General features: G+C 68.4%; 41 protein-coding genes. 24 read left to right on the forward strand and 17 right to left on the reverse strand.

Annotated elements, in window-relative coordinates; translation table 11 throughout:
- Positions 1-34 precede the first annotated feature (34 nt).
- Positions 35-796: a class I SAM-dependent methyltransferase gene (locus tag GONAM_RS21210; RefSeq protein WP_006868808.1), complete on the reverse strand. Its 762-nt coding sequence runs from the start codon at positions 794-796 to the stop codon at positions 35-37.
- Positions 797-864: 68 nt separating this feature from the next.
- Here GONAM_RS21210 and GONAM_RS21215 point away from each other — a divergent pair, with 68 nt between their 5' ends.
- On the forward strand, positions 865-2,013 hold the full coding sequence (locus GONAM_RS21215) for a glycosyltransferase family 4 protein (protein WP_006868809.1): 1,149 nt from the start codon (positions 865-867) through the stop codon (positions 2,011-2,013).
- Here the strand turns inward: GONAM_RS21215 and GONAM_RS21220 are convergent.
- Positions 1,979-3,694: an MmpA family trehalose lipid delivery protein gene (locus GONAM_RS21220; RefSeq protein WP_040537154.1), complete on the reverse strand. Its 1,716-nt coding sequence runs from the start codon at positions 3,692-3,694 to the stop codon at positions 1,979-1,981. The genes GONAM_RS21215 and GONAM_RS21220 overlap by 35 nt on opposite strands.
- A 15-nt stretch (positions 3,695-3,709) precedes the next feature.
- The gene (locus GONAM_RS21225; RefSeq protein ID WP_006868811.1) at positions 3,710-4,645 is read right to left on the reverse strand and encodes an HpcH/HpaI aldolase/citrate lyase family protein; all 936 of its coding nucleotides are present in this window, start codon (positions 4,643-4,645) and stop codon (positions 3,710-3,712) included.
- Positions 4,646-4,756: 111 nt separating this feature from the next.
- On the opposite strand from GONAM_RS21225, the gene GONAM_RS21230 reads away from it, so the two are divergent.
- A complete protein-coding gene (locus GONAM_RS21230) occupies positions 4,757-5,947 on the forward strand; it encodes a lipopolysaccharide biosynthesis protein (RefSeq protein ID WP_040537156.1) in 1,191 nt (396 codons plus the stop codon).
- A 57-nt stretch (positions 5,948-6,004) separates the two neighbouring features.
- Positions 6,005-6,475 (forward strand): SRPBCC family protein, encoded by a 471-nt coding sequence (locus GONAM_RS21235; RefSeq protein WP_006868813.1) that lies wholly within the window; start codon positions 6,005-6,007, stop codon positions 6,473-6,475.
- A gap of 3 nt (positions 6,476-6,478) precedes the next feature.
- On the opposite strand, the gene pgfA is transcribed toward GONAM_RS21235, so the two are convergent.
- Positions 6,479-7,681, reverse strand: a complete 1,203-nt coding sequence (gene pgfA, locus GONAM_RS21240) for a cell envelope lipid trafficking protein PgfA (RefSeq protein WP_174310988.1) — start codon at positions 7,679-7,681, stop codon at positions 6,479-6,481.
- A 44-nt stretch (positions 7,682-7,725) separates the two neighbouring features.
- Here pgfA and GONAM_RS21245 point away from each other — a divergent pair, with 44 nt between their 5' ends.
- Positions 7,726-9,051, forward strand: a complete 1,326-nt coding sequence (locus tag GONAM_RS21245) for an acyltransferase family protein (RefSeq protein WP_157159190.1) — start codon at positions 7,726-7,728, stop codon at positions 9,049-9,051.
- On the opposite strand, the gene GONAM_RS21250 is transcribed toward GONAM_RS21245, so the two are convergent.
- The 3 genes from GONAM_RS21250 to GONAM_RS21260 form a co-directional block, all read right to left on the reverse strand.
- Positions 8,967-13,289: a DUF3367 domain-containing protein gene (locus GONAM_RS21250; RefSeq protein ID WP_439644551.1), complete on the reverse strand. Its 4,323-nt coding sequence runs from the start codon at positions 13,287-13,289 to the stop codon at positions 8,967-8,969. The two genes, GONAM_RS21245 and GONAM_RS21250, sit on opposite strands and share 85 nt — an antisense overlap.
- A gap of 85 nt (positions 13,290-13,374) precedes the next feature.
- The gene (locus GONAM_RS21255; RefSeq protein WP_005196483.1) at positions 13,375-13,575 is read right to left on the reverse strand and encodes a DUF2613 domain-containing protein; all 201 of its coding nucleotides are present in this window, start codon (positions 13,573-13,575) and stop codon (positions 13,375-13,377) included.
- Between the two features lie 181 nt (positions 13,576-13,756).
- Positions 13,757-14,314: a universal stress protein gene (locus tag GONAM_RS21260; RefSeq protein WP_006868817.1), complete on the reverse strand. Its 558-nt coding sequence runs from the start codon at positions 14,312-14,314 to the stop codon at positions 13,757-13,759.
- A gap of 29 nt (positions 14,315-14,343) precedes the next feature.
- On the opposite strand from GONAM_RS21260, the gene GONAM_RS21265 reads away from it, so the two are divergent.
- On the forward strand, positions 14,344-15,543 hold the full coding sequence (locus GONAM_RS21265; RefSeq protein ID WP_051992635.1) for a glycoside hydrolase family 3 N-terminal domain-containing protein: 1,200 nt from the start codon (positions 14,344-14,346) through the stop codon (positions 15,541-15,543).
- Positions 15,544-15,643: 100 nt separating this feature from the next.
- A complete protein-coding gene (locus GONAM_RS21270; protein ID WP_006868819.1) occupies positions 15,644-16,246 on the forward strand; it encodes a TetR/AcrR family transcriptional regulator in 603 nt (200 codons plus the stop codon).
- Positions 16,247-16,512: 266 nt separating this feature from the next.
- Here the strand turns inward: GONAM_RS21270 and GONAM_RS21275 are convergent, their stop codons facing one another.
- Positions 16,513-17,400 carry a MaoC/PaaZ C-terminal domain-containing protein gene (locus GONAM_RS21275; RefSeq protein WP_040537159.1) on the reverse strand — a complete coding sequence of 296 codons (888 nt, stop codon included), beginning with the start codon at positions 17,398-17,400 and terminating at the stop codon, positions 16,513-16,515.
- Entirely contained in the window at positions 17,400-18,764 is a 1,365-nt protein-coding gene (locus GONAM_RS21280; protein WP_006868821.1) for a 3-oxoacyl-ACP reductase, read from the reverse strand. The genes GONAM_RS21275 and GONAM_RS21280 overlap by 1 nt, the downstream gene beginning before the upstream one ends.
- 89 nt (positions 18,765-18,853) lie before the next feature.
- Between GONAM_RS21280 and GONAM_RS21285 the strand changes: the two genes are divergently transcribed.
- From GONAM_RS21285 to GONAM_RS21300, 4 genes are all read left to right on the forward strand, one after another.
- Entirely contained in the window at positions 18,854-20,167 is a 1,314-nt protein-coding gene (locus tag GONAM_RS21285) for an acetyl-CoA C-acetyltransferase (RefSeq protein ID WP_006868822.1), read from the forward strand.
- Positions 20,168-20,537: 370 nt separating this feature from the next.
- Positions 20,538-22,235, forward strand: a complete 1,698-nt coding sequence (locus GONAM_RS21290; protein ID WP_167330281.1) for a VanW family protein — start codon at positions 20,538-20,540, stop codon at positions 22,233-22,235.
- Positions 22,236-22,316: 81 nt separating this feature from the next.
- On the forward strand, positions 22,317-23,096 hold the full coding sequence (locus GONAM_RS21295) for an SDR family NAD(P)-dependent oxidoreductase (protein ID WP_006868824.1): 780 nt from the start codon (positions 22,317-22,319) through the stop codon (positions 23,094-23,096).
- A 108-nt stretch (positions 23,097-23,204) separates the two neighbouring features.
- Positions 23,205-24,005 carry an LppU/SCO3897 family protein gene (locus tag GONAM_RS21300; RefSeq protein WP_006868825.1) on the forward strand — a complete coding sequence of 267 codons (801 nt, stop codon included), beginning with the start codon at positions 23,205-23,207 and terminating at the stop codon, positions 24,003-24,005.
- 87 nt (positions 24,006-24,092) lie between these two features.
- Here the strand turns inward: GONAM_RS21300 and GONAM_RS21305 are convergent, their stop codons facing one another.
- Positions 24,093-25,928, reverse strand: a complete 1,836-nt coding sequence (locus GONAM_RS21305) for an acyl-CoA dehydrogenase (RefSeq protein ID WP_006868826.1) — start codon at positions 25,926-25,928, stop codon at positions 24,093-24,095.
- A gap of 274 nt (positions 25,929-26,202) precedes the next feature.
- Between GONAM_RS21305 and GONAM_RS21310 the strand changes: the two genes are divergently transcribed.
- Complete coding sequence (locus GONAM_RS21310) at positions 26,203-26,751, forward strand: Rv2253 family sensor-like surface protein (RefSeq protein ID WP_051992640.1); 549 nt, start codon at positions 26,203-26,205, stop codon at positions 26,749-26,751.
- Positions 26,752-26,755: 4 nt separating this feature from the next.
- On the opposite strand, the gene GONAM_RS21315 is transcribed toward GONAM_RS21310, so the two are convergent.
- Complete coding sequence (locus GONAM_RS21315) at positions 26,756-27,526, reverse strand: deoxyribonuclease IV (RefSeq protein WP_005194725.1); 771 nt, start codon at positions 27,524-27,526, stop codon at positions 26,756-26,758.
- A gap of 70 nt (positions 27,527-27,596) precedes the next feature.
- The gene (locus GONAM_RS21320) at positions 27,597-27,812 is read right to left on the reverse strand and encodes a hypothetical protein (protein WP_005194730.1); all 216 of its coding nucleotides are present in this window, start codon (positions 27,810-27,812) and stop codon (positions 27,597-27,599) included.
- Between the two features lie 248 nt (positions 27,813-28,060).
- Between GONAM_RS21320 and GONAM_RS21325 the strand changes: the two genes are divergently transcribed.
- The 3 genes from GONAM_RS21325 (at position 28,061) to GONAM_RS21335 (ending at position 30,582) form a co-directional block, all read left to right on the forward strand.
- The gene (locus GONAM_RS21325; RefSeq protein ID WP_006868828.1) at positions 28,061-29,338 is read left to right on the forward strand and encodes a phosphatase PAP2 family protein; all 1,278 of its coding nucleotides are present in this window, start codon (positions 28,061-28,063) and stop codon (positions 29,336-29,338) included.
- A gap of 19 nt (positions 29,339-29,357) precedes the next feature.
- Positions 29,358-29,783 (forward strand): hypothetical protein, encoded by a 426-nt coding sequence (locus tag GONAM_RS21330; protein ID WP_006868829.1) that lies wholly within the window; start codon positions 29,358-29,360, stop codon positions 29,781-29,783.
- A gap of 67 nt (positions 29,784-29,850) precedes the next feature.
- Entirely contained in the window at positions 29,851-30,582 is a 732-nt protein-coding gene (locus GONAM_RS21335; RefSeq protein ID WP_006868830.1) for a DUF305 domain-containing protein, read from the forward strand.
- Positions 30,583-30,662: 80 nt separating this feature from the next.
- Here the strand turns inward: GONAM_RS21335 and GONAM_RS21340 are convergent, their stop codons facing one another.
- Positions 30,663-31,724 carry a glycoside hydrolase family 183 protein gene (locus tag GONAM_RS21340; protein ID WP_006868831.1) on the reverse strand — a complete coding sequence of 354 codons (1,062 nt, stop codon included), beginning with the start codon at positions 31,722-31,724 and terminating at the stop codon, positions 30,663-30,665.
- Positions 31,725-31,790: 66 nt separating this feature from the next.
- Complete coding sequence (locus GONAM_RS21345) at positions 31,791-32,657, reverse strand: acyl-CoA thioesterase domain-containing protein (protein ID WP_006868832.1); 867 nt, start codon at positions 32,655-32,657, stop codon at positions 31,791-31,793.
- 89 nt (positions 32,658-32,746) lie between these two features.
- On the opposite strand from GONAM_RS21345, the gene GONAM_RS21350 reads away from it, so the two are divergent.
- Positions 32,747-33,328, forward strand: a complete 582-nt coding sequence (locus tag GONAM_RS21350) for an HdeD family acid-resistance protein (protein WP_006868833.1) — start codon at positions 32,747-32,749, stop codon at positions 33,326-33,328.
- A 192-nt stretch (positions 33,329-33,520) separates the two neighbouring features.
- On the opposite strand, the gene GONAM_RS21355 is transcribed toward GONAM_RS21350, so the two are convergent.
- Complete coding sequence (locus tag GONAM_RS21355; protein ID WP_006868834.1) at positions 33,521-37,402, reverse strand: Pls/PosA family non-ribosomal peptide synthetase; 3,882 nt, start codon at positions 37,400-37,402, stop codon at positions 33,521-33,523.
- 141 nt (positions 37,403-37,543) lie between these two features.
- Here GONAM_RS21355 and GONAM_RS21360 point away from each other — a divergent pair, with 141 nt between their 5' ends.
- From GONAM_RS21360 to GONAM_RS21370, 3 genes are read left to right on the forward strand one after another with little or no spacing between them, the layout of a single operon-like run.
- The gene (locus GONAM_RS21360) at positions 37,544-38,518 is read left to right on the forward strand and encodes an alpha/beta hydrolase (protein WP_006868835.1); all 975 of its coding nucleotides are present in this window, start codon (positions 37,544-37,546) and stop codon (positions 38,516-38,518) included.
- Positions 38,454-38,906, forward strand: coding sequence for a YidH family protein (locus tag GONAM_RS23055; RefSeq protein WP_006868836.1), 453 nt, complete (start codon positions 38,454-38,456; stop codon positions 38,904-38,906). Before GONAM_RS21360 ends, GONAM_RS23055 begins: the two co-directional genes overlap by 65 nt.
- Before the next feature lie 47 nt (positions 38,907-38,953).
- Positions 38,954-39,235 (forward strand): hypothetical protein, encoded by a 282-nt coding sequence (locus tag GONAM_RS21370; RefSeq protein WP_006868837.1) that lies wholly within the window; start codon positions 38,954-38,956, stop codon positions 39,233-39,235.
- Between the two features lie 309 nt (positions 39,236-39,544).
- Here the strand turns inward: GONAM_RS21370 and GONAM_RS21375 are convergent, their stop codons facing one another.
- The gene (locus GONAM_RS21375; protein ID WP_040537161.1) at positions 39,545-41,458 is read right to left on the reverse strand and encodes an ABC transporter ATP-binding protein; all 1,914 of its coding nucleotides are present in this window, start codon (positions 41,456-41,458) and stop codon (positions 39,545-39,547) included.
- A 183-nt stretch (positions 41,459-41,641) separates the two neighbouring features.
- Between GONAM_RS21375 and fgd the strand changes: the two genes are divergently transcribed.
- Entirely contained in the window at positions 41,642-42,652 is a 1,011-nt protein-coding gene (gene fgd, locus GONAM_RS21380) for a glucose-6-phosphate dehydrogenase (coenzyme-F420) (RefSeq protein ID WP_006868839.1), read from the forward strand.
- 42 nt (positions 42,653-42,694) lie between these two features.
- Here fgd and GONAM_RS21385 read toward each other — a convergent pair whose 3' ends face one another.
- On the reverse strand, positions 42,695-43,594 hold the full coding sequence (locus tag GONAM_RS21385; protein WP_051992638.1) for a LysR family transcriptional regulator: 900 nt from the start codon (positions 43,592-43,594) through the stop codon (positions 42,695-42,697).
- Between the two features lie 83 nt (positions 43,595-43,677).
- Between GONAM_RS21385 and GONAM_RS21390 the strand changes: the two genes are divergently transcribed.
- The 5 genes from GONAM_RS21390 (at position 43,678) to GONAM_RS21410 (ending at position 50,446) form a co-directional block, all read left to right on the forward strand.
- The gene (locus GONAM_RS21390) at positions 43,678-44,733 is read left to right on the forward strand and encodes a DMT family transporter (protein ID WP_006868841.1); all 1,056 of its coding nucleotides are present in this window, start codon (positions 43,678-43,680) and stop codon (positions 44,731-44,733) included.
- Positions 44,734-44,817: 84 nt separating this feature from the next.
- Positions 44,818-45,375, forward strand: coding sequence for a TetR/AcrR family transcriptional regulator (locus GONAM_RS21395; RefSeq protein WP_006868842.1), 558 nt, complete (start codon positions 44,818-44,820; stop codon positions 45,373-45,375).
- Between the two features lie 7 nt (positions 45,376-45,382).
- A complete protein-coding gene (locus GONAM_RS21400) occupies positions 45,383-47,029 on the forward strand; it encodes an FAD-binding oxidoreductase (protein ID WP_006868843.1) in 1,647 nt (548 codons plus the stop codon).
- A gap of 16 nt (positions 47,030-47,045) precedes the next feature.
- On the forward strand, positions 47,046-49,229 hold the full coding sequence (gene pta, locus GONAM_RS21405) for a phosphate acetyltransferase (RefSeq protein ID WP_006868844.1): 2,184 nt from the start codon (positions 47,046-47,048) through the stop codon (positions 49,227-49,229).
- Positions 49,226-50,446 (forward strand): acetate kinase, encoded by a 1,221-nt coding sequence (locus GONAM_RS21410; RefSeq protein ID WP_006868845.1) that lies wholly within the window; start codon positions 49,226-49,228, stop codon positions 50,444-50,446. The genes pta and GONAM_RS21410 overlap by 4 nt, the downstream gene beginning before the upstream one ends.
- Positions 50,447-50,689 lie beyond the last annotated feature (243 nt).

Here is a 50,689-nt window from a genome sequence, read left to right on the forward strand (position 1 = left end):
AGGAGCTTGCGACGAGCCGTATCGAAACCAGGGCCTACCGCTTGCGCAGCACCAGCACGAGGTTGGTGCCCAGCACCTCGCGGAGGCCGGGGACGCGCATGACCCACCACATCCAGCGCGGGATGTAGCGGGGGAAGGCGGCCAGCAACTCGGCCCGATCGGTCGCCGATTCCGCCCAGCGCAGGCCGTCGGTCGCGTGGACGGCGAACAGCGACGTCCCGAAGAGGTTCTTGGGCGGATGGCCGTGACGACGCGTGTAGAGACGCGCCGCGCGGTGCCCGCCGAGGTAATGGGTGAGACCCATCTCGTGGCCGCCGAACGGACCCCACCACAGCGTGTAGCTGATGATGACGACGCCGCCCGGGCGGGTCACGCGCAGCATGTCGTCGGCCATCTCCCACGGCGTCGACGTGTGTTCGACGACGTTCGACGACAACGTCACGTCGATGCAGTCGTCGGCGAAGGGCAGGTTCTGGCCCGACCCGCGGACCGACCCGCGGTGTTCGAGACCACCGGCATGCATCTCCGCCGGGTCCGGTTCGACCGACATGTAGTGCGCACCCCGTGCGCGGAAGGCGTCGGCGAAGTAGCCGGGACCGCCGCCGACGTCGAGGATCACGCCGCCGTCGAGGTCGGGGACGAACGCCTCAACCATCTCTGCGGTGTCGGTCGCCAGTGCGCCGTAGAAGCGGGCGGGATCGGACTGCTCGTACCGGAAGTCGTTCAGCAGCCCGGCCGCGCGCCGCAGGGTGGCCAGCCGGGCCATACGGTCGCGGCCGGAAGTCGTGGTCGTCATCGTCGGGAAACTCTAATCGACCGGAGTCTCGGCAGATCATCAGCTACTCGGCGGTAGGCTGTCGTGCGATGCGCGTACCTTCCGACGTCCTGCTGCTGTGCTGGCGGGATACCCGCCACCCTCAGGGCGGTGGCAGTGAGACCTATCTGGAACGCGTCGGCGCCGAACTGGCCCGACGCGGCGCACGCGTGACCTTTCTGACCTCCGCATATCCGGGCGCGGCCGACGAGGAGTACCGCGACGGCATGCGATTTGTGCGTGCCGGCGGGCGGATCACCGTGTATCCGCGCATGCTGACGACGATCCTGGCCGGTCGTCTCGGCTTCGGGCCGCTCCGGGACTGCCGTCCGGAGGTCGTCGTCGACACCCAGAACGGGGTGCCGTTCTTCGCGACCGCCGTCGCCTCGGCGCCGACCGTGGTGCTGGTCCATCACTGTCACCGCGAGCAGTGGCCGGTCGCCGGTCGGCTGCTCGGGCACATCGGATGGTTCATCGAGTCCCGGCTCTCGCCGAGGATTCATCGCCGGAACCGCTACGTCACGGTGTCCACGCCGTCGAAGACCGAACTCGTGGCGCTCGGCGTCGATGCAGATCGGATCTCCGTCGTGCGCAACGGCATCGACCCCGTACCCGCGGAAGCGGTTCTCGCCGCGCAGTCCTCCGGCACCGGTACCGAGCCGGTGCGTCTGTGTGTCCTGTCGCGCCTGGTGCCGCACAAGCAGGTCGAGGACGCGCTGACGGTCCTGGCGCAGCTGCGACGGTCCGGAATCGACGTCGAACTCGACGTCATCGGCGGCGGTTGGTGGTCCGACGAACTGCGCTCGGCGGCAACCGAACTCGAGGTCGACGACGCGGTCACCTTCCACGGCCATGTCAGCGAGGAGCGCAAGCACGAGCTGCTCTCGCGGGCCCGGGTCCACCTCATGCCCTCCCGCAAAGAGGGGTGGGGTCTGGCAGTCGTCGAAGCCGCGCAGCACGGGGTCCCGACCATCGGCTACCGCAGCTCGGTCGGTCTCACCGACTCCATCGACGACGGCAACACCGGTCTCCTCGTCGACGGGGTCGATGAATTGGTCAGCGCCACACGGAAACTCATCGACAACCCGGACGAGGCCCAGCGACTCGGGGACAACGCGCGGGTCCGCGCGGGCCGCTACTCCTGGGCCGCCACCTGCGACGGGTTCATCGAGACGTTCGACGCCGTTCTCGCGCGCTGACGACGACCGCCCCTGCGACGCCGGCGAGCAGCATCGCCGCCCACAGGAGGTGCGCGGCGATCGCCAGAGCCCGATCGGCGGCTCCCGCTCCACGATCGGCCGGGGCGTCGACCCGGTACAGCCGTAGATCGTCTCCGTTGTGGACGAGCCGCGCGTCCGCTGCGAGCCGGGTGGGCGGGGAATCGTTCTCGACGAGAACCCAACCCACGCCGAGCGCCGCGAGATGGTCGGGGGAACCGCCGGCCTCGAGCGCCGACGCCACAGCCGCAGCGTGCTCGTTCGGTGGATCGACGACCTCGCCGTCGACGGTCAGTGCACCCGACTCGATCACCGGGGCCCGCAGCATCCGCGCCGCGGGATCGAGTGAGACGCCGTCCGCGAAACGGTAGTGCCGCACGGTGTCCGCGGGCCACAGCGCGACCGATCCCTGGTCGCCGGGCACGATCTCTGCCACCGCGGCCCAGTCGTCGGGGTAGGCCACCGGCCGCACCGAACCGCCCGCACCCCAGGCGAGATCGGGCAGCGGCGCCACGGCGAGCAACACGACCCCGACGAACGCGAAGCCCGCCGGCACCCGCCTACAGGCCGCCGCGACCGCACCGGCCACGGCCAGCGCGACCCCGGGGACGAGCAGCGCGGAGAACTTCTGGGTGTCGCGGAGCAGGCCGGCACCGGGAACGTGCTCGACCCCGAACTCCAACAACCACTCTCCCGGGCCGAAGGAGCTGAAGATCAGCACGAGTACGACGGCGACGGTCAGCGCGCCGATACCGCGGACCAGCGGATCGAGTGATGTCCGACGCCGCACGAGGCAGATGACACCGGCCGCGATCACGAGGAACAGGCACAGCGTCGCGATCGCCGCCCACCAGATGGTGCGACTGGCGGGCACGGCATCGGCGTTCCAGATGCCGCCCAGGGACAGCACGGTTCCCACCGGACCGAGTCCCGGCTCCGACCGGAGGCCGAAGGCTTCGACACTGACGCGGGCGGAAGTGGTGGTGGCATCGCTGATCATGGCCGTCACGACCCACGGCAGCGCGCTCAGAACCCACAGGCCGGCGGCCACGAACGAAGGGTGCAGTCCGACCGGACGGCAGCTGAGCCCCACGGCCAGCACGACCCCGGCGAGTACCGAACCTGTTGGCGTCAGTCCGGCGGCCGCCAGCAGTCCGCCGAGCCGGAGGAACCGCGCCGTGTCGCGTCGGTCCCGAAGTTCCGACGCCGCAACGAGAATCCAGCCCAGGGTGGCGTATCCGACCAGCAGACTCCAGTGCCCCTGCAGGAGCCGTTCGGCGACGTAGGGGTTCCAGATCGCCGCAAGAGCTGCGGCGACCGCACCTGCACGTCCGGCACCGGGGACGAGCCGGAACGCCAGCCGGCCGAAACCGACCCCGGCGAAAATCAAGGCGGCCAGCAGAATCGCGGTGACCACCGTGCCGCCGTCGACGACCGTCGACGCCATTGCGACGAACCAGTCCTGCGGCACCGCGCGCGGCGGCAGGTCGCCGATGCCCAGCGTGGTGTCGGTGATGTGGGTGCGCGGCGTCGACACTGCGTCCCGGTACAGGAGGTAACCAGGTCCGACGCCGAACAACCCCGGGAGCAGTGGCGCCAGGACAGATACGGCCGCAACGACACTCGTCAGGTAGAGCGTCGGGAGCAACCGTCCGGAGAACACCGCGGCCCGTGCGGATCAGAAGTGGTGGGTGTCCGACGGCGCGGGTGCGTGCACCGGGTCGTCGTCGAACTCCGACTCGGTGATGCCGTAGGCGCGCGCGAGGTCGAGGATCTTGGTGGCGCGTGCGATGCGGGGAAGGTCCGAACCGTTGCGGATCTCCCCGCCGTCCCGCTCGAACTCGGCGAAGAACTCCCGCGCCCAGGTGATCTCGTCTTGAGAGGGCGAGAGGCCTTCGTTGACCGGGGCGCACTGCGCGGGGGTCAGGCAGATCTTGCCGGTCATGCCGAACTCCGCACTGACCGCAGTGGCCTCGCTCAGCTTGAGAGCACTGGAACCCACGGTCGGGCCGTCGATGGCGCTGGGGAGGTGAGCTGCCTTGGCGGCGATGGTGAATCGCGACCGGGCGTAGGCGAGGGTCTGCGGGTTGTCGCCGAAGCCGGTGTCCCGGCGGAAGTCGCCGATACCGAAGGCGAGGCGGAAGGTGCCCTTGGCGGAGGCGATCTCGCTGATCCGCTCGAGTCCGCGGGCGGTCTCGACGAGGGCGACGATCGGGAGACCCGGTAGGCGCTTGGCGGTCTCGGTCACGTGGTCGACGGACTCGACCATCGCCAGCATGACGCCGCCGATCGCGGTCTGCGCGAGTGCTTCCAGATCATCGGCCCACCACGGGGTGCCGAAGCCGTTGATGCGGACCCATTCACCGGCGCCGGGACCGGAACCGTCCTTGGGGCCGATCCAGCGCACGACGTTGTTCCGCGCCTCGACCTTGTCCTTGGGAGCCACCGCGTCTTCGATGTCGAGCACGACGATGTCGGCGCGCGAGCGAGCCGCCGGCTCGAACTTCGCGTAGTGGGCGCCGTTGACCAGGAGCCAGCTGCGGGCCAGCACCGGATCGATACGCGAACCGACATCGGTCGATTCGGCGTCGTAGGTCGTGTTCTCGTCGTACATCGGTATCTCTCGTCGGTGAATTCTGCAGCCTACCCATCGTTGCCTATGTCCGATGACCGGTGCAAAGCACCCTGTGCGCGTGAGCCGGTACCAACTCGGCACACTTGATCCATGCAGCAGACCCGTCCGACCCGGAGGCAACAGGCCTCGTCGGGGACCGTCGGGGCTGTCGGGTCGGTGGCCGTCGGATCGATGGTCGCCAACATCTGCATGTACGTGGTCCATCTCGCGGCGAGCGCGCGGTATCTGGATGTCAGCGAGTACGGCGAGTTCGCGGTCCTGCTGTCGGCGATGCTGGTGCTGGGTGTGCCCGCACTGGCGCTGCAGAACGTCGTAGCCCGCGAGGTCGTCCTGGGGCGCGACGAGCGGCGACTCCGGCGGGTGGGCATCCAGACGACGCTGTACGTGGTGGTCCTGGTCGCCGTCGCGACGCCGCTGGTTGCGTTGCTCATGCGCACGGGCGTGATGACGACACTGGCCGCTCTCGGTGCGGCCCCGCTGCTGGCGCTGATCGCCGCAGGTCAGGGCATCCTGCAGGGGCGCGGCGAGTTCCGGACGTTGTCGTGGGTCCTGGCCGCGGTCGGGATCCTGCGCTCGATGCCGATCGTCGGCGCCTTCGTGCTGGGCGCCGGTCCGGCGGGTGGGCTGCTGGCCGGGACCATCGGTGCCGCGGTGTCGGCGGTGGTGGTCTGGGCGGTCGTCGGGAAGGTCGGGGAGCGCGTCTCGGATGCGGGCACGGTCGGGGTCCTCAGCGTCGTTCGCGCATCACAGGTGCAGCTGGTGCTGATCGTGGCGTCGTCGGTGGATCTCCTGCTCTCGCCGCGGGTTCTCGACGCCGAGTCGGTCGGCGTGTACGCGCTCGGTGCGATCGCCACCAAGGTCGCGTTCTGGCTGCCGCAGGCCATCGGCGTGGTCTTCTATCCGCGCCTCGCCGACCCTGCCCGGTCTCGTGTCTCGCTGCGGCAGGCGGTGGCGGTGGTCGCCGGCGTCGGCGTGGTCCTGACTCTCGGCGCCGGACTCGCGGGACCGCTGGTGCCGATCGTCTTCGGCGACGGTTACGACGAGCTGGTCCCGCTCCTGTGGCTCTTCGCCTACATCGGCGCGGCCCTGGCCGTGCTCCAGGTGGTGCTGCTGTCGGCCATCGCCCGCGACCGCACCCGGGTCGCCTTCGTGACCTGGATCGTCGTGGCGACCGAGGTGGTGGTCATCCTCACCGTCGCCGGCTCGGTGGTCGGGGTGGCGGCCACCGCGGCCGTCGCGGTGACGATCGCGGCCACCGCCACGTGGGCGCTCACCCGCTGATCATCGGGCTTCAGCAGGAACGTTGCCGAGCTCCGGATGTTTCGGCAGGGTGGACAGATGAGCGACAACGGAGTCACCAAGGTCACTGTCCAACGAGTCATCGAGGCGCCCGTCGACGCGGTCTTCGACATCCTCTCCAATCCCGAGAGGCATCAGGCCATCGACGGCTCGGGGTTCATCCGCGGCGTCGACCACGCCGATCGCATCCAGAACGTCGGTGAGGTGTTCACGATGAACATGGAGGGCGACCACATGGGCGGCGAGTACAAGACCGACAACCACGTGACCGGGTATGCCAAGGACAAGCTGCTGGCGTGGAAGACGACTCCCGCCGGCACCGAGCCTCCCGGCTGGGAGTGGTTGTGGGAGCTGGAGTCCCAGGGTCCCAACGAGACGCTGGTCCGCCACACCTACGACTGGTCGAAGGTCACCGACAAGAAGCTCCTCGAGCAGGTGAAGTTCCCGCTGGTGACCGAGGCCCAGCTCGAGGACACCCTCGGCCGTCTCGCGGCCCAGGCTGCTTCCTGAGTTCTATCCGTCGGTTCCGGCGGTGATCTCGCCGCCGGAGCGCCGGAACCTCGTGGGCAACCACGCCGGGTTGATCAGGAGAGCTCCGACGACCAGTGCGGCGACGCCGAGAACGCCGGTCGCGATCGGCACGATGCGACCCCAGATCGTGATCGGGGTCGCGAGATCTGAAGCCAGACGCGACATCCGGGACTGCGTGGTGTCGTCGTAGGCGAAGGTCGCCTGCAGGTGCGGCAGCCGGAAGTCCGCGGGCACACCGGGAGTGCCGTCGGGGAAGGCGTAGAACTCGTCGACGGTGATCTTCGCGTCGACGATCGTGCCTGTTCGCGGTTCGACGGCGAGGTCCCACGAACTGCGGTGTCGCAAAGTGGCAGTCAGGTCGCGACGCGGGCCGTCGAGGCCGAACCACGACGCCGGGCGGGTGATGACGACGTCGGTGCCGACCGGCCTGCCGAACGCGGCGCGGGCGAGGTCGGTCTCGGGGACCTCGGCGCGGAACCGGGCGACGTCCTTGCCGACGACCTCGGTGTCGCCGTCGTATTTCAGGGGCACGGTCGTCCGGGTGACCACGTCGAAGAACTCGTGGTCGGTCAGGCTGATGTCGAAGGGCAGCAGGTAGGTGAAACCGCGGCGGTCGGGGACCAGCACCGGCGCCTCGTTGCTGTCGTACTGGATCTCCGACGCCCCGCGTGCGGAGAGCTGCGGTTCGGCGGTCTCCCGGTCGAGCGTCACCCGGTCCTTGACCGCGTCGATCGTGGCGTCGTTGCAGGCATCCGGCGAATCGGCGTCGGCGTCGCTGCCCGGCCGCGGATCCTCCGGCTCCACTGCCCGGTCGTCGATGCGCAGCGTCTCGGCCTGGACCGAGGTGCCGGCCTGCAGCGTCACGCGGTGTTCGTCGGACGGCTGCACCGCGACGACCCGCTGCTGGCGGACCAGATCGGCGTCGAGTGTCCGTGCCGCGGGCGTGGCCAGCGAGCAGCGGTCGAGGATCGTCGCGTCCTCGGCGGTGGCGACCGTGGTGAAGTCGGTGCTCAGCGGGATCTCGCGGAAGTTGCCCACGAGCAGCGTCGGCAGGGCGATGGTCACCGCGATAAGAAAGCTGCCGATGAAGATGAGCGTCGGTCCGGCCAGGTCCGCGGTGGACCAGCGGTGAGGTGCGGACTGTTCCTCCGCGGGGGAGGGCACCGGGGACGGCTCCGAAGACATGGTGGCGAGGGTAGTGGATGCCACCGGGCTACAGTGTCACCAGCATGACCAGCACCGACTCCGCCCGCGACTCTGTCGCCGCATCGAACACCGACTCCGTCGCCGCATCGAACACCGACTCTGTCGCCGCATCGAACGCCGCCGCCGTCGCGGCTTCAGACCCCGATGCCCGCTCCGGGGCGTCGTCGCACTCCGACGCGGCCGCCCCGGCCGTCACCTCGCGACGCTTCTACCCGCAACTCGAGGGCATGCGTGCCCTGGCCGCGATCGGCGTCCTGATCACGCACGTGGCCTTCCAGACGCGGGCCGTCGAGATCGCGGTCCTCGGCCCGGTGCTCGGCCGCCTCGACCTCGCCGTCGCGCTGTTCTTCGGCCTCTCCGGTTTCCTGCTGTGGCGGCCGTGGGTCGACGCTGCGCATCGAGGTTCCGGGCATCCGTCGATCCCGCGCTATCTCGAGCACCGCGTCGTCCGCATCTGGCCGGCGTACGTGGTGGTCGTCGTGCTGGTGCTGCTTCTTCTGCCCGAGGCCCAGGGCGCCGACTTCGACGTCTGGCTCGCCAATCTCACCCTGACCCAGGTCTTCGTACCCCTGACGTTGACCGCGGGACTCACCCAGATGTGGAGCCTGTCGGTCGAGATCGCCTTCTACGCGCTGCTCCCGCTCATCGGTCTCGCCCTGGTGCGATTGCGGGGCCGGCGGGCAAGCGCGCGCATCCCGGTGCTCCTGGTGCTCGGCGCCCTCAGCCTCGGCTGGGCCTGGGTGGGCACCTCGCTGCCCGTCGCCGATGGTGTGGAGACCAAGAACTGGGTGTTCGGTCACCTGCCGTGGTTCGTCGCCGGTCTGATCCTCGCCGAGGTCGCGGGCGTGCTCGACACCGCAGGCGCGCCACGCGGGCGGTGGATGAACCTGGTCGTACGACTCAGCGCGAATCGGTGGCTGATGCTCGCGGTCCTCGTTGCCGCCTACGGGCTGGCGTGCACCCGGCTCGCCGGCCCGACCGGACTCGGTGACGTCACCAACATCGAGTTCGTCACCAAGATGGTCCTCGGTGCACTGTGCGGCTACGCGCTTCTCGCACCGCTCGTCTGCAACCCGGGCCCGTTCCGCTTCCTCACCTCACGCGTGATGCTCGCGCTGGGACGCTGGTCCTACGGCATCTTCATCTGGCACGTCGCAGTCCTCGCGGTCGTCTTCCCGCTGTTCGGCATCGTGCCGTTCAACGGCGACACCCTACTGGTCCTGGTGATCACACTGGGACTCTCGATCGGGATCGCAGCGGCGTCCTACGCGTTCATCGAGGAACCGGCGCGGAACTGGTTGCGTAACCGCGAGACACGACGCCGGAAGCGCGCCCCCGCCGCTCCCTGAGGTGTGAGCGGAGCGAGCCTCGAAGGGTCGCCCTCCGCAGCCGCGTCGACCGTCGACCAGAACACCAGCCAACCGGTCATCAGCACCGCGACCAGCGCAGGCAACTGAACCCACCACTCCCAGCCGTGATAGCCGCCGGAGGCGTGCCACGGGCCGGCGGTGAGGCCGACGGTGGCGAGCATCATCGTCGCGAAAGTCGTTGTCACCCCGGCCTTCGGTGGGATCGCCGCGGCGACCACCCCCACCCCGATTCCGACAGCCAGACCCCACCATCCCGACAGCAGCCACGACGCACCGAGAATCCCGAGACCGGCAGCCGTCAGGGTGAACCGTCCGGTGGTCACGGTGCCCCGTTCGTCGACGGTGTCTCGTCGCGAGGACGGCCACCATGCGGCGACGAGGAGCAGGGCCATCAGCACGAGTCCGATGACGAGCGACCAGCGGTACAGCGAGTCGAACCGGTAGGTGAGCTCGACCGTCCCCGACGCCCCGGCGGGCACGATCCAGCCCTGCTGCCAGCCGTTCACGACCACCGGCGACAGCTCCCGTCCGTCGATGCGCGCGATCCAGCCCGGGTTGGTGGACTCGGGGACCACGAGTAGGCGTTCGGGACCGGGATCGACCTGCACCGCACGACTCGCCGCGGTCCATTCGACGACGTCCGGCGTGGTCGTCGCAGCGCCTTCCACGGGTGCCCCGGCCGTCAGCGACACCGCGTCGACGGTGAACGCCTGACCGGGGTTGACGGATACCTCCTGCTGTCCGGCGGGCAGTCGCAGTTCGCCGGGCGCGCAGGCCCGGGCGACCACCGGTTCCCCCGAACGCAGTGCGGCCGTGGTGGTCCGCGCGGAGATGCCGACCACCTGGCCGGCGGCGGTGATGCCGAGGCCATCGCTGCACTCGATCTCGACGATTCGATCACCGTCGACCGGCGCGCGTGGCGCCGGGATGACCTCGACCTCGGCGATGCCCGGCGGTGCAGGAGTGGCGAATCCGAGACTGTTGACGTCGATCAGGTCGCCCTGTGCGCGGATGGTGATCTCGATGCGGTCGGTGATCGCAGGGTCGAGTCGCAGGATGCCGTCCTTGCCGACCTCGCGGATCTGTTCGCCGGTGCCGAGATCGACGGCGACCTCGGTCGGGGTGGCCGGGTAGTCGCCCGGCGCAACGAGTTTCAGCGATTCGACGCGTTGCTCGGCAGGTAGGCGGAGGACCAGCGTCGGCGTCGCATCGTCGGCAGACCCCTCGTCGTCGTCTTCGCGATCCTTTGACTTCTCCTTCTCGGGGATCTGCGGCGCGGTCCATGCAGTGCCGGGGTCGCCGTCGACGGCGGCGGCCGGGCCCCCGCGGGGATCGGTGACCGGTCGCGGACCGGTGGCCGTCACGCCGCCCGGTGTGGCGAGCAGCCGGTCGAGTGCGTCGCCGGGGCGTGGCCGCAGGACCACCGACGGGGTGACCGTGGTGTCCTCGGGGACCGACAGGGCACGGCTGAACACCGACGACGTCTCCGGTGACAGGCCGAGTCCCGGTGCGCAGCGGGTCTTCTCGCGGGCGGGATCGGCGACGCACCAGGCCCGGCCGTTGAGTTCGGAGTACAGCAGCCACTGATCGACCGTGGTGCCCGCCTCGACTTCGGGCAGCACGACGCGATGCCTGATCTTCAGAGGCGTGGAGGTCCGCAGGTTCGACACCTCCACCTCACCCAGGGCGAACTGGTTTCCGGCGGTGCCGTTCTCGGTGCGCAGGGCGCGGATCTGGATCCAGCGGGTCGGGCCGCTCGGTGCGGTCACCGTCATCGGCTCACCCGGTCGGAGTCCCGATGCCACGGTGCTGCCGGCCTCGGTGGTGATCAGCACGCTGGTCACGTCCGAGCCGAGGGCCTTCGCGGTGGTCAGCGACAGTGCGAGATCCGTCTGGGGTGTGGTGAACCCGATCCGCATCCATCGGCCGACGGCCCCTTCGAGCCCGCCACTCACCCAGGCGGTCTGCGGGTTGCCGTCGAAGGCCGCCGCGGGGGAGTTCGCGGGGGAGGTCTGTCCCGGTTGCACCGCGTCCGAAGCCGAGCCCGACGTCGTCACCTCGATCTCGCCACTCCGGTTGTCCAGCAACCATTCCCCGCGGACGAGCGGCTGACCGTCAACCGGGTAGTCGGCGGCCGCGTTCTGCGTGCGCCGCGGGTCGTCGGCCGATCGGATGGCGGAGCTGTGGTCGTCGACCCGTCCGAAATCGGTCTCGCGGTCGCTCGGGGTGTCGGTCACGATCAGTGGGCCGCCGGCGATCCCGGCGCGTCGGGCATCGGCGTCGAGCAGAACCGGTCCGAGAGGCGGAAGGCCCTGCCGTGCACGCACTTCGGCGAGCGCGGCGATGGCCTCGGGGCCGCCGGCCACGCGCGGGACGCCCTGCTTGTCGACGAGGAGGGGGCCGGTGCCGTCGAATCCTCTGGCCTCGACCGCATAGATCTGGACGGCGGGCATGGTGGGTCGTAAACCGTTGTCACGCTTCACGCCCCGGACGCTCGGTGGCCCGACCTGGGGACCGAACTGCGCGACCCGCGTCAGCCCGGGAGAGGTGTCGAGGGCCTGCTGGGCGAGGAGCGGTCGCGCCGACCGGGAGGTCTCGGGAGTGAGATCGGCGCGCAGCACCACGAAGCCCACGCCCTGCTGGGCGAGGGTCTCGGCCAGGCCTGGTGATCCACGACCGGCGGCGATCTCGCGTTGCACGGAGTCGAGCGCGCGGATCGCTCCGGGCGGGGTCAGCGGGATGGCGTCGCGCACGGCCCACGGGGCGTCGGCGAGCGGTTGCAGGGGCTCGTCGCGCGTGAGACCCCACAGCTGGTCGGCGAACGGGGCGCCGGGGACGACGAGGGTCCGCGCGGTTGGCGAGCCGTCGGGGCTGGTGCTGTGTTCGGCCAACCAGTCCGCGGTCTGCTTCCAGTGGTTGGGGATAGCGGTGTAGGTACCGGCGGGAGCGAGCTGGCCGGTCCAGATGAGCGACCCCGCGCCGATGACGGCCACGAGCAGCACGATGGCCGCGGCCACCGGCCGGGATCGCTGGGGGTGTGCGAAGGCCGAGAGCGTCTCTCGGACGGAGACGGTGCCGGGCAACGGGACCCGGGCCAGCAGGTGCGCGACACCGAGTACCAGCGGGATGCGGATGAAGGGTTCGAACTTGTGGATGTTGCGTAGGGGCGCACCGGAACCGTCGAGGAACACGCGGATCTGTTCGGCGATCGGCGACCCGAGACCCCCGTCGAATCCGACACACATGATCACCAGGCCGACGCCCAGGATCGTCACGAGGCGACCGCGGAACGGCATGTGGCGCATGCACAGGCCGGCAAGACCTGCAGCAGCGATCGTGCCGGTGGCCAGCACCGCGGCCGGCTGGGTGACGAGGACTGCGCCGGCGACGCGTTCGGTGGAGACGAACGGCGTCCACGAACTCGCGCCGCGCAGGACCTCGGTCAGCGACGTCCACTGCGTCGTGACGCGGGCGGACTCGATGTAGTCCAGGAAGGGTGGGCTGACGCGGGACAGGATGAGCAGTGGGACGATCCACCACGCGCACGCCAGGAGCAGTCCCAGCGCGGTCCAGGCACCGAATCGCCACCAGCGGTGGTCTCGGGGCCTATGCAACAGCCACCATACGGCCGCGACGCCGAGGGCGGCGGCGGTCGCCACCGCGTTGACCGCACCCATCAGGGCGACGGCGGCTGCGGATCGGGCGGCCTCCCGCCAGAGCGGTCGGCCATCGGAGGCGGGGGCGTCGAGCGCCCGGATGACGGGCAGGAGGACCCACGGCGCCAGCATCATCGGCAGCGTCTCCGACGAGATCGAGCCGAGGGTCGTGAGGACGCGCGGACTCAGGACGAAGACGACGCCCGCGATGATCCGGGAGGCCGGCGAGCCCAGTCGCAGTGCCTCCGCGACACGCACGATGCCGACGAAGCCGACGGTGAGGAGCAGCGTCCACCACAACCGCTGGACGATCCACGGCGGGATCGACAGCAGATCACCGAGGGCGAAGAAGGCGCCGTGTGGGAAGAAGTACCCGTATGCCTGGTTCTGGACCTGCCCCATCGGGGCATTCGGGGTCCACAGGTGTGCCGCACGCGCAAGAAATCCGAGCGGGTTCGCCGTCAGGTCGAGCTTGGTGTCGGCGGCGATCCGGCCCGGGGACTGCAGCAGGCAGACGAGAAGCGCGATCGCGGCAGCGGCACCGACCCCACGTGCCGACAGGACACCTGTGGGAGCGGTGGTCGTTGTACTACTCAGTTGCTGCTGCCGTCAGAAGAGCCCCGACGCCGAGCATCGGGGGCGGGCGTCAGTTGGTCTCGCCCGCGCCGCCGCGCGATCCGTAGTCGACCGAACCCTGGACGAATCCGCTGTTCGGATTGATGTTGTTCAGGTCCGTCGACGGGCTGTTCTCGGAGGCGAGGAACCCGCCGAGGAACACCGCGCCGAGTCCCACCAGGATGCCGGCCACTCCGGCGACGGCGCCGGCCACAAGGCGGTTGTTGGTCATGGCGAAGAAACTACCATCGCGCGGTGTCTCACCCCGGTGTCACCCGGGCATGTCCGGCGGTTCGGGCACGGGATTCGTCGACACCGGCGGGAGCGGGCGTCGACGCCGCCGGGAAATCGCCGGTCGGGACAGTCGCGAGATGGCCGGCGCTCTTGAGTGTGAAGTAGCGATCCTCGACTGACTAGAGCGTCACCTGCGGTTGTTCCTCGCATTTGGCCGGGACGATGAACACCGGCCGATGGCAGTGTTTGAGGACGCGTTCGGCGACGCTGGACCGCAGCAACGCCTTGAGGCCCGATGCCCCGCGGGTTCCGGTGACGAGCAGATCGACGTCGAGCGCCTCGGCGGCTGCGACGAGCGCGCCCCACACCGTCGACTCGACCTCGACGAGCGTGCCCTTCGCAGACAGTCCACATTCGTGGGCCAGGGCCACGCCGCGCTCGTTGATCTTCGCCGCCTCGTCCTCGAGTGCGCGATCGACCCCGGCGTCGAGCTGGGTGTCGACGAACGGCTGCATGCCGCCGGCGAGGGTGGACATCCGGGCGGGGGTCATGCCGCCGGGTTGCCAGGCCGTCACGACGACAGCGGATTCGGCGCGTAGGAAGTGTCCGGCATAACGGATCGCACGATCGGCGTTCGGAGAGCCGTCGTAGGCGATCATCAGCGTCTGTCTGGCGCGGTTGCCACCGCGACCGCTGGGGGCGGTCGCGGACCCGGCCGAGATGGACCCCACGTCCATTTGCTCAGGTTACATGCCAGACTCGAGCCATGGGCTCAACTCGACGACCTCGTTGGATTCGGAATGCGCTGACGACTGCGACGGTCGCGGCCCTGGGTCTCGGTCTCGTCGCCTGTGACTCGTCGACGCCCGAATCCGCGCCACCCACACCGTCCGCGTACGGCTCGCCCTCGGCCTCCCCGTCATCCGTCGCAGCGACGACGACTCCGGTCGCAAATCTTTGTGGCACAGAACAACTCGCGAAACTCACGCTGCGGCAGAAGCTGGCCCAGCTGATCGTCGTGGGCGTCACCGGCGCCGATGACGCGCAGCAGATCGTCGAGGACGAGGAGATCGGCGGGATCTTCGTCGGGAGCTGGACCGACAAGGCGATCCTGACGAGCGGTGCGGCATCACGGATCTCGCAGAACTCGTCGATCCCGCTGATGGTCACGGTCGATCACGAGGGTGGGCGGGTGTCGAGGTTGTCGGCACTCGGCATCGACAACGCGTCTCCTCGGGAACTGGCGCAGACGAAAACGCCCGAGCAGGTGAAGGAGATCGCCGCCGGCGTCGGTCGTCAGATGAAGAAGCTCGGCATCACCGTCGACTTCGCGCCGGTGGCCGACGTCAGCGACGAATCCGACAACGAGGTCATCGGTGATCGTTCCTTCAGCAACGACCCGGCCGTGGTCACCGAGTACGCGGCCGCCTATGCAGCCGGTCTCGCCGAAGCCGGGATCACGCCGGTGTACAAGCACTTTCCCGGACACGGCCACGGCTCGGGCGACTCACACCTCGGCGTGGTGAACGTGCCGTCGCTCGCCGAACTGCAGAACAGCGATCTGGTGCCCTTCCGCAATCTGCTGCGCGACCCGGGTACCGCGGGCGCCATGGTCGGCCATCTGATCGTGCCCGGTCTGACCGAGGGCCTGCCGGCGTCCATCAGCCGGCCGGCCATCCAGATGCTGCGGACAGGTGAGGGTTACAACGGTCCGCGGTTCGACGGCGTGATCTACTCCGACGACCTGTCGGGCATGGCGGCGATCAGCCAGCGCTACCCGATCGAGCAGGCGGTGGAGAAGTTCATCCTCGCCGGCGGCGACGTCGCCCTGTGGCTGTCCACCGACCGCGTCCCGTCGGTCCTGGACAACCTCGAGACCGCGGTGAAGCGCGGACGCCTCGCACCTGCTCGTCTCGACGCGAAGGTGACCCGCATCCTCCGGTCCAAGGGCGTCATCACCTGCTGAGTAATCTGTCCGGAGCAACCCGAGCGCTCGTTGAACTTACCGATTGGTAAGTTGATTGGGTATCGTCGTTCGGACACGACAGTGAGGATCGGAGGCGGCCATGTCGGGCGGAACCAAGCGCCTGCCACGTGCAGTGCGTGAGCAGCAGATGCTCGACGCCGCCGTGAAGGTGTTCGCGCAGAACGGTTTCCGTGAGACCTCGATGGACGCCATCGCGTCCGAGGCGCAGATCTCCAAGCCGATGCTGTACCTGTACTACGGCTCCAAGGAAGAGCTGTTCAGCGCCTGCATCGCCCGCGAGTCCGGACTGTTCATCGACGCGATGAGCGTCGGCTTCGACCCGTCCCTCACCCAGCGCGAGCAGGCCGTCACCGTCATCCGCGAGTTCCTGCGCTTCGTCCACGAGAACCGCGAGTCCTGGCGCGTGCTGTACCGCGTCGCGATCGGGACCGCGAGCTTCGCCGGGATCGTCTCCGACAGCCGCCAGCGTGTGACGGAGATGGTTGCGCAGCTCATCAAGGCGGGCACCACCGTCGAGACCGCCGGCGACATCGACTTCGAACTCACCGCCGTCGCCATCGTCGGCGCCTGTGAGGCTGTCGCCGACCGCATCACCGAGGGCGACGTCGACCTCGAGAAGGCCACCAACATGCTCGTCGGCATCGCCTGGCGCGGCCTGAAGGGTGTCGGTACCGACATCTGAGCGCACTCCTGCTCCCTGAGGTGTGAGGAGCGATAGCGACGAACCACGAAGGGCCTGGCGAGATCACTCACCAGGCCCTTCGTGGCTCGCTTCGCTCGCACCTCAGGGGGCGAGGGGGTCTGCTCCGCTTGCACCTCAAGGGGCGAGGGGGTCTGCTTCGCTCGCACCTTCTCGCACCTCAGGGGGCGAGGGGGTCTGCTTCGCTCACACGATCCGTTCCCGCTCACGCGATTGGGGTGAGCGGGAACGGAGGTCGTGAGCGAAACTCAGCCCTTCCGCGTCGTTGCGGTGAGGTGCGGGAATCCCTTGCGACGGTCGCGGATCGCGATGTCGAAGTTGCCCTCACCGTCGATGCGGCGGGTGTAGAGGTTGACCTTGGCGGGCAGCAGGATCGGCTTGCCGAACTTCACGTCGTAGGTGACCGCGCCGGGCAGCTGCGCCTCGACATTCGCGATTGCCGCTGCGGCACTCCACATCCCGTGGGCGATCGCCTTGGGGAACCCGAAGGCCTTGGCGGTCAGGTTCGCCATGTGGATCGGGTTGCGGTCGCCCGACGCGGCGGCGTATTCACGGATGCGTCCCAGATCCACGGACAGAACCGAATCCGGCGGCGGCGGGGTCTTCGACTTCGGCTCGGGACCGCGCGGCTCGTCGGACAGGCTGGTCCGCTGCTGCTTGAGGAAGGTCGCCGTCTGCGTGGTCACCAGTTCGGTGCCGACGCTGATCTCGCTGATGACGTCGACGAGGATGCCCTTGCGATGCTCCCGCAGGTTCTCCGCGTGCGTCTCGATCGACAGCGGCTCACCGACCTCGATCGGACGCTTCCGCTCGATCTTGTTCGACATGTGAACCGAACCGATTGCGCCGAACGGGAACTCGTCCGACGTCAGCAGCTTCATGACCACCGGGAACTGCAGCACGAACGGGTACGTCACCGGCAGGGTGGCGCCGAAGCGCTGGCCGGTCGCGTGGCAATACGCCTGCAGCGCAGCGGGATCGACACGGACGTCCTCGAGCCGGTAGTGCGTGTCGGGGAGGGGTGCGTCGGCCGGGACGCGGGCGGGCTTGCCCACGCCCGGCAGCATCCCGGTGACCGCTTTCCCGTAGAGTTCGCCGGTGCCGGGGGCGCCGGGAAGAGTGATCGTCTTACCCATCACGCACCCAGGAATCCCTGGCCGCAGACGCGGACCACGTTGCCGGTGATGGCGGAGCTCGCCGGGTTGGCGAAGTAGGCGACGGTCTCGGCGACGTCGACGGTCTGGCCACCCTGCTGCAGCGAGCTCATCAGGCGGCCGGCCTCGCGGGTGGCCAGCGGGATCGCCGCGGTCATCTTGGTCTCGATGAAGCCGGGGGCGACGGCGTTGATGGTGATGCCCTTCTCGCCCAGGATCGGTGCGTAGGCGTCGACCAGGCCGATGACACCAGCCTTCGATGCGCCGTAGTTGGTCTGGCCGCGGTTACCGGCGATACCGGCGATCGACGAGACGTCGATGACCGCGCCGCCCTCACGGAGCGCGCCCTTGTCCAGCAGCTTCTCGACGAGGGTCTGCGGGGCGATCAGATTCACCGCGATGACGGCGTCCCAGCGGGCGTCGTCCATGTTGGCGAGCAGCTTGTCGCGGGTGATGCCGGCGTTGTTGACGATGATGTCGATGCCGCCGTGACGCTCGAGGGCGTGCTCGGCGAGCTTGTCACCGGCGGCGGGGGCGGTCACGTCCAGCGGGAAGGCGGTGCCGCCGACCTTGTTGGCGGTCTCCGACAGCGCGTCACCGGCCTGCGGGACGTCGGCGGCGATGACGTGGGCCCCGTCGCGGGCGAGAACCTCGGCGATGGTGGCACCGATGCCGCGGGCGGCGCCGGTCACCACGGCGACCTTGCCCTCGAGCGGACGATCCCAGTCCTTCGGGGCGGTCGCGTCGGCCGATCCGACACGGATCACCTGTGCGTCGACGAAAGCGGACTTGGCCGACAGCACGAAGCGTACGGTCGATTCCAGGCCGCTCAGACCGGTCTTGGCGTCGGGCGAGACGTACACGAGCTGGACGGTGGAGCCCTTGAGCAGCTCCTTGCCGAGCGAACGGGTGAAGCCCTCGAGAGCACGCTGTGCGACGCGCTCGGACGGGTCGGTCACCAGCTCCGGCGTGGTGCCGATGACCAGGAAGCGCGCGCACGGCGCGGTCGACCGCATGGCCGGCTGGAAGAACTCGAACAGCTGACGCAGCTCGGCCGGGGAGGTGATGCCGGTGGCGTCGAAGACCAGGCCGCCGTACTTGTCGGCGCTGCGGCCGGTCAGGGCGTTCTGGATGAGGTCATAGTCGTCGCCCGAGAGCATCTCCCGGAGCGGTTCGACGAGGCGTCCCGAGCCTCCGAGCAGCACCGGACCCGGCAGCGGCGGCTCCGACGGCTTGTACCGCCGCAGGGGCGGCGGGACGGGAAGGCCGGCCTGCTTGGCGATGAAAGCGCCCGGGCCGGAATGGACGAAGCTCGAGTACAGGCCAGTTGTTCCGTTGGCGGCCATGTTGGATCTCCTCTGACTGTCGTTCGACAACGAACTTACTCTTGAGTAAGAATACGCTATAGATACCGCACACGACCCTGGAGATCGACGTGGCAGACAACAGCAGCACCCCGAAGAAGCCCGAGACCCGCACCGAGCGCCCGGTGGCGATCCTCGGCGGCAACCGCATTCCGTTTGCGCGCCAGGACAAGGCATATGCCAAGGTCAGCAACCAGGAGATGTTCACCGCCGCGCTCGACGGCCTGGTGAGCCGCTTCAACCTGCAGGGTGAGCAGCTCGGCATGGTCGCCGGCGGCGCCGTGCTCAAGCACGCCCGTGATTTCAATCTCATCCGCGAATCGGTACTGGGATCGGCGCTTTCGCCCTACACGCCCGCCTTCGACATCCAGCAGGCGTGCGGCACCGGTCTGCAGGCCATCACGACCGTCGCCGACGGCATCGCCCGCGGCCGCTACGACGCCGCGATCGGCGGCGGCGTCGACACCACCTCCGACGCCCCGATCGCCGTGGGCGAGGGATTGCGTCGCCAGCTGCTCGAGGTCAACCGCGCCCGGTCGACCAAAGACCAGATCCTCGGCGCGGCGAAGCTGCTCACCAAGCTCGGGATCGAGATCCCGCAGAACGGCGAGCCGCGCACCGGGATGTCGATGGGCGAGCACGCGGCCATCACCGCCAAGGAATTCGGCATCAAGCGCGCCGACCAGGACGAGCTCGCCGCACGCAGCCACCAGAACATGGCCGCTGCCTACGACGACGGTTTCTTCGACGACCTGATCACCCCGTTCATGGGCCTGACCCGCGACCAGAACCTCCGCGGGGACTCGACCGCTGAGAAGCTCGCCAAGCTCAAGCCCGTCTTCGGCGTCTCCCTCGGCGACGCGACGATGACCGCCGGCAACTCGACCCCGCTCACCGACGGTGCGTCGACCGTGCTGCTGGGCAGCGACGAGTGGGCTGCCGAGCGCGGTCTGCCGGTGCTCGCGTACTTCGTGGACAGCGAGACCGCGGCCGTCGACTACGTGAACGGACCCGACGGCCTGCTCATGGCTCCGACCTACGCCGTGCCGCGTCTGCTGGCCCGCAACGGTCTCACCCTGCAGGACTTCGACTTCTACGAGATCCACGAGGCGTTCGCGTCGGTGGTGCTCGCGACGCTGCAGGCGTGGGAGTCCGAGGAGTACTGCAAGGAGCGTCTGGGCCTCGACTCGGCGCTCGGGTCCATCGACCGGTCCAAGCTCAACGTCAACGGCTCGTCGCTCGCCGCGGGTCACCCGTTCGCTGCGACCGGCGGCCGCATCGTCGCGCAGGCGGCGAAGCAGATCAAGGAGAACGGCGGCGGTCGTGCGCTGATCTCGATCTGCGCCGCCGGCGGTCAGGGCGTCACCGCGATCATCGAAGGCTGACCCCTCGTCCGGCACGCCCTGCTCCCTGAGTAAGCGAGCTTGCGAGCGTATCGAAGGGACTCGGCGACGGCTGCGTCCCTTCGATACGCCCCTCCGCGGGCTCCGGGGCTACTCAGGGAGCGGTAAAGAGACGGATCGGGCGACGAATCGCTCGATCCGTCTCGTTTTCGTCCCTGAAATGGGGTCCTTCGTCACATGTTTGGACTAAACGTGGCCCCGGACGTGTCAACGGCCGAAAAGTAGCGTAAACATGAAGACAGCTCCGGCAGAGCTGTCAGACCCCCGACCCGACAGCTCAGCCGGAGCACCTACATTTCTGGGGTATGAGTTCTGCGGCCACCACCCCGACTGGCCCAGGTAGTCAGCCGTGATGGATGGAGTTGTGACCACGAGCGCCGGGCGAGCACGCCACGCGGTACGCGCTGCGATCGTCGTCGTCGTCATCCTGACGCTCGCCCTCTCCATCGACTTCGTGGCCTCCCGCGATCACTCCGCCCGTGGGGCTGTCATCGGCGGGATCCCGGCGAGCAACCGCGACACCGTCGAACTCGACTCCGTCATCGAAGAACTCACGACACGTTCCACGCAGCCGGTCGTCCTGCGGACTCCCGAAGGCTCGGCCGAGGTCGCCCCTGCCGAGCTGGGGCTCACCTTCGACGCGGACGCGACCCGCGCACGCCTCCTCGAACAGCCGCGGAACCCGGTGACCCGCTTCCTGGCGCTCTTCGGCCGTCACCTCGACGTCGAGCCCGTCGTGACGATCGACCCCGGCACCATGAACAAGGCCCTCGACGCCAACCGCCGGTCGCTCGAGAAGGCCGCGGTCGAGGGTGGCGTCCACTACGACGGCGCCACGCCGGTCGGAGACGAGCCGGCACCGGGCGAGCGGGTTGCCCGCCAGGGCGCCGCGGCCGTGCTCGTCGACCGTTGGCTCGACGGCACACCCGTCGACCTGCCGATGGAACCCTTCTCCCCGACCGTGAGCTCGGCGGTCGTCGCGGCCACCGTGGCGGGCCCCGCCGACCGCGCGACATCGGCGCCGGTGAAGCTGGTCGACCGGCGCAAGCGCACGGTCGAGGTCCCGGCAGGCGACATCGCGGAGATGCTGACCTTCGGACCGGACGGGCGGGGCGGACTCACGCCCCGCGTCGACGAGAAGACGGCCCGTAAGTCGTTGGCTGCCGAGCTCGATCCCTCCCAACGCCCCGCGGTCAGTGCACGATTCAGCCTCGCGAGCGGCCGGCCCACCGTCGTACCCGCGGTCACCGGCTCGAAGATCAACTGGGACAAGACACTTCAAGCGCTCGCAACGACCGCGACCGCAGACGGCGGCAACCGCACCGCCGATGTGGTCTACGACGACGTCGACCCCAAGCTCACCACTGACGCGGCCCGCAAACTCGGTGTGAACGAAATGATCAGCGAGTACACCACCGACGGTTTCTCGAGCGCCTCCGGGGAGAACATCCGCCTCGTCGCGGCCGAGGTCGACGGCGCTCTGGTCCTGCCGGGCAAGGTCTTCTCGCTCAACGGCCACACCGGTCCGCGAGGTACGGCCGAGGGATACGTCGACTCGACGATCATCAACAACGGCCGCGCCGCGACGGCCGTGGGCGGCGGCATCTCCCAGTTCGCGACGACCCTCTACAACGCCGCCTACTTCGCGGGCCTCGAGGACGTCGACCACACCGAGCACGCGTACTACATCTCGCGCTATCCGGAGGCCCGGGAGGCCACTGTCTTCGAAGGTGCGATCGACCTGAAGTTCCGCAACAACACCCGCCACGGTGTGCTCATCGAGACCAGCTGGTCGCCGTCGGCGGTCACCGTGAGGCTGTGGGGCACCAAGGCTTTCGAGGTCGAGTCGATCACCGGCGAGCGGACCGATCCCACCGAACCGGAACGGATCAAGCTCCCCAAGGGCGACGACTGCATCGCGAGCAGCGGCAGCAAGGGCTTCACGACGTCGAACACGCGGATCATCCGCGACGCCCGCACCGGACAAGAGGTCAACCGGTACACGAGGACAGTGCGCTACGCGCCGGAGCCGATCGTCAAGTGCATCTGACCCCGGCTCGCACCGTGAGGTGAATGGAACACTGCCCCGCATGTGTTCCACATCTCACGAACGTTCGATATATTCCGAGACGTGGATATCAACGGAGCTAGTGCAATCGTCACAGGTGGAGCGTCGGGCATCGGCGCCGCGTCGGCCCGCCAGCTGGCGGCCAAGGGTGCGAAGGTCGTCGTCGCCGACCTGAACGCCGACAAGGGGGAGGAGCTCGCCAAGGAGATCGGCGGTGTCTTCGTCAGCGTCGACGTCACCTCGACCGAACAGATCGAAGCGGCCATCAATGCGGCCACCGAACTCGGCCCGCTGCGCGCCCTGGTCAACTCGGCCGGCATCGGCTGGGCGCAGCGCACCATCGGCCGCGACGGCGAGTTCGGTTCGGCGCACAACCTGGACGCCTACAAGAAGGTCATCGCGATCAACCTGATCGGCACCTTCGACTTCATCCGTCTCGCCGCCACCGCGATGAGCCGCAACGAGCCGCTCGACGCCCACGGCGAGCGCGGCGCGATCGTCAACATGGCCAGCGTCGCCGCCTTCGACGGCCAGATCGGCCAGGCGTCGTACTCCTCGTCCAAGGGTGGCGTCGTCGGCATGACCCTGCCGGTCGCCCGCGATCTGGCCGCGGTCGGTATCCGCGTCAACACCATCGCCCCCGGTCTGATCGACACCCCGATCTACGGTGAGGGCGAGGCCGCCGAGGCGTTCAAGGCGAAGCTGGGCGAGTCGGTGCTGTTCCCGCACCGTCTGGGCGCTCCCGACGAGCTGGCCTCGATGGTCGTCGAGCTGGTCACCAACAGCTACATGAACGCCGAGGTGATCCGCGTCGACGGCGGCATCCGGATGCCTCCCAAGTAGTCCGAACCAACCACTCTCTGCCGAACCCACTGCCCCGCGGGGTGGTGGGTTCGGCCGTTTGCGGGATTGCCGAGTTCTGCAGGCCGCGTATCGGGCTACGCTCGCCGGATGACCACGCCGCCACCCGGATCATCCGGGTATCCCGGCCACGGCTACCAGGGCCGGCCGGGACCGCAGGGACCGTATCCACCGAACGCCGGCCCGCCGTACCAGGCGGGGCCCGGGCCGTACCCCGGACAAGCCCCGTATCCCGGACAAGCCCCGTATCCCGGGCAGTCGCCCTACCCGGGGCAACCGGGGCCGTATCCGGGACAGCCACCGCCAGGGGCGTATCCGCCGGGACCCTGGGGTCCGCCTCCGAAGAAGAGTCGCAAGGGACTCTGGATCACGCTCGGTCTTGTTGCGCTGCTGGTGGGCGGACTGGTGATCGCCGGCGCGGTGCTGCTGGTCCGGAACAGCGACGGCTCGCTCGTCTCCGACGCCGACGACGTGGAGGTCGGGCAGTGCCTCGCGATCACGTCCTCGTCGGATTCGCTGCGGGCCAAGAAGATCTCGTGTGAGAACACCGACTTCCATTACGTCGTCGCGTCGAAGTCGTTCAGCCGATTCGGCTGCGGGCCGAGCTATTCGACGTTCTGGTTCGCCGGCGACGAAAAGGAGGTCCTGTGTCTGGCGCAGGTCTTCCAGGAGGGGAAGTGCTATCACCTGCCCGAATCGTCGGGTGCGGACGCGACGTCGCTTGCCCAGGCCCGCGAGATCGACTGCGGCGCGCCGGTTCCGGCGGGTGAGGCGACCAACTTCAAGGTCGAGACCAAGGAGTCCCGTGAGCCGGATTGCCCGGAGGGGCAGGGTGAGTACTACGTGGCCAGTCCCAAGCCGACCGGATACTGCGTGTCGCTGCTCGAGTGACCGGTCCGCAAACCCACCAGAAATGGGCAAACCCACCGCCTCGCAAGGTGGTGGGTTTGCCGATCAAGGGTGGGTTTGCGCCGGAGATCAGAAGGCCGCTTCGTCGAGCTCCATGATCTCGTTGTCGACGTTCTCGACGGTGACGCGGACTGCGGAGAGCAGCGGCAGCATGTTCTTGGCGAAGAAGCCGGCCACGGCGACCTTGCCCTCGTAGAAGGCCTTGTCGCTGTCCGATGCGCCGTTGTCGAGTGCCTTGAGGGCGATCTCGGCCTGGCGCAGGAGCAGCCAGCCGATCATCAGATCGCCGACGGCCATCAGGAAGCGGACCGAACCGAGGCCGACCTTGTACAGCTCGGCCGAGTTCTCCTGAGCGGCCATCAGGCTGCCGGTGAGGGCCGCGGCCATCGCCTGGACGTCCTCGAGGGCGGTCTTCAGCAGAGCGCGCTCGGTCTTCAGGCGACCGTTGCCCGCCTCGGAGTCGATGAAGCTCTGGATCTGGCCGGCGACGTGTGCCAGGGCCTGGCCCTTGTCGCGGATGATCTTGCGGAAGAAGAAGTCCTGCGCCTGGATGGCAGTGGTGCCCTCGTAGAGCGAGTCGATCTTCGAGTCACGGATGTACTGCTCGATCGGGTAGTCCTGCAGGAAGCCGGAACCACCGAGGGTCTGCAGCGACTCGTGGCCGAGGGTGCCGTAAGCGCGCTCGGAGCCGACGCCCTTGACGATCGGGAGCAGCAGATCGTTGACGCGGGCGGCCATCTCGGCGTCGGCGCCGGAGACGATCTTCGCGGCGGCCTCGTCCTGGTGCGACGCGGTGTAGAGGTAGACCGCACGCAGACCCTCGGCGTAGGCCTTCTGGGTCATCAACGAACGACGCACGTCCGGGTGGTGGGTGATCGACACGCGCGGTGCGGCCTTGTCGGTCATCTGGGTCATGTCGGCGCCCTGGATGCGCTCCTTGGCGTACTCGAGCGCGTTCAGGTAGCCGGTCGACAGGGTCGAGATGGCCTTGGTGCCCACCATCATTCGCGCGTGCTCGATGACCTCGAACATCTGCGCGATGCCCTTGTGGACCTCGCCGACGAGCCAGCCCTTGGCGGGGACGCCGTGCTGGCCGAAGGTGACCTCACAGGTGGCCGAGGCCTTGATGCCCATCTTGTGCTCGACGTTGGTGACGAAGACACCGTTGCGCTCGCCGAGTTCACCGGTCTCGAAGTCGAAGTGGAACTTCGGCACGAAGAACAGCGACAGACCCTTGGTGCCCGGGCCGGCGCCCTCGGGGCGGGCGAGCACGAGGTGGAAGATGTTCTCGGTCATGTCCTGGTCGGCCGAGGTGATGAAGCGCTTCACACCGTCGATGTGCCAGGAGCCGTCCTCCTGCTGGGTGGCCTTGGTGCGGCCGGCGCCCACGTCGGAACCGGCGTCGGGCTCGGTGAGCACCATGGTGGCGCCCCAGCCGCGCTCGGCGCAGATGGTGGCCCACTTCTTCTGCTCGTCGGTGCCGTTGTTGTAGAAGATCTCGGAGAATCCGGCACCGGCGGCGTACATGAACACCGGCGGGTTGGCGCCGAGGATCATCTCGCCGATGGCCCAGTACAGCGAACGCGGGGCGGGAAGGCCGCCGAGCTCCTCGTGGATACCGATTTTGTCCCAGCCGCCTTCGATGAGGGCGTTGTAGGACTTCTTGAAGCTCTCCGGGATGGTGACGCTGTGGGTCTCCGGGTCGAAGACCGGCGGGTTGCGGTCGGCGTCGACGAAGGATTCGGCGATGGGCCCCTCGGCGAGTGCCTTGACCTCGCGGAGCATGTCGACGGCGGTCTCGTGGTCGAGGTCGCCGAAGTCGCCCGACTCCAGCACCTTGTCGAGCTCGAACAGCTCGAACAGGTTGAACTGCAGGTCGCGCATGTTGCTCTTGTAATGGCCCATGGTGAATTCCTTCTCTGGTGCGGCCGTATGCGTGATGACGGTGTTGGTGCCAGGTCCCGGTCCGATCCCACTCGGTTGGAGCGGGTACCGGCCGGGCGTGGTGTAGCTGTCTCGGTTCGAGCTAAGTTACTCGCCGGTAACCGCCAATATAGCCCCATATCGCCGGGGGATCAATCGCTCATCTGTGTGATCTGACCGATGGCAGGGGCGCAGTATGTTGCACGACAAATCCGACAACCGCTGCAGGTGGCGGGCGTATGCGGTCCAATCGGGCATGGGTTCGCGCAGAGGTAACAGGGTTCTGGTCGCCGTCTTCGCCGCGGTGGTCGTAGCGGTCGGTCTGGTTCCGACGGTGAGCGCCGCTCCGGCGAACGCCGCGGATCCCGAGTGGAACGGGGTGTACACGCTCAAACGGTTCGCGGCGTCGAAGACGGGCACGAGCCTCGCCGCGCGGCAGCCGGAACCGGACTTCTCCGATGACTACACGTTCCGGAGCTCATGCGACGGCGGGACGTGCGTGGCCACGGTGATCGACGGCCCGAAACCCGCCAACCCGACGCTGCCGCAACCGCCGCGCTACACCTGGGAAGGGGGGTCCTGGGTTCATCGCTACGACTGGGAGTGGGACTGCTGGCAGGGCGAGGGCGTGCCCAAGGTGTGGCGGCCGGCGACGTCGGTCGCGACCTATACCCCACAGGGCGACGGCACCCTGAAAGGCGTGTGGCGCACCACGATCGACGGCGGGCCCTGCGACGGGACCGTCGACATGAATGTGGCGGCATACCCGGTCACGCCGCCGGCGCCGGGCTGGAATCTGTCGTGACGGGCTAGAGCGCCGAGCGCAGGTATTCGAGGTCGGCGGGGATGCCCTCGGCGGGCGTCTCGAGGATCACCGGTGCGTCGGCGGCCTTGGCCACGGCGGCGAGGACCTCGGGGTCGATCTGACCCGAGGCCAGGTTGGCGTGGCGGTCGCGGCCGGAGTCGAACTCGTCGCGAGAGTTGTTGAGGTGCACCAGATCGATGCGTCCGGTGATCTCCTTGACGCGCTCGACCAGTCCGACGAGATCTTCGCCGCCGGCCCAGGCGTGGCAGGTGTCGAGGCAGAAGCCGGCCTGCTCGAAGTCGCCGACCGCTTCCCACAACCGGTCGATGGACTCGAGGGTGCGTGCCATCGCGTGGTCGCCGCCCGCGGTGTTCTCGATCAGGATCGGGACCCCGAAGCCGCCTTTGTCGACCTGGCGGTCGAAGAGCTTGCGCCAGTTGGCGAATCCTTCGGCGGACTCCTCGCCGTCCCGTAGATGCCCGCCGTGTACGACGAGGCCGAAGGCCCCGAGTTCGGCGGCTGCGGCGGCCTGCTGTTCGACGGCCTTGCGCGACGGCATGCGCAGCCGGTTGTTCAGGCTTGCGACGTTGATCTGATAGCTGGAGTGCACCACGACGTCGATGTCGGATTCGCGGATCGCGGCCGCATGCGGATTGGGTTGCGGCTTCTTCCAGCTCTGCGGATCGGTGACGAACATCTGGAAGACGTCGATGCCGAGTTCGGCGGCGGTGACCAACGGGTCGGTGTCTTCGCGAAGGTGTGCTCCGATGCGCATGCGTCAACGATAGTGGCCGCCGCCGGGCGACACCGTCGGTGCCCGGGATCGGCTCGTTCGACGCGTCGGATCACTCGCCCGGCGCCGGCTCCGTCTCGATCGTGATCGGCACCCCGGCAGCGATCAGCAGACGGCAGGGGGCCGCACTGTCGTGGTACAGATTCAGCCACTCATGACCACGGGTGCCGTCGGAGTACACCGCATCGAGGGTGCGATTCAGCCGAGCCTCCGCCTCCTTGGTGATGATGTAGCGCTGGTCGCCGTAGCGCAGGTAGCGATTGGGCACCGAGACCTCCTCCGAGATGGGGCGTTCCAGGTCTCCAGTGTGATCCACGACACGCCCAGGGGGTGTGATTCCGTCGAAACGGGTCGTCGACGCGGGTGATCGCCGTCGGCGCGGCTACCGGCGCGCACCCGCTGCGCAGCGGTGGCTCACCAACCGGACATGGCCACTACACTGACGGCAGGTTACGAGCGTGGGTGCCCTGAGGGGCGTGACGGGCGGGATTGTGTCGGGTGAGTGTTGACGAGTCGGTGGGCTTCCCGCGGCCGGGTGAGTCCTCGGAGCGCGGTGACGGCCAGAAGCCTGATGACACGACCTCGGCGGGCGTGACGCTGTCGAAGTCCGACCGGTCGAGTACAGGACCGGACGTCGACCCGCCGGAGATGGGTCCGGTCCTCGACGACCTGGCCGCCGCCGCCGAGATGGAAGCCCATCCGGAGAACCGCCGCGACCTGACCATGGTTCGCCGCATCGCGGTCACGGCCTGGTTCCTGGTGATGGCGGTGCACATCTACCTCGAGGGCCTGGCGTGGGACCGCACGCGGCTCATCATCCTGCTGTGCCTCGGACTGGCGGCAGCGAGCATCGGACGCCGCAGGTTCATCACGATCATCCTCGACTGGGCGCCGTTCGCGCTGATCCTGATCCTGTACGACTGGACGCGCAACATCGCCCAGATCGTCGGCATGCCGACCCACTGGCATCTGGCGATCGACTTCGACAAATGGCTCATGGGTGGTGACGTCACCCCGACCGCGTGGCTGCAGGAGCAGCTCAAACAGGCGAGTCCTCCGTGGTGGGAGGTCATCGTCAGCGTGGTCTACATGTCGTACTTCATCGTTCCGTACGCGGTGGCCGCCTGGCTGTGGCTGAAGGATCGCCACGCCTGGCGCCGCTACGCGGCCTGCTTCGTGGCGACCACGTTCCTCGCGCTGATCGGCTACACCCTCGTCCCCGGCGCACCGCCGTGGGCGGCGGCGCGATGCACCGCCGTCGAGGTGCAGGACTATCCCCGCGATCCGATCTGCATGTACTCGCAGGACGCCGACGAGCCGGGAGGTCTCCTCGGGCCGCTGGACAACGCGTACCCCGACGCGGCACCGTACGTCGAGCGGATCTCCGCGCGCGGCTGGAACTACCTGAACATCAGCATGGCGTCGCAGCTCGTCACGCTCGGACAGGGCAAGTCCAATCTCGTCGCGGCCATCCCGTCGCTGCACGCCGGCCTCACCATGCTGCTCGCGCTCTTCATGTGGCCACGGGTCAAGGCGCTCGGCAAAACACTGTTCATGGGCTACGCGTTGGCGATGGCCTTCGCCCTCGTCTACACCGCCGAGCACTACATCTTCGACATCCTGCTCGGGTGGGGCCTCGCCGCAGCGGTGATCGCGGTCTACCGGATCATCGACCGGAAGTACCTGATCCCGCGGCAGGAGCGGCGGGCCGCGGAGGCCGATCCGGAAGCCGCGGACGTCGATTCCGGCAGCGAGGACCCGGACGCGGAGAAGGTCTCGACGCCCGCTTCGTGACCTCGCTAGCCTGGGACGGGTGAGCCGGCCCGCGCCCCGGACTGCCACCTGCTTCCGGGGGCTGATACTTCCTCTCGCGCTCGCGGTGATCCTCATGCACACCGTGATCGCGGGTCCGGGCACGGCGCCCGGTCAACCCGGTGCCGACCCCGGTCACGCCGGTCATCACGCAGTCGGACACGCGCAGATGGCGCCCGCCGCGGTGATGGGCGAGCCTCCGTCGATGTCCGGTGACGACTGCGGCGACCACGACCATGCGTGTGTGTTCACCCGCGCCGCCGGCGTCGACATCCCGCCCGTGGTCCTCGTCCTACTCGTCTGGGCATTCCTGTCCCTGTCGGTGGCCGGGCTGTACCTTCCGGCCCGTCGGGGCGGTTCCGTCCTGGGGCGTCCGCCCCCGTGGGCGATCCGAAACCATCTGCAATTGCAGGTGATCCGCTGCTGAGGAGACGGCTGCGGACCCGCCGGGTCCGCCACGTCGTCATACCCGAAAACTCTCAGCGAGGAATCCAATGTCTGTACAGCACAATGCAACTCTCCGACGCCGCGCCGCGTTCGGAACCGCCGTCGGCGCCGCGCTCGCACTCGCGCTCGCCGGGTGTTCAACCGACGACTCGCCTTCCGGTGGCACCTCGGCCGACCGCCCGGCGTCGTCCGTTGCCGACGCATCTGCGCCGGGCCAGTCGCCCGCCGCGGAGCACAACGACGCGGACGTCGAGTTCACCACCGAGATGGTCGGCCACCACCGGCAGGCGGTGATGATGGCCGACCTCGTCGAGGGCCGGACGCAGAACCGCGAACTGATCACCCTCGCCGACACCATCGAGGACGCGCAGGACGACGAGATCGACCAGATGACAGCACGTTTGAAGTCGTGGGGTGTGCCGGTGACCGGACACATGGACGACGACGGGGACTCCGATCACGGGGACGACATGGATCACGGGGACATGGATCACGGGGACATGGGCCACGGGAACATGGGGCAGGGGAACACGGGCCACGGGAACATGCCGGGAATGATGTCCGCCGAGCAGATGGCGGCGGTCCGTCAGGCGAGCGGCGGGGAGTTCGACCGACTGTGGCTCGAGGGCATGATCAGGCACCACGAGGGCGCGATCGCGATGGCCGACGAGGTGCTGGCCAACGGCACCGACCCGGCGACCAGAACCCTTGCCACACAGGTCAGGACGACGCAGCAGGCCGAGATCGACCAGATGCGGGCGATGCTGGGTCAGAACTGACGCCGTGACCCAGAACTGACACCGTGAAAGCGAGGTGGGGCGGTACGAAGAGATCCCCGAACCGCCCCACCTCGCAGGCGTCATCGCTTGAGCGGCAACCTCATCAGGTAGACCTGATAGCCGATCGAGATCGAGTAGGTGAAGTACAGGGTGCTGCCCTTCGACCACGGGTGGATGTACGGCGCGTAACCGGTGTAGGGGTCCGCCGACGGTGCCACCAGCTCGCCGGAAGTCCAAGGACCCCAAGGCTTGTCGGCGGTACGAAGCGTCACGCCGATGTCCTGGCTGGCCAGCGAGATGTACTTGCCGAGGTAGTCGTTCCAGGCGACCGACATCTCGCCGGTCGGCGCACCCATCACCGGGGTGGCCGCGCCGGGGTTGTTGCGGACCCAGCGGCCGTAGGAGAAATAGTCCCACTTGCCGAGGTTCTCGATGTCCTTCTCGTCGACCCGGGCGAGATAGACGCTGCCCCAGCGGCCATCGGGGGTGCCGTAGTAGTAGACGGTCTTGCCGACCTTGAGGAAGGCGCCCATCTGGAACTTTTTGTTGCCGCCGCCGTTCGGGCGGAAGGCGTTGAGGGCGCGCCAGTTCTCCCCGTTGTCGTCGGAGACGACCAGGCCCGACCAGTTGGTCGTCCAGATGCCCGGCGAATCCCACCGTTTGACCGACATGACGGTCATGTACTGCTTGCCGTTGGCGGCGACACCCGCGGTCGGGATGATGGTGACCTCTTTGCGCACATTCGGCTTCAGCAGGCGCTTGGCGTGGCCGGGGCGGCCGGCGTGCGAGGTGAACGTCATGCCGTCGGCCAGGTTGCGGTCGGTGCTGCGCAGCAGAACGTTGGACCGCCAGTAGTACAGCTGGCCGTAGAGCAGTGACCAGCCGTTGAACGACTGGGTGTCGCCGAAGGCGGTGAGGATCTCGCCTCGGCCGTTGTCCCATATGACGCCCAGGTCGGTGCCGACGATGTTGTAGCGGCCGATGGTGTCGTTCATGGCGAACGGGCCCGTGAGGCGGTTGACGATGCTCGCCGGACCCGCGACGTTGCCGGCCTGCGCCGGTGAGGCCAGCGTCGACGTCAGGGCGAACGCGAGGGTCGAGACGACGAGACCCAGGAGAAGCCGATGAAGGCGTCGTGTCATGGGCGTGACCTTATCAAGACCTGAGAGCCCGGTGGGAGGTATTTCACCTGGCTAAATACGGTCTTTTCAGGCTTCGCGATACCGCTCGGAGGTGTCCACCGTGGTGAAGTCGATCTGGGCGGCAGCGTTGTTGACCGCCGTGACGAGCGCCGTCCCGAACATGCCGTCGGCGTCGTAGAGGCCGGCGTTGCTCACCGAGACCCCGTCGTCCTCGATGTGGACGTCCGCCTCGACGCCGACGCGTTCCCCGTGCGGCAGACGGCTCAGCGCGACGGTGAGATCGCAATTGATGAAACCGATGCCGGTATCACCCCAGTTCGAGACCAGGCTCGCCGACTCGGCGCTGACCACCGCGCGCTGAAATGGTGTCGGCTCCTCGCCCGGCACGATCGGGGCCGCACGGGTCCAGATCCGCTTGCGGTGACCGTTCTGGTGCCCGGACATGTCGCGCTGCCACTCACCGAGCCCACCGTCCGGTGCATCGGAGGCGAATCGCGGTGCGAGGTCGTCGCCGGTGGTCGCCGGCGGATGAAAGGTGACCGCCTCCGGCGGCCGATGCCACCGCTCGCCCGGAGGGTTGGTCGACGTTCGCAGGAACACTGTCGTCCCGCGCGCGACGACCACCTCGTCGGCGCCATCCGGATGCTGGACGATCTCCACATCGACGACGCGGATGCGCCCGCCGGAACGGACGAGTCGCGTGCGGGTAGAGGTGAGAACGTCACGGGCGGCCTTGAACAGATCGATCGTGCACCGAGCGGGCAGGAACTCTTCCGTGCCGAATTCCACCTCGACCGCCCGGGCGGCGAGTGCGCACACCGCCGGACCGTTGAGGGTTCCGGGAGCCCAGAGACTCGCTGCGAATGTGGTCGGGCGGTACCGGATCTCGCCGGACGGCTCGTCGGCCCTCTCGAAGAACGCGATGGAGGTCATTCGATACTTACTACCCGTACGAGTATCAGTTTGTGCCACAGGCCCTCAAGGACAGCGTGTTACGGCCCTCCGGGCGATAACCTTCGACCATGACATTCGCGACGGCGTACACGAAGCATTTCCCTGATGAACTGATCGGCGCCGTCCGGACGGCCCTGATCCTCACCTCGATCGTCGGCATCGTGCTCGGCATCGTCGCCATCCTCTGGCCCGGCCCGACCATCGTCGTGGTCGCGATCCTGTTCGCGATCTCGCTGATCATCGCCGGTATCTTCCGCATCTACCAGGCGTTCGCGGCGTCGTTCCTGAGTACGGGAACCCGTGTGCTGCTCGGCATCGTGGGTGCGATCGTGTTGATCGCCGGTGTCATCGCGGTCTTCAGTCCCGGTGATGCGCTGTGGCTGCTCGCCGTGTTCATCGGCATCGGCTGGATCTTCCAGGGCGTCGCCGACCTCTACGGCGCGGTCACCAAGTCCGGCCACAGCCCGACCTGGTTCCTGATCCTTTCCGGCGTCATCTCCGTGATCGCCGGCATCGTGATGATCATCCTGCCGGTCTTCTCGCTCCAGGTCCTGACCTGGGTCGGCGGCATCATGCTGGTCGCACTGTCGATCGCCACTCTGCTGACGCTGCCGAAGAAGGTCGAGGCCCCGGCCGAGCCTGCGGTCTGATCCACACGGCCTGCCGAGGAGCGATAGCGACGAGCCACGAAGCCCCTGGTGAGGTAGGGTCGCCAGCCCTTCGTGGCTCGCTTCGCTCGCACCTCAGGGAGCGGGGGCCGTGGGCGCGCACCTCGGGGAGCGGGGCCGTGCGCGCGCACCTCGGGGATCGGGGGTTGCGTGCGCGTTCCCTGATGGACCGAACTAATCAGCCGCCGGCCAGGGGGCGATGGGATTGCCCTGCCAGCGGGTGTGGGCGGGCACGACGTCGCCGCGCATGACCAGCGAAGCCGGTCCGACGGTTGCCGATTCGCCGAGCCCCGACGCCGGAAGGGCGACGCAGTGCGGGCCGAGCGTCGCACCGGCATCGAGGGTGACGCGGTCGATGGCCATCACGCGGTCGTGGAACAGATGTGTTTGGACGACGCAGCCGCGCTGGACGGTCGCACCGTCGCCGAGGCTGACCAGATCGGCCTCGGGTAGCCAGTAGGTCTCACACCAGACGCCACGTCCGATCCGGGCGCCGAGCAGCCGCAGCCACAGGTTGAGAATCGGTGTCCCGGTGGCGGCGTTGGCGAACCACGGTGCGGCCACGGTCTCGACGAAGGCGTCGGACAGTTCGTTGCGCCAGACGAAGGAGCTCCACAGCGGGTGCTCGCCGACGGTGATGCGGCCGACGACAAGCCATTTCGCGGCGGCTGCGGTGCCACAGGCTACAGCGCCGATCCCGAGCAGCAGCAGCCCGCTGACCAGCGCGGCGACGCCGTAGTGCACGTGGACGGCCACAGACTGCAGCGCGATCAGCATGCCGACGCCGAGCCCGAAGGACACCATCACCGGGACGAGGCGCAGGGTCTCGATGACCGAACGCGCAACCTTCAGCTTCGTCGGCGGATCGAAGGTGCGTGAGGTGTCGGTCTCGGCGGCGGTGCGGCGCAGGCGAACCGGGGGACTGCCCAGCCAGCTCGACCCCGACTTCGCTCGGTTCGGCGTCGCCGACAGGACTGCCACCAGGCCGTTCTTGGGCACCTTGCGGCCCGGGCCGGTCATCCCCGAGTTGCCGAGGAACGAGCGCTTGCCGATCTTCGCCTCGTCGATGTGTAGCCAACCACCGCCGAGTTCATACGACGCGACCATCGTGTCGTCTGCCAGGAAGGCGCCGTCGCCGATGATGGTGAACCGCGGCAGCACCAGTGCCGTCGAGATCTCGGTGCCCTTGCCCACCTTGGCGCCCAGCACGCGGAACCAGGTCGGCGTGAGCAGGCTCGCGTAGAGCGGGAACAGGTAGGTGCGGGCGGCGTCGAGGAGGCGTTCGGTCAGCCACACCTGCCAGCCGACTCGCGACCGCACCGGGTGGTAGCCGGTGCTCAGGCCCAGGGATGCCAGTCGCACCAGTCCGGCGGTGATCGCGGCGAAGACGGCGAGGCTGGTGAGGGTCGCCGCCGGCAGGAGGATCACGGCGCGGATCGCGACGTCGCGCAACCGAGCTGCCGACAGGGCCCACAGGCCGATGACGGCGAGGCCCGCCGCCAGCGAGATCAGCGGGATCGCGGCCAGCACCAGCGACGACAGTCCGTAGATCGGTACCCAGGCCCGCGCGCGCGGCGGCCGGTGGTCGGGCCACGGGTGCGCGGCCTTGCCGATCTTGATCGCGGGTGAGCCGGCCCAGTGCTGACGCGCCTTCACCCGGCCGAACACCGCCGAGCCGGGTGCGACGACGGCGTCGCGTCCGACGACCGCCCCCGGCATGAGTGTCGACCGCGCACCGATCGACGCCCCGCGCTTGATCGCGATCTCACCGATGTGGACGACGTCGCCGTCGATCCACCAGCCGGCGAGGTCGACCTCCGGCTCCACCGACGCGCCCTCACCGACCGTCAGCAGTCCGGTGACCGGCGGGATCGTGTGCAGGTCGACGTCGCGGCCGATCCGGGCCCCGAGCGCCCGGGCGAGGTAGATCATCCACGGCGCACCGGACAGGTTCGCCGCGCCGCTCGCATCGAGGAGCCGTTCGGCCACCCACAGACGCATGTGCACGCCGCCGCCGCGCGGGTGGTCACCCGGCGTGACGCCCGAGAGGAGCAGGCGGGAACCCAACGCGGCGATACACATCCGGCCGGGCGGGGTGATGAAGACCAGGAAGGCCACGAGCAGGACCCACCAGTTCACCTCGACCAGCCACGGGACCGAACGATCCAACCGGTCGGCCACGACGACCCCCAGGTTGTTCAGCACACCGAGCCAGGTCGCCCACTGCAGACCGGTCAGGGTCGTCAGCGGAACGGTCAGTGCGAGCTGGGCGAGACCCGTCGCACGTGGCGTGGGTGCGACATCGCGTTCGACGATGCTGGTCGCCGGGCGGCGCGCGTCGAGCATCTCCGCCATCGACCCGAGCCGGGGATGGTCGTAGAGGTCGGCGACCGAGATGTCCGGGTGGCGTCCGCGGATCGCCGTCACCAGCTGTGCGGCCGCGAGCGAACCACCGCCCTCCGCGAAGAAGTCCACGTCGGGGTGGGTGATCTGGATGCCGAGCACATCGGTCCACAGCTGGGCCAGCCACAGCTCGGTCTCGCCGAGTTCGACGTCGTCATCCACTGGTCTGCTGCTGCCCGGCAGAGGCCAGGGCAGCGCATCACGATCAACCTTTCCCGAAGTGCGCGTAGGCAGTTCGTCGACGAGGGCGAGGGTGGGGACCATCGCGGCGGGCAGGTGACGGGTGAGTTCGGCGTGTGCTGCCGAGACGTCGAAGTCGGGGTCGGCGGAGACGAGATAACCGACGAGCAGGCTGTTGCCCGCCGCGGACTTGCGCACCGCGGCAGCAGCTCCGCTCACACCGGGCAGATTCTGCAGGGCGTTGTCGATCTCACCGAGTTCGATGCGCCGCCCGCCGACCTTCACCTGGTCGTCGGCGCGACCCATGAAGATCAGTCCCGCGGGATCGAGCCGTACGAGATCGCCGCTGCGGTAAGCGCGTTCCCAGCCCAGCGTGGGCATCGGCGCATACTTCTCGGCGTCCTTGGCCGGGTCGAGGTAGCGGGCCAGCCCGACGCCGCCGATGACCAGCTCGCCGACCTCGCCCTCGGTGACGGGGTTGCCGTCGGTGTCGACGACCGCGAGATCCCAACCGCGCAGAGGTAATCCGATGCGTACCGAGCCAGGGTCGCCGAGGAGGGCGGCGCACGCGACGACCGTTGCCTCGGTGGGGCCGTAGGTGTTCCAGACCTCGCGACCGGGCACGGCCAGGCGGTCGGCGAGCTCGGGTGGGCAGGCCTCGCCGCCGAAGATCAACAGCCGCACCGCTTCCAGGGCCTCCGGCGGCCACAGCGAGGCCAGGGTCGGCACGGTCGAGACGACGGTGATGTCGCGGGCCACCAGCCACGGGCCCAGGTCCATCCCGCTGCGCACCAGCGATCGGGGTGCCGGGACGAGGCAGGCGCCGTTGCGCCAGGCGAGCCACATCTCCTCGCACGAGGCGTCGAAGGCCACCGAGAGGCCGGCCAGGACACGGTCACCGGGCCCGATCGGCTCGTCGGGGAGGAACATGTGTGCCTCGGCGTCGACGAAGGCCGCCGCATTCCGGTGGGTGACCGCCACGCCCTTCGGCGTTCCCGTGGAGCCCGAGGTGAAGATGATCCACGCGTCGTCGTCGGGGGTCGGCCGTGCCGGAGCGCTGGCGGTCCCGGCGGCGGGTTTCGCCGGGCGAGGGCCGTCTGCGTCGACGATGGCATCGACACCGGCCTCCCCGAACACGAGTTCGGCGCGCTCGTCGGGGTCGTCGGCGTCGACGGGGACGTAGGCGGCGCCGGCGTAGAGGGTGGCCAGGATGGCGACGTAGAGGTCACGCGAGCCGGAGGGCATCCGGATGCCGACGCGGCTTCCGTGGCCGACGCCGACCTCGGCGAAACGGGCGACGGTGCGTCGGATCAGGGCCAGCAGCTGGCCGTAGGTGAGGGTGACGTCGCCGTCGTCGATCGCGGGAGCATCGGGGTGTGCCCGGGCGGTCGCGGTGAGGACGTCGCACAGGGTCCGCGGATCGTCTGCCTGCGCGGACAACAGGAACTGCGGAGGGATCTGCACCTGCGTCACGGCCACCGTCTTGTCACGGGTTCGAGAATATAGCGACCCGGGTGGCCCGCAGACCGCGGCTGGATGAATGTTTTGCTCGGCGTTTACCGGTTATACGGGGGGTGCCGGGGTGTAGCTTCGGCTGAGACCAGGAGGAATCCCATGCCCATCGTTCACCACCGGCGGCCGAGCCTCCTGTCGTATCCCATCTGGTTCGGCTCCCGTGTGTTCCTGAAGCCGCTGCTCACCCTGTGGCCGATCAACACGGCGGGCATGGCCGGGCTGTTCCTCATCGACCGTGTCGTCGCCGTGGGCCCCAAGCCCCGCGGCGTGGTGCGCGAGCAGCTGACACTCGCCGGGCGTTCCACCGAACTGGCCATTCCGGCCGGCCCCTCGCGCCGCGACAGCGACACGGCGATGCTGTACCTCCACGGTGGGGCCTTCGTGGTGTGCGGTCTGGGTACACACCGTTCCATCGCCGCGCGACTGGCCAAGGCCTGTGAGGTCCCGGTCTTCTCGCTCGAATACCGGCAGTTGCCGCAGGCCGGTGTAGGCGCGTCGGTGGCCGACGCCGTCGACGCCTATGCCGAACTCATCAACGACCGCCACTACCGGCGGGTCATCGTCGCCGGTGACTCGGCGGGCGGATTCCTGGCGGCGAAGGTCGTCGAGGCCGCCGTCGAACGCGGACTCCCCGCTCCGGCCGCACTCATCGGCTTCTCCCCGCTGCTCGACGTCGACCTGGGTACCAACCCGGACCGGTCCAGCAAGTCCGACGCCTACCTCCCGAAGTCGAAGATGGCCAAGCTGGCACCCCAGTTCGATCGCGGTCCTGTACCGCTGACCGGGGTGCGCCGCATCGCCGACCTCGACCCGACCGAGTTCCCTCCGACGGTCATGGTCACCGCCGAGGGCGAGATGCTGGAACCGGACGTCATCGGCCTGATCGAGACCCTCGACGAGGCCGGCATCGAGGCCCTCGCCCACAGCTACGCTTGGCAGGTACACGCGTTCCCGGTGCTGACCTCACATCACCCGGAGACCGTTCACGCGATCCAGGTGACCGCGGCATTTGCGAAGCAGGCGATACGAGAGGGCAAGAGCGCTGACGACCGAGAGGACCAACGGGCCGGCTGACGGAGCAGGCGCCGGACCCGGCAAGCGTGCGGCGTCGCCCGCCGCACCTGCCGCCCCACCCGGCGCGGTCGACGCACGTTTCACCCTCGCCGCCGAGCGCACACTGCTCGCGTGGGTGCGCACCGCCCTCGGGTTCATGGCCGCCGGGATGGCGATCGTCTACCTGGCCCCCGACATCGACAATCCGGTCCTCGAACTGGTCCTGGGGCTCGTCCTCGTCGCCCTGGGGTGCTCCCTCGCGGTGATCGGTGCCTGGCGCTGGCGTCGCACGATGCGTGTGTTGCAACGCGGCGGGCAGATGCCGGGCCCGGCCCAGATCCTCTTCGTCGTCACTGCGATAGTGGTGGTGGCCATACTGATCGCGGTCGTCGTCGTAGTTCAGACGTGATCGAGTCCAGACCCGATCGCCAGCAACCGTTCTATCCAGGAGTTCCCGTGAGTACCGGCCCCGACTTCGCCCGCGGCGCGCAGACCGTGTCGACGACGATGACCATGATCGGCGCGACCATCCTCATCGTGTGCCTGGGCTGGCTGACCGTCGACTGGTGGCGCGACGGACGCTGGTTCTGGGTGGCTGTCGGCATCGCCATCATCGTGGTCAACATCGTGCTGATCGCGATGCAGTTCCGTCGCCGCCGAATGGAGCGCGCCAAGGACACCAAGCGTCCGCGTCGTCCGCTGATCGACAACTTCGACGATCTCGAAGACGAGCAGTAGCCCCCGATCCCTGAGGGACGCCACTCACCGCTCCCTGAGGTGCGAGTGGACGCCACCTCCCGCTCCCTGAGGTGTGGGCGAACGCCACCCCCCGCTCCCTGAGGTGCGGCGAACGCCACCCCCCGCTCCCTGAGGTGCGAGCGAAGCGAGCCACGAAGGGCTGGCAACGTCATCTCGCCAGGCCTTCGTGGCTCGTCGCTTGCGCTCCTCACACCTCAGGCAGCGGTGGTCGGGTCGCTGGTCTCGATCGGGCGGCGGTGGTCGGGTCGCTGGTCTCGATCGAGCAGCGGTGGTTGCGTCGCTGCGCGGTCATGCCGTGAGCGGGTCGTCCTCGTCCCCGTCGTCGGCGAACTGAGTGCGGTAGAGCTCGGCGTAGCGACCGTTGCGCGCGAGGAGCGTCGGATGATCACCGCGTTCGACGACGCGACCCGCTTCGAGCACCACGATCTGGTCGGCGGCGCGGATCGTCGAGAGCCGGTGGGCGATGACGATCGAGGTGCGGCCCTCGAGGGCCTCGCCCAATGCTTCCTGAACCGCCGCCTCCGAGGTCGAATCCAAGTGCGCGGTCGCCTCGTCGAGGATCACCACCGACGGCTGTGCGAGCAGTAGGCGGGCGATGGTCATTCGCTGCCGCTCACCGCCGGAGAGTCGGTAACCGCGTTCGCCGACGATGGTGTCGAGGCCGTCGGGCAACGACTGGACCAGTTCCTCGAGGCGTGCTCGACGCAGCGCCTCCCAGATCTCCTCGTCGGAGGTGTCGGGCCGTGCGAGAACGAGATTGGCTCGGATGGTGTCGTGGAAGAGATGTCCGTCCTGCGTGACCAGTCCGACGGTGCGATGCACGGACGCGATCTGCAGGTCCCGGATGTCGACGCCGGCGAGCTGGACCGAGCCCTCATCGACGTCGTAGAGCCGAGTTGCGAGACTGGCGATGGTCGACTTGCCGGCACCCGAACTACCGACCAGGGCCACCATGCTGCCCGCCGGGACGTCGAGATCCACATGGTGCAGAACCGTCTGCCCGGCCCGGTTGTCTAGCTGCGCAACCTCTTCCAGTGACGCCAGCGAGACCTTGTCGGCCGACGGGTAGGCGAAGGACACGTCATCGAAGCGGACCGACACCGGCATCGGCCGACCGCTCTCGGTACCGGGCACCGGGCGGGCATCCGGGGCGTCGACGATCAGCGGGGTCAGGTCGAGGACCTCGAAGACGCGCTCGAAACTGACCAGCGCGCTCATGATCTCGACGCGGGCGTTCGCCAAGGCGGTGAGCGGCGCGTACATCCGGGTCAGCAGCAGTGCGAGGGACACGACCGCGCCCGCCGACAGATGTTCGTGCACCGCAAACCATCCGCCGAGGCCGTAGACCAGTGCGAGGGCGAGTGCCGACACGAGGGTCAGCGCCGTGAAGAAGTAGGCCTGCAGCATGGCGCGCCGGACGCCGATGTCGCGCACGCGATCCGCGCGATCGGCGAACTCGCGGGATTCCAGGTCGGGCCGTCCGAACAGTTTCACCAGGGTGGCGCCGGGTGCGGAGAACCGCTCGGTCATCTGGGTCGACATGCGGGCGTTGTGCTCGGCCGCCTCCCGCGACAGGGCGGCCATCCGGCCTCCCATCCGACGTGCCGGGATCACGAACACCGGGAGCAACACCAGGGCGAGAATCGTGATCTGCCAACTGATGTAGATCATCACGCCGAGTGTCAGGGTGAGCGTCACGAAGTTGGACACCACACCGGACAAGGTGTCGCTGAAGGCTCGCTGCGCACCGATCACGTCGTTGTTGAGCCGGCTCACCAGAGCACCGGTCCGGGTCCGGGTGAAGAAGGCGACCGGCATGCGCTGGACATGGTCGAAGACCGCGCGCCGCAGATCGAGGATGAGACCTTCACCGATGTTCGACGACAACCAACGGACACCGATGCCTGCTGCGGCCTCGGCGACCGCGATCAGTGCGATCGCCACCGCCAGCCCGACGATCATCGACTCGGCGCCGTTGTCGGTGATGAGGTTGACGACGCGTCCGGCGAGGAGCGGGGTCACCACGGTCAGGACTGCGGTGAACACCGACAGCACCAGGAACAGTGCGATCCGGCGTCGGTGGGGGCTCGCGAACCCGCCGATCCGCCGCAGCGTCGCGCGCCGATCTCCCCGTAACCGCTTACCGTCCGGCGAGGTCGACGACTTGTACATCATGTCCCAGGCGACCGACTCCATACTCATGTCGCCCAGGGTAGAACTTAAAGTTCACTTGAGGTCCAATCGTGCGGCGGGATGCCCGAATCGGACGGGAAGGTCAGCGCTCTCGTCGATGCTCTAGTTTGGTTACTGAGGTCACAGCGGCGATCACGATCAGCGGATCGACCGGGGAAAGGTCGGCACGGCCGACGGTTAGGGGCGAGGCTCATGGCAGAACTCAAACTCGGTTTCAAGGCGTCGGCGGAGCAGTTCGATCCGCGCGAGCTGGTGGAGATCGCGGTCGCAGCCGAAGAGCACGGGCTGGACTCCGTCGCGGTGAGCGACCACTTCCAGCCGTGGCGGCACAACGGCGGCCACGCGCCCTTCTCGCTCGCGTGGATGGCGGCCGTCGGGGAGCGCACCAAGCGCGTCCAGATCGGCACGTCGGTCATGACCCCGACCTTCCGCTACAACCCGGCCGTCATCGCCCAGGCCTTCGCGTCGATGGGCTGCATGTACCCGGGCCGCATCATGCTCGGCGTCGGCACCGGCGAGGCCCTCAATGAGTACGCCACCGGATTCCAGGGCGAGTGGCCCGAGTTCAAGGAGCGCTTCGCCCGCCTGCGCGAGTCGATCAAGCTCATGCGCGAACTGTGGACCGGCGAAGAGGTCAACTTCGACGGCGAGTACTACCACACGCAGGGCGCCTACATGTATGACGTTCCGGAACAACCGATCCCGGTGTACGTCGCCGCCGGTGGGCCGGTCGTCGCACGCTATGCGGGTCGCTCCGGCGACGGCTTCATCTGCACCTCGGGCAAGGGTGCCGAGCTCTACACCGAGAAGCTGCTGCCTGCGGTCAAGGAAGGTGCGGAGAAGGCCGAACGCGACTTCGACGCCATCGACAAGATGATCGAGATCAAGATCTCCTACGATCCGGATCCCGAACTGGCGCTGGAGAACACGCGTTTCTGGGCGCCGCTGTCCCTGACCCCCGAGCAGAAGCACAGCGTCAACAGCTCCACCGAGATGGAACGTCTCGCCGACGAGTTGCCGATCGAGCAGGTCGCCAAGCGCTGGATCGTCGCCTCTGATCCCGACGAGGCCGTCGAGAAGGTCAAGTTCTACACCGACGCCGGACTCAACCACCTCGTCTTCCACGCTCCGGGTCACGATCAGCGTCGCTTCCTGGAGAACTTCCAGCGCGACCTCGAACCACGCCTGCGCAAGCTCGGCTAGTCGGATTTCGTAGCGATAGTGGGCGCCATAACCCCATTATCGCTACGAGATCGGTTGCAGGACCGCGGCGTCGAGGAGTTCCAACACCCGCTGGACCGGCGGTAGGTCGTGTGCGCTCTGGCGCACACGCACCCGGATCGCACGGGTTGGCGTGGGGTCGACGATGGGGATCGCCACCACGCCCGCGGGCAGGTCGGTCAGAGCGAGCTGCGGTACCACCGTGAGGCCGACGCCGGCGGCGACGAAGCGGATCGCCGTCGGGTAGTCCTGTGTCTCGATGCTGAAGTCGGGGACGAAGCCGACGGATGTGCACGCGCTGAGGAGTGCTTGACGGCACGGGCCGCGCGCGACGTCGTTGTCGACCCAGGGCACCTGGGACAGCTCCCGCAGAGTCACCGAGTCGTACTCCGTCCACGCCGAATCAGTCGGAACCACAGCGTGATACGGGTCTGAGGTCAGCGGCCGACTGAAGAAGCCGGCGGGGTCCGGAACGGGTCGCTCGGTGTCCTCGACGTAGATCTCCACATCCGGCGAGGCCGTGGCCGCCGAGACGAGCTCGATGAGTCGCAGATCGAGGCGCAGACCGGGGAACTCCCGCGAGATCGTGGCCACGATCGGCGGAATCCAGGCGGCCCCCGCGGAAGCGAAGTAGTTCATGCGCAACTGCCCGAGCCGCCCGTCGCGTAGTTCCGAGATCAGCCCGTCCACCCGGGACAGTTCCTCGAACACCCCCTCGGATTCGGCAGCGAGGATGGTGCCGGCCTCGGTGGGCACGATGCCGCGTCCATCACGTTCCACCAGGGTCAATCCGGTCTCGCGCTGAAGGGCGGCGATGTGCTGGCTCACCGCCGACGGCGTGTATCCCAGGGCGTTGGCCGCCCCGCCGATGGAACGCTCGCCGATGACCGAGCGCAGAACACGAAGCCGGTGGATGTCGACCATGAGATTGACGATACAGCCGGACTTAACAAACCGGTAGAAACTTTCACTTGTCCTGAAGTGGTTCATGCCGGACTCTGATTGACATGACCTCGCGCCCCTCGTCCCCGGCCCCTCTCGGTGTCCCGCTCCCGGCGTTGGCTGCCCTCATCACCGTGGTGCTGTGGGCGTCGGCGTTCGTGGGCATCCGGGCGCTGGGCGACTCCTTCTCACCGGGGGCGATGGCGTTCCTGCGATTGCTCGCGGCGGTCCTCCCGCTCACGGTCATCATGCTGGTGGTGCGTTTGCGGCGACGCAGCACCGCCGACGACCGTCCACTGACCCCCTGGCTTCCACGTGGACGCGCCTTGATGTTGGTCATCGCATACGGCGTCGCCTGGTTCGCCGGCTACACCATCCTGCTGAACTGGGCCGAACAGCATCTCGACGCCGGGACGGCGGCGCTCCTGGTGAACCTGGCCCCGATCCTCGTCGCCGTCGCTGCTGGTCTCTTCTTCGGCGAGGGGTTCCCGCGGCATCTGGTGATCGGCATGACGATCGCGTTCGCCGGCGTCGTGCTGATCGCCACGGGAGGTTCCGCCACCGCCGACGCACATGCCGACTGGCTCGGGGTGCTCCTCGGGATCGCTGCCGCGGTGCTCTACGCCTCGGGCGTCCTCATCCAGAAGTCCGCGCTCCGTTCCGTCGACGCGTTGACCGCGACCTGGCTCGGTGCGGTCGCGGGTCTCGTCGCAACGCTCCCGTTCGCGCCGGCTGCCGTCGCCGAACTCGCGCACGCCGATGCCTCCGCGATCGCCGCGGTGATCTACCTCGGGGTCGGGCCCACCGCGATCGCGTTCTCGACGTGGGCGTATGCGCTCGCCCGCACCGATGCCGGCGCCATGGCCGCGACCACCCTCGTGGTCCCGGCGATCGTCATCCTGATGTCCTGGGCTCTGCTGGACGAACTGCCGACCGGCGTCGGGATCGTCGGCGGCGTGATGTGCATCGGTGGTGTCGCGATCGCCCGTCAGTTGCTGCCGCGCAGCCGCCGGGGCGGCCGTGTCGACGGCCCTCGTCCGCACCCGGTGAACGACGAGGCGCTCGGTTCGGACCTCGAGTCGGAACCCCGTGTCGCCGGCAGAAGCGGGAGTTCCACGTAGCGCCACCGATGCAAAGTGGCGATTCTTCTTCGACAACGGCGACCAGGACGGTCACGCCCCATCCCGATTCGATAAGTTCTCCGCATGGATCGTGACCGCATGGTGGACGTCGGAGTGGGACTCGTCTCCCGCTTCGGTGCCAAGACGTTGAGTCTGACGTCCGTGGCGCGTCACGCAGGTGTCGCCCGGGCCACCGCCTACCGCATGTTCGGTGGACGGAATGCGCTGGTCGCGGCAATCGTCGACCGTGAGGTCTCCCTGCTGCGCGTGAAGCTACGGGAGTGGTCGGCCTCCGCACCCGATGCCGCGGGCAAAGTTCGGGCACAGGTCGTGAACGTGCTGCCCTACATCCGTGAGCACGAGGCGCTGCAGTACGTGCTGCGGAAGGAGCCCGAGGAGATCGTGCGGGCGCTGGTCGCGACGAGCGACTCGTCGGGTCCCACCCTCATCCACCAGATCGTCGACCAGACGCTGCCCGATCTCGATCCGCAGATCCGGGATCAGCTGGTCCCGGACCCGCGCGGGGCCGCGGAGTTCCTGGTGCGGACGATCTACTCGCTGATGCTCATCCCGGACAGTTCGCTCACCGACGAGCAGATCGCCGACCTCGTCGTACGGGCGGTCGTCAAGAACGAGGAGTGATCGCACGATGACCGGGCAACAGGAGTCCACCGCGGACGAGACCGCGATCCCGGTCGTCGAGATGCGCCGGCCGCGCTGGGGCGACCCGGCCCGCGTCACGGAGCTACCCGCCGCCGCGGCCGCGCTGGCCGGTGACGCCGCCGAGGACCGGGGCGTCGCTCCGGAGGCGGTCACCCCGCCCGCGCCGACCCTGCCGTCCGCGGTGCGCGCCGACCTCGAGGCCCTCGTCGGCGCCCAACACGTCGTCGGCTCCGACGACGCACGCATCCAGCACACCCGGGGCTATTCGACGCCCGACCTGCTGCGGCTGCGCAACGGCGATGCCTCCGACGCCCCGGACGTGGTGATCTATCCCGTCGATCACGACGAGGTCGTGCGAATCCTGCAGATCTGTGCCGAGGCTAAGGTCGCGGTCGTGCCGTTCACCGGCGGGACCTCGGTCGTGGGCGGTCTCACCCCCGATCGTGCCGGGTTCGACGGCGTGGTCAGCCTCGACCTCCGTCGGCTCGACCGTCTCGTCGAGATCGACGAGATCTCCCGCATCGCCACCCTCCAGGCCGGCCTTCGGGGGAGTGCCGCCGAATCGCTTCTGCGCGAGCAGGGCTGGACGCTCGGCCACTTCCCGCAGTCCTACGAGGGTGCTGGGATCGGTGGCTACGCGGCGACCCGGTCGGCGGGTCAGTCGTCGGCGGGTTTCGGCCGCTTCGACGAGATGGTCGAGGGAATTGTGCTCGCAACTCCCCGCGGCACCATCGAGGTCGGATCGGCACCCCGGTCCGCGGCCGGCCCCGACCTCCGCCAGCTGATCCTCGGCTCCGAAGGCGCCTTCGGCGTCATCACCAGCGTTCGCGTGCGTGTCCGTCCCGCCCCGAAGACCCGGATCTTCGACGGCTGGCGGTTCGCCTCCTTCGCCGACGGTGCGACCGCGCTGCGACGCCTCGCCCAGGACGGCCCGCTGCCCACGGTCATCCGCCTGTCCGACGAGGTCGAGACCGCGATCAATCTCGCCGATCCTGCTCAGCTCGGCGGCGATTCGACGGGCTGCCTCGTGGTCACGGGGTATGAGGGCGAGGAGCGCGAGGTGCTCCGACGCCGCGACGCCGCATCGGAGGTGCTCGTCGACGCCGGTGGCACGGCGCTCGGAGCGGGACCCGGAGAATCTTGGCGCACAGGACGTTTCGCGGGCCCCTACCTGCGCGATCCACTCCTCGACGCCGGTGTGCTGGTCGAGACGCTGGAGACGGTCACCTACTGGTCGAAGCTGCACGAGCTGCGCGCCTCGGTCACCGCCGCGATCACCGACACGTTGACCGGCGCCGGAAGCGGAGCGAGCGGGCCGAATGTCACCGCGTCGGGCACACCGCCGCTGGTCATGTGCCACGTCAGCCACGTCTACTCTTCTGGTGCCTCGCTGTACTTCACCGTGGTCGCACCGTTCGGCGCCGACCCGATCGCGGAGTGGGCGGCGGCGAAAACCGCGGCGAACGACGCGATCCGGGCCGCCGGCGCGAGCATCACTCATCATCACGCCATCGGCCGCGACCATCGCGACGCCTACCACGACGAGATCGGCCCGCTGGCGCTCGAGGCCTTGCGTGCGGTGAAGGCAGCCGTCGATCCCGACGGCATCTGCAATCCCGGCATCCTGATCTGAATCCCGGGGCGCCACTATGCTGGGGCGCATGGCCACCGACGCTGCCGTTACCGACCCCGCCGCTGGAGATCGAACCACCGGGGACGGAGGTGGTGCGGATGAGTCGACGACCAGCATCTATCTCGCGTCAGCCGAAGGGGAGACCGGGAAATCGGTGGTGGCGCTGGGGCTGTTGGCGCTGCTCGCGGCGACCGGCGGCCGGGTCGGCGTCTTCCGCCCGATCATCCGTGCCAACGGCGACGCGCGGGACCCGCTGCTCGACCTCCTGATCGACTACGACTCGGTGGACGTGCCCTACGAGGACTGCCTGGGCGTGACCTACGAGCAGGTCCACGAGGATCCTGACGCCGCCATCGGTGAGATCGTCGCCCGATTCCATGCGCTGGCAACGCACTGCGACCGCGTCGTGATCGTCGGTTCGGACTACACCGACGTCGGAACCCCGTCGGAGCTGAGCTTCAACGCACGCATCGCCGCCAATCTGTCGGCCCCGATGGTGATCGCGCTGAAGGCCAACGACCGGTCTCCCGACGAGATCGCCGATCTCGCCGCGGGGTTGGTGTCCGAGGTCGGCGCCGCCCACGCCACCCCGATCGCGATCGTGGCGAACCGCTGCGATCCGGACCGACTCGACGAGATCCGGACGACGCTGCGCCGCATCGGGGTGCCGAGTCTGTGCCTCCCCGAGGAGCCGATCCTGTTCGCTCCCACCATGGCCGAATTGAAGGAGGCGCTCGGCGCCACCATGTACAGCGGCGACGAGGAGCTCCTCGACCACGAGGCGTTGCGGGTGATGGTGGGCGGCATGACCGTCGAACACATCCTGGAACGTCTCACCGACGGCACGGTCGTGATCACCCCCGCCGACCGCTCCGACGTCCTCCTGGCACTCGTGAATGCCAATACGGCGCACGGCTTCCCGCGACTGTCGGGCATCATCCTCAATGGCGGGCTCAAACCACACCCGATGATTGAGGCCCTCGTGAGCGGGCTCAAGCCGACGCTGCCGATCATCAGCTGCCCGCACGGCACCTACGACACCGCGCGGACCGCGGCCCACACCCGTGGCCGACTCAACGCCGGATCGGCTCGCAAGATCGAGGCGGCGCTGTCGCTGATGGAGACCTACGTCGATCCCGAGGTAGTCATGCGCAACCTCAATGTCGACGTCCCGTCGGTCGTCACTCCGCAGATGTTCGAGTACCGCCTCATCTCCCGGGCACGGGCGCAGCGCAAGCACATAGTGCTCCCCGAGGGCGGCGACGATCGCATCCTGCGGGCGGCGAGCAGACTCCTCCGCCGCGGCGTCGCCGATCTGACACTGCTCGGCGACCCGGATGCCGTGCAGGCGAGGGCGATCGAACTCGGCCTGGACCTCGCAGAGGCCACCGTCATCGACCCGGCCACTTCGGAGTATCTGGACGAGTTCGCCCGGATCTACACCGATCTGCGCAAGCACAAGGGCATGGATCTCGAACGCGCACAGGAGAAGATGCTCGACGTCTCCTACTTCGGCACCATGATGGTGCACACCGGGCGCGCCGACGGGATGGTGTCGGGTGCGGCCCACACGACCGCCCACACCATCCGGCCGGCCTTCGAGATCATCAAGACCAAGCCGGGGGTCTCCACGGTGTCGAGTGTGTTCTTCATGTGCCTGGCCGACACGGTTCTCGCCTATGGTGATTGCGCGATCGTGCCCGACCCCACCGACGAACAACTCGCCGACATCGCCATCTCGTCGGCCGAGACGTCGGCGGCCTTCGGCATCGAGCCGCGAGTGGCGATGCTGTCGTACTCCACCGGCACCTCCGGCTCGGGAGCGGACGTCGAAAAGGTCAAGACCGCAACCGGCCTCGTCCGGCAGCGCGCGCCCGAGCTCCTCGTCGAGGGGCCCATCCAGTACGACGCGGCGGTCGAACCGTCGGTCGCGGCTACCAAGATGCCCGACTCCTCGGTCGCCGGCCGGGCCACCGTCCTGATCTTCCCCGACCTCAACACCGGCAACAACACCTACAAGGCGGTGCAGCGCAGCGCCGGTGCCGTCGCGATCGGGCCGGTCCTGCAGGGCCTCAACAAGCCGATCAACGACCTCAGCCGGGGCGCACTGGTGTCCGACATCGTCAACACGGTGGCCATCACCGCGATCCAGGCGCAGCAGGTCGACACTGACACGGCCACCGTCGGAGACGCGCGGTGAGCGCCGACACCGCCGGGGCGGTCCTCGTCTTCAACGCTGGCTCCTCGTCGCTGAAATATCAACTGGTACAGCCCGATACCGGAGTGGTGATCGCGGACGGGATCGCCGAACGCATCGGCGACGCCGGGTCGTCGATGACCCATGAGCAGAACGGGGAGACGGTCACCGAGTCGGTGCCGCTGCCCGACCATCTGACGGCGGTCCGGCGAGCCGAACAGTTCTTCGCCGACAACGGCACCGACCTCGTACACGCCGGACTCGCGGCCGTCGGGCACCGTGTGGTGCACGGCGGCCGGTCGTTCTACGAGCCGACCCTCGTCGACGACTGGGTCATCTCGGAGATCAAGCGGATCTCTACCCTTGCGCCGCTGCACAATCCGGCGAATCTGGTGGGCATCGAAGCGGCCCGGACCCTGCTCCCCGACGTGCCGTCGGTCGCGGTGTTCGACACGGCCTTTTTCCACGGGCTGCCGGCCGCGGCTGCGATCTACGCCATCGACCGCGAGGTGGCGGCCGAACACGCCATCCGGCGATACGGATTCCACGGCACCAGCCACGAGTACGTGTCGGGCCGCGTCGCGGAGTTCCTCGGCAAGGACCCCGCCGACCTCGACCAGATCGTGCTGCATCTCGGCAACGGAGCGTCGGCGTCGGCCATCTCGGGCGGACAACCCGTCGACACCAGCATGGGAATGACCCCGCTGGAGGGGTTGGTGATGGGAACCCGCAGCGGCGACATCGACCCCGGCCTGGTGCTGCACCTCAACCGCGTGGCCAAGCTGTCCGTGGACGAGATCGACACCTTGCTGAACCAGAAGTCGGGGCTGCGAGGTCTATGCGGCGAGAACGACTTCCGTTCCATCACCGAACTGGTCGACGCCGGAGACGAGGACGCCCGCCGCGCCTACGACGTCTACATCCACCGGTTGCGGCACTACCTCGGCGCGTACACCTTCGGCCTCGACAAGCTCGACGCGATCACCTTCACCGCGGGCGTCGGCGAGAACTCGGCGCGTGTCCGGGCGGACGCGCTCGAAGGGCTGGAACGATTCGGGATCGTCCTCGACCCCGACCGCAACGCCGCAGCCGACCGGTCGGCGCGTCGGATCTCCGCCGACGACAGCGCCGTCGACGTGCTGGTGGTCCCGACCAACGAGGAACTCGCCATCGCCCGGCAGTCGGCTGCGCTCGTGGCGGAGAGTTCGTCGGCCGAGTAGTTGGTTTCGATACGGCTCGCCGCAAGCTCCTCGCCTACTCAACCAGCGATGGCTCCGTCGGCCGAGTAGTTGGTTTCGATACGGCTCGTCGCAAGCTCTTCGCCTACTCAACCAGCGATGGCTCCGTTGGCCGAGTAGTTGGTTTCGATACGGCTCGTCGCAAGCTCTTCGCCTACTCAACCAGCGATGCCTCCGTTGGCCGAGTGGTTGGTTTCGATACGGCTCGTCGCAAGCTCCTCGCCT

It is taken from the genome of Gordonia namibiensis NBRC 108229 (assembly GCF_000298235.1).
GTDB lineage: Bacteria > Actinomycetota > Actinomycetes > Mycobacteriales > Mycobacteriaceae > Gordonia > Gordonia namibiensis.

What these genes read in the sequence shown, in the direction of transcription:
- GONAM_RS21335 (WP_006868830.1), top strand. Translation starts at nt 29,851, where the DNA reads ATGTCTGTACAGCACAATGCAACTCTCCGACGCCGCGCCGCGTTCGGA.
- GONAM_RS21255 (WP_005196483.1), bottom strand. Translation starts at nt 13,575, where the DNA reads ATGACCAACAACCGCCTTGTGGCCGGCGCCGTCGCCGGAGTGGCCGGC.
- GONAM_RS21280 (WP_006868821.1), bottom strand. Translation starts at nt 18,764, where the DNA reads ATGGCCGCCAACGGAACAACTGGCCTGTACTCGAGCTTCGTCCATTCC.
- GONAM_RS21300 (WP_006868825.1), top strand. Translation starts at nt 23,205, where the DNA reads ATGACCACGCCGCCACCCGGATCATCCGGGTATCCCGGCCACGGCTAC.
- GONAM_RS21315 (WP_005194725.1), bottom strand. Translation starts at nt 27,526, where the DNA reads ATGCGCATCGGAGCACACCTTCGCGAAGACACCGACCCGTTGGTCACC.
- GONAM_RS21275 (WP_040537159.1), bottom strand. Translation starts at nt 17,400, where the DNA reads ATGGGTAAGACGATCACTCTTCCCGGCGCCCCCGGCACCGGCGAACTC.
- GONAM_RS21340 (WP_006868831.1), bottom strand. Translation starts at nt 31,724, where the DNA reads ATGACACGACGCCTTCATCGGCTTCTCCTGGGTCTCGTCGTCTCGACC.
- GONAM_RS21400 (WP_006868843.1), top strand. Translation starts at nt 45,383, where the DNA reads ATGACCGGGCAACAGGAGTCCACCGCGGACGAGACCGCGATCCCGGTC.
- GONAM_RS21305 (WP_006868826.1), bottom strand. Translation starts at nt 25,928, where the DNA reads ATGGGCCATTACAAGAGCAACATGCGCGACCTGCAGTTCAACCTGTTC.
- fgd (WP_006868839.1), top strand. Translation starts at nt 41,642, where the DNA reads ATGGCAGAACTCAAACTCGGTTTCAAGGCGTCGGCGGAGCAGTTCGAT.
- GONAM_RS21235 (WP_006868813.1), top strand. Translation starts at nt 6,005, where the DNA reads ATGAGCGACAACGGAGTCACCAAGGTCACTGTCCAACGAGTCATCGAG.
- GONAM_RS21350 (WP_006868833.1), top strand. Translation starts at nt 32,747, where the DNA reads ATGACATTCGCGACGGCGTACACGAAGCATTTCCCTGATGAACTGATC.
- GONAM_RS21265 (WP_051992635.1), top strand. Translation starts at nt 14,344, where the DNA reads ATGGGCTCAACTCGACGACCTCGTTGGATTCGGAATGCGCTGACGACT.
- GONAM_RS21210 (WP_006868808.1), bottom strand. Translation starts at nt 796, where the DNA reads ATGACGACCACGACTTCCGGCCGCGACCGTATGGCCCGGCTGGCCACC.
- GONAM_RS21390 (WP_006868841.1), top strand. Translation starts at nt 43,678, where the DNA reads ATGACCTCGCGCCCCTCGTCCCCGGCCCCTCTCGGTGTCCCGCTCCCG.
- GONAM_RS21225 (WP_006868811.1), bottom strand. Translation starts at nt 4,645, where the DNA reads ATGTACGACGAGAACACGACCTACGACGCCGAATCGACCGATGTCGGT.
- GONAM_RS21245 (WP_157159190.1), top strand. Translation starts at nt 7,726, where the DNA reads ATGACCAGCACCGACTCCGCCCGCGACTCTGTCGCCGCATCGAACACC.
- pgfA (WP_174310988.1), bottom strand. Translation starts at nt 7,681, where the DNA reads ATGTCTTCGGAGCCGTCCCCGGTGCCCTCCCCCGCGGAGGAACAGTCC.
- GONAM_RS21215 (WP_006868809.1), top strand. Translation starts at nt 865, where the DNA reads ATGCGCGTACCTTCCGACGTCCTGCTGCTGTGCTGGCGGGATACCCGC.
- GONAM_RS21310 (WP_051992640.1), top strand. Translation starts at nt 26,203, where the DNA reads ATGGGTTCGCGCAGAGGTAACAGGGTTCTGGTCGCCGTCTTCGCCGCG.
- GONAM_RS21360 (WP_006868835.1), top strand. Translation starts at nt 37,544, where the DNA reads ATGCCCATCGTTCACCACCGGCGGCCGAGCCTCCTGTCGTATCCCATC.
- GONAM_RS21290 (WP_167330281.1), top strand. Translation starts at nt 20,538, where the DNA reads ATGGATGGAGTTGTGACCACGAGCGCCGGGCGAGCACGCCACGCGGTA.
- GONAM_RS21345 (WP_006868832.1), bottom strand. Translation starts at nt 32,657, where the DNA reads ATGACCTCCATCGCGTTCTTCGAGAGGGCCGACGAGCCGTCCGGCGAG.
- GONAM_RS21230 (WP_040537156.1), top strand. Translation starts at nt 4,757, where the DNA reads ATGCAGCAGACCCGTCCGACCCGGAGGCAACAGGCCTCGTCGGGGACC.
- GONAM_RS21260 (WP_006868817.1), bottom strand. Translation starts at nt 14,314, where the DNA reads ATGGACGTGGGGTCCATCTCGGCCGGGTCCGCGACCGCCCCCAGCGGT.
- pta (WP_006868844.1), top strand. Translation starts at nt 47,046, where the DNA reads ATGCTGGGGCGCATGGCCACCGACGCTGCCGTTACCGACCCCGCCGCT.
- GONAM_RS21270 (WP_006868819.1), top strand. Translation starts at nt 15,644, where the DNA reads ATGTCGGGCGGAACCAAGCGCCTGCCACGTGCAGTGCGTGAGCAGCAG.
- GONAM_RS21385 (WP_051992638.1), bottom strand. Translation starts at nt 43,594, where the DNA reads ATGGTCGACATCCACCGGCTTCGTGTTCTGCGCTCGGTCATCGGCGAG.
- GONAM_RS21395 (WP_006868842.1), top strand. Translation starts at nt 44,818, where the DNA reads ATGGATCGTGACCGCATGGTGGACGTCGGAGTGGGACTCGTCTCCCGC.
- GONAM_RS21375 (WP_040537161.1), bottom strand. Translation starts at nt 41,458, where the DNA reads ATGAGTATGGAGTCGGTCGCCTGGGACATGATGTACAAGTCGTCGACC.